This window comes from Marinicauda salina (genome assembly GCF_003122085.1).
Taxonomy (GTDB): Bacteria; Pseudomonadota; Alphaproteobacteria; order Caulobacterales; family Maricaulaceae; genus Maricicauda_A; species Maricicauda_A salina.
In genome coordinates, this window is the sequence record NZ_QEXV01000003.1 from 704020 (window position 1) to 761690 (window position 57671).

Here is a 57671-nt window from a genome sequence, read left to right on the forward strand (position 1 = left end):
TCGCGCAGCTCGGCGTAGGACTCGAAGGTGAGCGGGTTCTTCTTCTCCGGCCGGTCGAGCGTGACGACGCCCACCCCGTCGGCGAAGTCCCAGCGGAAATGGGCCGGCTTGAAGCTGTTCGGATCCATCAATTCCCCCTAGCCCGTCGCGCCGCCGTCGACGGCGATCGCCTGTCCGTTGACCGATCGGGATTCCGGCGCGCACAGCCAGGCCGCCGCCTCGGCGACCTCCTCGGGCTCGATCAGCCGGCCCTGCGGATTGGTCTTGGCGAGCTCGGCGATCGCCGCGTCCCGGTCGCGGCCGGTCTTCTCCATGATCGTCGTGATCGCCGTCTCGGCCATCTCGGTGCGGACATAGCCGGGACAGATCGCGTTGACCGTCACGCCCCGGCGCGCCCATTCGGCCGCCAGCGCGCGCGTCATGCCGATGAGGCCGTGCTTCGACGCGCAGTAATGGGCGATATACGCCCCGCCGCGCAGGCCGGCCGTGCTCGCGATATTGATGACGCGCGCATACTCGGCGGCCATCAGGTCCTCGGCGACGGCGCGCGTGCAACGGAACACGCCGGCGACATTGACGTCCTGGACGCGCATCCACTCGTCCTCGTCCATCTTGTGGAACGGGCTCGACGAGGCGATGCCGGCGTTGTTGACCAGGATAGTCACCGGCCCCTCGGACCGCGCCGCGGCGAAGGCGGTCTCCACCGAGTCCGGATCGGTCACGTCGCAACGCACCGCCCGGGCGTTCGGGATGTCCGCGGCGGCGGCTTCCAGCCGCTCGAGATCCCGGCCCATCAGGACGGGCTTCGCGCCCATCGCGGCGAGCCGGCGCGCGATCGCGAGCCCGATGCCCGTTCCGCCGCCGGTGATGACCGCGGTCGCGTCCTGGGGTCCTGTCATGCCTTGAACTCCTGCATTTCGGCGGCGCGTTTCAGATTGCGCGCCAGCTGCTCGTAGCCGGCGCGATACTGGATGGGCCCGGCGGCGGCGTCATGTTCGAGCGTCGCCGCGGCGCGCATCGTCCAGTGCGGATCGGCGAGATGGGGCCGCGCCAGCGCGACGAGATCGGCGCGGCCGGCGGCCAGGATCGAGTTGACGTGGTCGATCTCGTAGATGTTGCCCACCGCCATCGTCGCGCAGCCCAGCGTATTGCGCACCTGGTCGGAGAACGGAGTCTGGAACATGCGCCCGTAGACCGGCCGCGCCTCGGGCGTCGTCTGACCCGCCGAGACGTCGATCAGGTCCGCGCCGGCGGCGACGAAGGCCTCGGCGATGCGCACCGTCTCGTCGGGCGTCACGCCCGCATCGCCGACCCAGTCGGTCGCCGACAGGCGCACCGACATCGGCTTGTCCTCGGGCCAAGCCGCGCGCATGGCGCGGAACACCTCGAGCGGGAAGCGCAGCCGGTTCTCCAGCGAGCCGCCGTATTCGTCGGTGCGATGGTTGGAGACCGCCGTGATGAAGCTCGACAGGAGATAGCCGTGGGCGCAGTGCAGCTCGACCATGTCGAAGCCGCACCGAAGCGCGCGCTCGGTCGCGGCGACGTGGTCGTCACGGACGGCGTCCATGTCGGCGCGCGTCATTTCGCGGGGGACGGGATTGGCCGGCGACCAGGGAATGGCCGACGGGCCCATGATCTCCCAGCCGCCCTCCTCCAGCGGCGCCTCGTGGCCTTCCCATGACAGCTTGGTCGAGGCCTTCCGCCCGGCGTGGCCGAGCTGGATCGCCATCTTCGCGCCCGACCATGCGTGAACGTAATCGACGATCCGCGTCCAGGCCGCGACATGCTCGTCGTTGTAGAGCCCGGTGCAGCCCGGCGAGATGCGGCCCTCCGCGCTGACGTCCGTCATCTCGGTATAGACGAGCCCCGCCCCGCCCATGGCGCGCGCGCCGTAATGGACGAAGTGAAAGTCGTTGGGCGTGCCGTCCGTCGCCGAGTACATGCACATCGGCGAGACCACGACGCGGTTCTCGAGCCTCATCCCGCGCAGTTCGAACGGCGCGAACATGGGCGGGCGCGCATCGTTCGCCCCGGCCGTGCGCGCGAACCAGCCTTCGAGCCGGCCGAGCCAGTCGGCGTCGCGCTCGCGCAGATTCTCGTGGCTGATGCGCTGCGAACGGGTGAGCAGCGAATACGCGAACTGGATCGGCTCGAAGCGCGTGTAGCGGTCGAGATTTTCGAACCATTCGGTGGAGTTGCGCGCCGCGCTCTGCAGCCGGAGCACCTCCAGCTTGCGCTCCTCCTGGTAGTCGTGGAGCCCCTCGCGGACAGGCTTGTCGGTGGCGGTGAGCACGTCGGCGAGCCGGATCGCGTCCTCGAAGGCGAGCTTGGTGCCCGAGCCGATCGAGAAATGCGCGGTGTGGGCGGCGTCGCCGAGAAGGATGACGTTGTCGTGGATCCAGGTCTCGCACAGCACGCGGCGGAAATTGAGCCAGGCCGAGCCGCGCAGGTGCCGCGCATTGCTCATCAACGCGTTTCCGTCGAGCCACTGGCCGAACAGCGCTTCGCACGCCCGGCAGGTCTCGTCCTGGTCCATCGCCTCAAAGCCGAGCCCGCGCCAGGTCTCCTCCGAGCACTCCACGATGAAGGTCGAGAGATCGTCGTCGAACCGGTAGGCGTGGGCCCAGACCCAGCCGTGCTCGGTCTCGACGAAGATGAAGGTGAAGGCGTCGAAGACCTTCTTCGTGCCCAGCCAGACGAACTTGTTGGCCCTGAGGTCGATGTCGGGCTTGAAGGTCTCGGCGTAGCGCTCGCGGATCTTCGAGTTGATGCCGTCGGCGGCGATGACCACGTCGGCGTCGGCGAACTGCGCCGGATCGGGCTCGGCCTCGTACTCGAAATGCAGCCCGACGCCGACTTCGCGCGCTCGATCCTGCAGGATGTTCAGAAGCCGCTTGCGCCCGATGCCGCAGAATCCGTGCCCGCTCGAGCGCTCGGCGGTTCCGCGGAAATGGACCTCGATATCGTCCCAGTGGGCGAGGCTGTCGGAAATCGACCGCGCGCTCTCGGGATCGTTGGCGGCGAGGTTCTCCATCGTCTGGTCGGAGAACACCACGCCCCAGCCGAACGTATCGCCGGCGCGGTTGCGCTCGTAGACGTCGACCTCGCAGGCGGGATCGCGCAGCTTCATCGAGATCGCGAAATAAAGCCCGGCCGGGCCGCCGCCGATGCAGGCGATCTTCATGAGCCGGACCTCCAGTCGGTCAGCCGTCCGCCGGACGCGGCGAGTTCCTCGATCAGCGGGGCGGGCGTCCACCACTTTCCGAACGGGCCGGCGGCGTGGGCGCAGACGCGTTCGAGCACGTGGCCGAGCCCCAGCTCGTCGCCGTAGAGCATCGGCCCGCCGCGCCAGCGCGGAAAGCCGTAGCCATTGGCCCAGACCACGTCGATGTCGGAGGCGCGCTGGGCGATCCCCTCGGCGAGCACGTTCGCGCCCTCGTTGACGAGCGCGAGGATGCAGCGCTCGACGATCTCCTCGGCGGAGACGTCGCGGCGCTCGATCCCGTTCTCGCGGGCCACGTTCTCCGCCAGCGCGGTCGTTTCCGGATCCCGGACCGGCGTGCGCGAGCCGTCCTCGTAGCGGTAGAAGCCCGCCCCGGTCTTCTGCCCCTTGCGGCCGGACTCGACGAGGCGATCGTGGACGGCGGTCGCCAGCGGCTCGTAATCGACGCCCGGCGTGAGCGGCTTGCGGTTGGCGTAGCCGATGTCGAGACCGGCCATGTCGCCCATGGCGAACGGACCCATCGGCATGCCGAACTCGTAGAGCGCCGCGTCGACGGCCTCCGGCGCGGCGCCCTCGATCATGCACAGGCCGGCCTCGCGGGCGTAGCCCTTGAGCATGCGGTTGCCGATGAAACCGGGACACACGCCGGCGACGACGCCGATCTTGCGAATGCGCTTCGAGACGTCGAGCGCGGTCGCCAGCGCGTCGTCGGCGGTCTTCGCCCCGCGCACGATCTCGAGAAGCCGCATGATGTTGGCCGGCGAGAAGAAGTGCATGCCGAGAACGCGGGCCGGGTCGCGCGTCGAGGCGGCGATCGCGTCGACGTCGAGATAGGAGGTGTTGGTCGCCAGCACGGCGTCGGCCCGGCAGGCGCGATCGAGTTCGGCGAAGACGGTCTTCTTCACCTCCATGGATTCGAACACGGCCTCGATCACGAGATCGCAGTCGGCGAAGCCGTCATAGCCTTCGGCGGGCTGGATGCGGTCGGTGCGGTCGAGCGCTTCGGCTTCGGAGATCCGGCCCTTCTTCGCGGCCGCCTGGTACTGGGACTCGATGCGGGAAAGCCCGGCCTTCAGCGCGTCAGCGTCGGCGTCGAGGATGCGCACGGGAAAGCCCGCATCGGCGAAGGCCATGGCGATGCCCCCGCCCATCGTGCCCGCGCCGACGACGCCGACGAGCCCGATCGTGCGCGGCTTGGCCTCCAGCCCGTCGACTTTCGCGGCCTGGCGCTCGGCGAAGAAGAGATGGCGCATGGCGCGCGCCTGCGGTCCGGCGACGAGTTCGGCGAACAGGTCGCGCTCGCGTTCGAGCCCGGCGTCGAGAGCGAGGTCGGTCGACGCCTCGACCGCCTCGATCGCCTTGTCCGGCGCGATCTGGCCGCGGCGCTTCTTGGCGGCCTGCTTGCGGTGACGCTCGACGGCCTCGGGATCGGGCTTCGGCGCGGGCAGGTCGCGGATGCGGCGCTTGTCGGGACGGGCCTTGGCGAACGCGATCGCGGCCTCGAGCAGATCGCCGGACGCGACGTCGTCGATCAGACCCAGCTCCTTCGCCTTCGGCGCGGCGACCGGCTTGCCGTTGAGGATCATGCCGAGCGCGGCGTCGACGCCGATCAGGCGCGGAGCGCGTTGCGTGCCGCCGGCGCCGGGAAAGATGCCGAGCTCGATCTCGGGAAAGCCGACCCGGGCCTTGCTCGCCGCGACGCGGTAGTCGCAGCCCAGCGCCGTCTCCAGCCCGCCGCCGAGCGCGCCGCCGTGGATCGCCGCGACGACCGGGACCGGGCAGGCCTCCAGCGCGGCGATCACCTCGGGCAGGCTGGGCGCCTGGGGCGGCTTGCCGAACTCGCGGATATCGGCGCCGGCGAAGAAGGTCCGCCCCGCGCAGGCGAGCACCACGGCGTCCGCGTCGCCGACCTCCTCCAGGGCCGCGGCCAGCCCCGCCCTCACGGCGTGGGACAGCGCATTGACGGGCGGATTGTCGGCGGTGACGACGAGCACGCCGTCGCGGCGTTCGGTCGAAACGACATCGGTCATGGGAAACGGTCTTTCATCGGCCGGGCGGTCGGGTCTCGCGCCGCCCGCGGCCGCCGCCTCCGCTGAAGGGCCGGCGAGTCGCGCGACGGTCGCCGCGCACTATAGACCGATCGACCGGGCGGGACGGAAGAGGCGACGGCGACGCGCGCGCCTGTGTCTCACGGATGCGGTTCGGCGAAGCCGTAGCGCGCGGTCAGCGCGCGCAGCAGCGCGTCGATGTCGTCGATGAAGACGCGGCCGCCGGCCTCGCCGGTCGCATGCTCCGAGCGCCGGCCGGGCGCCAGCACCAGAACCGGCAGCGACTGGCGGGCCTCGCCGATGAGCTCGACGACCTCGCGGCGTGGCCGCGGCCAGGCGATGCGCCGCACGTCGAGCCGCGCCGCCGCCTCGGGGCGCGAGGCGAGCACGCCTTCCACCAGCGCGCAGTGCCAGCAATAGAAGGTCTTGCCGGGATAGGCCGGATCGGCGAATCCGGGCCGGAGGAGGAACAGCGTGTCCATGAAGGCTCCGTCGGGAGGCGGGCGGTCGGGGCGACTTCGGCCCTCCTAGCGCCTTCCGGCGAGTCGCGCATCCTCGCGACGCGGCCGCGTCCGCCGTCACTCCTCCGTCGACGCCAGCAATTCCGCCAGGCGGCCAGTCGCGTCCGCCTCGGGATAGTCGCGCTCGAGCGCGGCGAGGATCGCCGCGGCGCGGTGGGTTTCGCCGGTCCGCGCGAAATGCCGGCCCAGCCGCGAGGCGGCTTCCTCCGGGCGCTCGACGCCTTCGCGCGCGCCCCAGGCGGCGAGATCGCCGAGCGCAGGTTCGCCGCGATCGAGGGCGGCGAACAGCGCCTCGCTCGGGATCGGCCCCGGCAGGGACGCGCCGGGCAGGTCGAGGATCCAGGCGGCGACGTCGCGGAAGATGATGAGCGGCGCGTTGGACTGGTTGGCGAGCAGGATCAGGACATAGTCATGGCCGTCCTGGTTGAAGCGGACATATTCGCCGCCCGAGCCCAGGAGCGTTCCGCCCTTCGTGACATAGGTCACGCCCCGGTCCTCCCAGATCTCCCAGACAAGGCCGACGCGCGCCGGCAGGCCGTTGAAGGCGGGCCCGGGCCGCATGCTCTCCGCGCGCAGCGCCGGCCCGTACCAGAGGCCGGACTCCACGCCGCGGTGATAGGCCAGGAGATCATGGACCGTTGCGAAGGCCCCGCCGTCCGGCCCGGGGCGCGGGTCGTCGGCGACGACATCCATCCCGCCGGCGGCGTTCCGGTGAAAGGCCGCGGGGCGGTCGGGATGATCCTCGTCGGGCTGGAAGAGCCGCACGCCGTCCATGCCGGCCCGGGCGAAGACATCCTGCTCGATCTGCGCACGCCAGCCGCGCCCCTCGGGATCGGTGATCTCTAGCAGCCGGCCGAGCACCCAGAAGGCCGTGTTCGAATAGTAGAAATCCTCGCCGGGCGCGAACAGGCGCTCCTCGGTGCGCGCCAGCGCGATGAAGTCGTCCATGCTGCGCTGTTCAAGCGAGTAGTCGGGATGGGCGAAATAGTTCCCGAGGCCCGAGGCGTGCTGGAGCAGCTGGCGGATGGTGATCGCCTCGGCGTGCTCGAGCCCGCTGCCGGGCCAGATGTCGGCGATCGTATCGTCGAGCGACCAGACGCCGGACTCGACGCGCGCGAGCGCCAGCGCCTGCGTGAACATCTTGCCGATCGAGCCGATATTGAACGGCGTGTCGACGGCGTTGGGCCGCGAACAATCGGCGTCGAAGCAGCCCCAGGCGCCCTCGGCGACGATCTCGCCGTCGCGCGCCAGCAGCGCCGCGCCGGAGAAGCGCCCGGTCTCGGCGTGGGCCTGCATCGTCTCCTCGAAGCGTTCGGCGAGCGCGTCGGCGTCGGCGGCCGCCGCGCCCGGAGCCCAGGCGACGAGGCAGATCAGGGAGACGAAGGCGCGTATCGGCATGGCGTTTCCTTTCACGGCGTCGCGGGCGCGGCCGGAGCGCCCTCCCCGAGCGCGTCGAGCGCGGCGTCGCGCAAGCGGGCGTGGATGGCCTCGTAGCCGAGCTCGATCTCGTTGATCATCACCGCCACCGTGAGATCGCGCGACGCGACATGCTCGACCTTGGCGATATAGCCGAGCATGTAGCCGCCGTGAAAGCGCAGGCGGCCGAGCGCGGGATCGTCGCGGACCTGCAGGCCGGGACCATATCCGTAGCCGGCATCCTCGGGGACGTGCGCGCTCAGCGCGGTCTCGAACAGCGCCTCATAGGGCTCGCCGAGCGCCGACCCGCCGAACCAGGCGTCGCCCCAGCGCGCCAGCGAGGCGGCGTCGAACGCCCAGCCGCCGCCGCCCCATTCGAGCTGCGGATCGTAGGCCAGCCGGCCGAGTTCGCCGGCCGTCTCCGGCACGCCGGGGAACATCGCGCGGAAGCGCGGCTCGCGAAGATGCGGAACCGCCAGCCCCTCGAGCTCGCGGCGCTGCGGCGCGATGCGGTCCAGCCCCAGCGGTTCGAGCAGGCGCGTCCGCACGATCGCCTCGATCGGCTCGCCGGTCACGGCCTCGGCGGCGAGCGCGATGAGCGCGTAGTTCGCGTCGCTGTAGCGCCAGCCCTCGCCGGCGGGAAAGGCCGGCTCCAGCCCGCCGAGCGGGCGGAGCAGGTCGACATGGCCGACGCCCTGCTCGGAAAGATCCGGGCCGTCGACACTGCGCCGGATCGCCTCGCGGATCGGCTCGGTCTCGAAATAGTCCATCGGGATGCCGGTCTCGTGGACCAGCGCATGGCGCAGCGTGATCGCATCGGCGTTGGGCAGGGCGTCGTACCAGTCCGCCCCGCCGAGCACGTCGGCCAGGGGCGCGTCGAGCGCAAGCAGACCGTCATGGACGAGATCGATCGCCGCGGCGGCCACCAGCGTCTTGCCGATCGAGCCGCCTAGGAGGCGGTGGTCCGGGCGCATGGCGACCCCGTTGGCGGGATCGGCTTCGCCGACGGCGACCGAGACGACATCCCCTCCGGGCAGGACGACGGCGGCCGTCGCGCCGGGGAAGTCGAACTCCGCGCGGGCTTCGGCCAGGGTATCGCGGAGCGCGTCCTCCAGCGCGGCGAGATCCGCCTGCTGCGCCGACGCGACGCCGCCGAAGACGAGCGCGGCGAGGCCTGCCGCGAAGAGATGGAGGAGGCCGGTCATGCCAGGAAGATCCGCGTGAAGCTGTAGGTGTCGATCAGGCCGTGCGCGAGGATGAGCGTCCAGAGATTGCGCCCCGTCGCCAGGTAGACCAGGCCGATCACGAGCCCGAAGGAACCCGAGAACAGGACGCCGGCGAGGCCCTGATAGGCGTGACCCAGGGCGAAGGCGACGGCGATCGCGACGACCGCGGCGATCCATCCGAACACGCCGCGGCCGAACAGCTCGGCGACCTCGTTGAGCAGGAAGCCGCGGAAGATGAGCTCCTCGCCGAACGCCGCCGTGATCCAGACCACGACGAGCATCACGAGATAGCGGGGCAGATCGCCGCGCAGCCCGAGCAGATGCGAAACGTCGGGCGGGTTCGGCGCGTACTGCATCACCAGCGGCGCCAGCACGTAGCTCATCAAGGCCAGCATGCCCGCGGCGATCGCCACGCCGAGGCCGACGGCGCGCCAGATCGGCGTCGCCTTCAGGCCGTAATCGCTCCAGCGCCGCCCCATGAGCCGCATCGAGACGTGCGCGATCGCCAGCGGAACGGCGATCACCACGACGGCGAGCCAGGTCTCCGGCCGGGTGAAATCGGTCATGTCGTCGACGGTTCGGTGGACGTAGTAGCCCAGCCCGGTGACGCCGCCGAACACCAGGGCGATCGAGATCAGGCGCGTCGCGGTCCAGGGGTTCTCCGGGGCCGCGGGCGCGGTTTCGTTCGTTTCGCTGGTCATGCTTCCTCCTTCGCGGCGCGCGGGCGCGCCGCATCATCATAGCCCGGCGCGAAGCGGGGCCAGGGCGCGATCTGCTCGAAGATGCGCGCGAGCCGCAGCACGATCTCGTCGCGATGGCGCGGCCCGGTGATCATCAGCCCGACCGGCATGCCGTCCGGGGTCAGACCGGCCGGCACGGAGATCGACGGGTGCCAGCTGAAATTGGCCAGCGGCGTCAGCGGCGCGTCCATCGTCCGGCCGGCGTCGCGGCCGTCGACGACGGTCGGCGCCGGCCCCTCCGCGGCGAAGGCGGTGGTGGCCGTGCACGGCGAGAGCAGGACGTCGACCTCGTCGAAGAATCGTCCCGCGATCGCGACGGCCTCGGCGATCCGCTTCTCGGCGAAATAGAACTCGATTTCGCCGCCCGGCCGGAACGCCTCGAAATTGCGCCGCACCTCGGCGGACAGCGCGTCGGCGCGCTCCGGCAGGAAGCCTTCGGCGCGGAGCATGCGCTCCAGCTTGACCGTGTAGACCGAGCCCACGGCGTCGAAGACGTTGGGAATCTCCAGCGCCGCCTCGACGAAGGCGAGCTTCGCCGCGGCGATGAGCTTGTCCGCGGCGGCCCGGGCGACGCGCTCGACATCGGGGTCGACCGGCGCGAAGCCGTAGCCCGTCGTCCAGGCCGCGCTCATCCCCGCCACGTCGAGGCGTTCGATCTCTTCTTCGTAGACCACGTCCGGCGCCGGCAGGCTCATCCGGTCGCGATGGTGCGGCCCGGCCATGACGTCGAGGCAGCGCGCCGTGTCGGCGACCGTCGTCGTCAGGACGCCGTAGAAGGTGTTGACCGGCTGGCCGTCGGCGGTCGGCGTGCGGCCGTGACTGCCCTTGAGCCCGACGACGCCGGTGAAGGCGGCCGGGGCGCGGATCGAGCCGCCGCCGTCGGAGCCGGTGACCAGCGGGATCATGCCCGCCGCCAGCGCCGCCGCCGAACCGCCGCTGCTGCCGCCCGGCGTCGTCTCGAGATTCCAGGGATTGCGCGTGGTTCCGAAGACCCGGTTGTCGCAATTGCCGGCGAAGCCGAATTCGGCGGTGTTGAGCTTGCCGACCGGAACGGCGCCGGCGGCCTTGAGGCGCGCGACATGGGGATGATCGCGCGTCGCCGGCGCGGCGTCCTTGAAGAACAGGCTGCCCATGGTCGTGGGCCAGCCCGCGCAGTCCTCGATATCCTTGACCGCGACGGGCGCGCCCGCCAGCGGGCCCGGATCGCCCCCGGCCGCCAGCTCGGCGTCGATCTCGCGAGCGCGGCGCCGGGCGCGCGGCTCGTCGACCAGGCAGAAGGCGTTCACCGCCCCGTCGCGCGCCGCAATGCGGGCCAGCACCAGGTCGAGCGCCTCCTCGGCGCTCATCTCCCGGCGCCGGATCGCCTCGGCGAAGCCGATCGCGCTGAGCATCGCGTCCGTCACGCCCACACCTCCGCGCAGACGCGGCGGAAATTCTCGCCGAGGAAGCCCCGGACGTCGTCGTCGCGCCAGCCGGCCTTCAGCAGCCGCTCGACGATCTCGGGCAGCTGACCGGGCCGGACGTAATGGAAGCCGCGCCAGCCCGGCTCGCGGACCATCGGCCATTCGTCGGGCCGGCTCTCGGCGTATTCGTTCACCGCCTGCGCGTCGAAGACGACGTCGAAGCCGATCCCGACATGGGCCGGGCTCCCCGCGACCTGGCAGATATGGTCGATGTGGCGAAAGATCGTCTCGGTCGAGCACTCGGGATCGCCCAGATAGACGCTCGAGCCCGATATGCCGATCACGCCGCCGGTCTCCACGCAGGCGCGGATATGGGCGTCAGTGACGTTGCGGAAGCTGTCGGCGACGGCCGCGGCGTTGGAATGCGAGAAGATCGCCGGCCGGGTCGCCATCTCCAGCGCCTCCAGCGCGCTCGCCCCGCCGGTGTGGCTGAGATCGACGAGCATGCCGACGCGCTCCATCTCGGCGACGACGCGGCGGCCGAACGCGGTCAGCCCCCGGTCGCGATCGCCCTCCGTGCAGCCGCCGGCGACGGAGTTGCCGACATTGAAGGCGAGCAGGTTGTGGCGCACGCCGAGGGCGTAGAAGGCCTCGACGAGGTCGAGGTCGCGCTCGAGACAGCGCGTCCCCTCGAAGTGCAGCGCGACGGCGAGTTCGCCGGCCGCGCGGGCGGCGTCGATATCGGCGACGCGTTCGACGAGGCGGCACCCTTCCCGCTCCCGCACTGCGCGGCGCGCCGCGGCGACGCGGCGGACCGCCTCGCCGGAGTCGTGATTGTCGCCGGCCACGGTGAGCGAGATGAATGAGTAGCCCGCCTCCCGGCAGACGGCGAGCTTGTCGAGATCGTTGCCGACGGAAGGCTCGTAGGGAAACACCATGTCCCAGACGAGGCTGTCGCGGACGAGCGCGGCGGCGGCGTCCGACCGGCTGGTCGTTTCCTGCAAGGTCATGCGGATGCTCCCTCGATGCGCCGCGAACGCACGGCCTCCGGCGTCCGTCCGACGATGTCGCGATAGCTGTCGGGGTCCTGGGCGGCCTCGGTGACGTAGACGAGGACCCGGCTGTCGGCTCCGAGCTCGAGCGCAGCGCGCGCGCCATCGTCGGCGAGCGCCTCCGTCAGCCCGGCGAGCCCCGCCGCGCCCGCCTCGCCGGCGACGATCGCGGGATCGCCCGGCTCGGGTTCGGCGAGCCGGCGCATGGCGTCGCGGGCGGCGGCGTCGGAAACCGTGATCGCGCCATGCGCGCCGGCGCGGAGGATCTCCCAGGCCGTGATCGACAGCTCGTCGGCGGCCAGCCCCAGCATGATCGAAGCCGCGCCCTTGCCGCTGGCGCCGCGTTCGCCCGCGGCGAGGCTCAGGCGGAGGCTGTCGGCCTGGTCGGATTCGACGGCCACGGTCGTCGGGCGCGTCGTCCCGTAGCGGATCCAGTGCTGGGCGCAGGCGGCCGCGGCGAAGCCGCCGACCCCGCACTGCAGGAAGACGTGGCTCGGCGGCGTCTCGCCGAACTGGCGCTCGGCCTCGGCGGCGACGGCCATGTAGCCGTGCATGACGTCCGACGGGATGTCGACATAGCCGGGACAGGCGGTGTCGGAGATGACGGTCCAGCCTTCGGCCGCCGCGACCTCCCCGGCGTGGCGGACGGTCGCGTCATAGCCGAACGCGGTCTGGACGACCCGGGCGCCGAGCGCCTCGATGCGCGCTATGCGCGCCTGCGTGACGCCGGCGTGGACGAAGACGACGCAGCCGCAGCCGAGCCGCCGCGCGCCGAAAGCGACGCCCAGACCGTGATTGCCGGCGCTGGCGCAGCACACCGCGGGCGCGTCGCGCGCCGCAGGGTCGCCGCCCTCATCGAGCCGACGGCGCGCGGCGTCCTCGCCGAGCGTGCGCGCGAGATGGCGATAGACCGCATAGGCCCCGCCGACGGCCTTGAAGGCGCCGAGGCCGAAGCGGGCGCCCTCGTCCTTCACCGCCAGCCGGGCGATCCCGAGCCGGGCGGCGAGACCCGGCAGCTCGACGAGCGGCGTCTCGGCGTGATCGGCGAAGCCGCCTAGGACGGCCTCCGCCTCCTCCCGCCCCGCTGCGGACAGGATGGACGCGAGGCCGGACGGATAGTCCGCACCCCGCGCCGCATGCCTGTTGAGCTGAAACGCCATGCCCGCACGGACCTCAGAAGCTGACCTTGAGATCGACGCCCCAGGTGCGCGGCGCGTTGAAGCCGTAGAGCGTGGCTCCGGCGAACAGCGGATTGACGAGGGTCTGCGCGTTGAAATCGACGATCAGCTCCTCGTCGGTGAGGTTGCGGCCCCAGAGCCCCAGCTCGAAGCGCTCGTCGGGATCGGTGTAGGCGAGGCGGGCGTGCAGCAGGCTCGCGGCGTCCTGCTCGCCCTCCGGCGCGTTCTCCGGACCGGCGAAATAGGACGTCTGGTGGACCCACTCGCCCTGGACGGCGATGCGCCCGGCCGGGCCGGAATAGAGCTCGTAGCGGCCGCGCAGCGACGCGTTGAAGTCCGGCGCGAAGGGCAGCGCGTTGCCCGAATAGTCGGCGGTCGCCGACGGGTCGAAATCGGTGAATTCGGCGTGCAGCAGGCCGAGCGCGGCGTTCAATTCGAGCCGGTCGGCGGGCCGCCAGGCCGCCTCGAGCTCCACGCCGTAGCTTTCGGCTTCGGCGGCGTTGGCGGTCTGGTTCAGGAGCTGGCCGCCCGAGGTGATGATCTGGGTGTCGACCTGCAGGTCGGTGTAATCGAGATAGAAGCCGGTGACGTTCAGGCTGCCCCGGCCGCCGGCGAGCGTCGCGCGCAGCCCGACCTCGTAATTGGTCACCGACTCCGGATCGAAAAAGGCGTCCAGCGCGTCGGGCGCCTGCGGGAAGGAGCGATTGAATCCGCCGCTCTTGTAGCCCTCCGAGACCGTCGCATAGACCATCACGTCGTCATTGACGTCATACTCGAGGCCGAGCTTGCCGGTGAAGACGGTGTCTTCGAACGTGTCCAGATCGGTGAAGGGACCGAAGGGGATGTCGAGCAGGATGGCGTCGTCGCCGTCGAGGAACTGCGCGCCGGTCGAGAACGCGAACTCCTTGGTTTCGTCGGTGACGCGCCAGCCCGCGATCAGCGTGAGCGCGTCCGAGAGATAGACATTGGCCTCGCCGAAGAAGGCGACGGACTCCGTCGACGCGGCGACGCGGTCGCGTTCGCGCAGGGCGCGGGCGCCGAACGGCAGGGCGAGGCCGAACGTGTCGACCACGTACTCGCCCACGCGGATATAGCTCTCGGCGTCCTGATCCTCGCGGAAATAGTAGAGCCCCGCGGTGACGTCGACGCGATCCATGAGCAGCGGCGTCGTCACGCGCAGCTCCTGGCTGAAACGCTCGATATTGTCCGGATCGCCCTCGCTGCCGAAATGGAACTCGGCGAGGTCGAAGGCCGAGCCCTCGTCGTCGGTGACGCCGTAGCTGTCGGTCGACTGCCAGCCGGTCACCGAGGCGAACTCGAACCCGCCGACGCTCCAGTCGACGAGCGCGGTAGCCGAGTAGAGCTCCGCGTTTTCTCGCGGCGTGACGTTGGTTTGCGCGGTCCGCGATCCGTAGACGTTTCCGATCGACAGCTCCGGCGCGGCGGTCTGGCCCGGAAGCGCGTACCAGGTCGGGGCCTTGTCGATGCTGTCGGACGACAGGTACTGGCCGATCAGGCGCACCGAGACGTCCGGCCCGGGCCGCCATTCGAGCTGGCCGCGCACGGCCTGCTGGTCCTCGGTCCCCAGCGTCCCGCCGGCGAGATTGTCCGTGTAGCCGTCGCGCTCGTAGTGCACGCCCGCGAGCCGGAACAAGAGCGCGTCCTCGACGATCGGCCCGGAAACGGCGCCGCGCAGGGCGCGCAGATTGTAGTTTCCGACTTCGGCGCGGGCGTAGCCCTCGAAGTGCTCGGTCGGCGCCCGCGAGGTGTAGATGACCGCGCCGGCCGCGGTGTTGCGCCCCCACAGCGTGCCCTGCGGACCGCGCAGGACCTCGATGCGTTCGAGATCGAAGACGGTGTAGTCGAGAAACCCGCGCGGGCCGACATAGACGCCGTCGAGATAGGCGCCGGCGGCGGGTTCGGCGGTCGCGAGCTGACGCGACTGGCTGGTCACGCCGCGGATCGTGATCGCGCTGCCCGCGCCGTTGAGCCCGTCAGGGGCGGACACGTTCGGAACCGAGTCGGCGAAGCCGGAGAACTCCTGGATGTTGTTCTGCTCGAGATAGGCCTCGCCGAACACCGAGACAGAGACGGGCGCGTCCTGCAGCGTGGTCTCCCGCTTGGTCGCGGTCACCACGATCACCTCGCCGGCCGACGCGGCGGCCTCGTCCTGGGCGCCCGCCGGCGCGCCGGACGTCGCGGCCGCTGCGATGGCGAGCGGTAGGCTGCGAAGCATGAATTTCCTGGCCGACATCGTGTTCCTCCCCGATCGAGCCGCTTCGGCGGCCTTCTGACCTATCCCGGACGCTAAAGAGGGTTATTCATCTTTTCAAGCGCTTTTTGAATTCATAATTCTCATGCGGGACGTCGCCCGCGGAAAATCGCTTGCTCGCGCCCCCCGATGCGCGCGATAAGGAATCCTCATGCTTGGCCATGCAAAAGCACATGAATGACATAGGCGCCCAGCGATCGAAGAAGCGCCCCCGCCGCGAATCCAATCGGGCGGGCGCCTCCACGCGCGAGCGATTGCTTAAAACGGCGGTTGAAATGTTCGCGCGGCACGGCTTCGCCGAGACCTCGCTGCGCGAGATCACCGAGAGCGCCGACGCCAACATCGCAGCGATCAACTACCACTTCGGATCGAAGGAAGGCCTCTACGAGGCCGTGCTCGACCGCATTTTCCGGCCGGTCCTGGAAGAACGCCTGGCCCGGCTCGAACGCCTCGAGACCGAGGCGATGGAGAATGGCGGGGAATGGGACGTCGACGCACTGCTCCGGTCCTGGATCGAGCCGATGCTGGACCGCTACTTCGCCGGCGGCGCGGAGGGCGCCCAGATCCTCGACCTGGAGGCGCAGATCTCCGGGGCCCTTCAGGAGGGCCGCATGACCGAGTGGCCCCGGCCCTATATCGAGTACACGCGGCGCTTCCGGCTCACCATGACGCGCGCGGTGCGTCATCTCCGCGCCGAGGACGTGGCCTGGCGGGTGGAGGTGCTGTGCGCCTCGGCGCTGCCGCTGCTCACGGGCGGCGCGGCGCTGGAGGATAATACGGGCGGGCTGTGCAGCGCGGCCGACCGGGAGCGTTTTCTCTCCGGGTGGATGTCGGTCGCCCGGGCGCTGCTGCTGCCGCCGTCCTAGGCGGGCGCGCCCGGCCCGGTCAGGTATTCGAAGAACAGCCGCACGCCGTAGCCGGTCGCGCCCTTCGGGCAGGTCGGCCGGTCGGCGATCGCGGAGTCGAGCCGGCACATCTCGATATGGGCGTAGGGCGCGCCATCGACATAGCGCCGGAGCAAGCGATGGACATAGGCGCTGTCGGCGCCGTGGACGAAGAAGTCGGGGCACTGGGTGAAATCGGCGATCGCGCTGTCCTCGAGCGTGTCGTCCATTTCCTCGTAGGACGGCAGCGGCCACAGCGGCTCGCCGGCGGCCGCGCCGGCCGCGACGAGCCGCGCCTCGAGATCGCCGTCCTCGCTGTAGACCGGCGCGTGCCTGAGCCCCAGTCCGAACAGGCCCGATCCGCCCAGCGTGCCGATGGAGAATATCTCCTTCGGGTCGAGCTCGCCACGCACCCACCACAGCGCGTCGAGCAGCGCCAGGCGGCCCTCGGCGTCGGTGTTGGTGATCTCGATCGTCGGTCCGGCGGCGGTGCGGATGACGTCGCCGGGCCGGTAGGCCGCGCCGCCAAGCGCGTTGTCGGCGATGGCGGCGACGCCGACGAGATCGGTCTCGAGGCCTGCGCCGGCCGCCGCCGCCATCAGCCCGCACACCGCCGCCGCGCCGGCCATGTCGGTCTTCATCGTCTTCATCTGCTCGACCGGCTTCAGGCACAGCCCGCCGGTGTCGTAGGTGATCCCCTTGCCCACCACCGCGAGATCGGGACGCGCCTGGGTCCGGCCCCGCCAGCGCATGACCAGCAGGCGCGGCCTGTGCGGACTGGCGCGCCCGACGGCGAGGATGGCGTCGAGACCGCGATCGGCGAGCGCGTCGGCGTCGATCGTCGTCATCTCGACTCCCAGCGCGTCGAGCAGGCCGAGATGATCGGCGAAGGTGTCGGGATTGAGCGCGTTGGCCGGTTCGTTGGTGAGATCGCGGGCGAGCGCGGTCGCCTCGCAGAGCGCCTCCAGGCGCGGGAAAGCCGCGGCCGCCTCCCCGGCGGCTTCGGTGAGAACGTTGACCGTCTCGACGCGCGCCGGCCCGCCCGGCTTGGCGCCCGTCCGCCACCTGTCGAAGCGATAGCTCCGCAGCCGCGCGCCCAGCCCGACATGAGCCGCCCAGCCGGCCTCGGGCGGCTCGGCGCCGTCCGGTCGCGGCGCATGGACGTCGACGGCGGATTCGCCCGCCGCTGCGGCGGCCGCCGCGCACAGCCCGCCGGTCATCTCCGCGCGCAGCACGGGCGCTTCCGTCTCCAGGCCGCGCACGCCCGCCGCGATCACGCGCCGCCAGGGGCCGCCCTCGGGCAGCACGACGGAGACATGCTCGCCCTTGCGCGCGTCGAAGCGGCCGCACTCGGCCTCCACGGCGAGCGCCCGCGCCAGCGGCCCGCGCACGGCGTCCGGCAGATGCTCCGGCGCGTCGGGCGCCTCGAGGGCGACGACGAGCGCGCGGCCGGCCGGCTCGGAGAAACGGGAGAAGGACGCCGTCATGAGGAACCTCAAACGCTGGATTCGATGCGGGCGCTGCGCGCGAGCCAGCGCCGCAGGAGATCGTGGCGCGCCCGGGTGAGCGGAAAGCGCCAGAGCGGAATGATCGCGATCATCAGCAGCGCCGCCGGCAGCACGGCGGCGACCATCTGCAGGCCGGCGGCCGCGCTCGCGCCGTTGTCGCCGGCGGGGTCGAACCCGCTGAGATCGAGCAGCGGCAGCGCCAGCCCGACGCCGAGCGCCAAGGCGAGCTTCTGGGCGAGGTTGAAGCCGGCCATGTAGAGGCCCGACGACTCGTCGCCGCTGCGGAACACGCCGTAATCGATCGTGTCGGCGACGATCGCGGTCGGCAGCAGCCACAGCGGCGCGTTGAGCACGCCGAGAACCGGCCAGACGAGCAGGATCGGCCACAGCTCGCCGCGCGGCATGAAAAACGCCGCGTAGAGAAGGAAGACCGCGCCGCCGGCGAGCGCGCCGGCCAGGACGACGTGCTTGCCGAACCGGTTGGCCAGCCGCACCACGAGCGGCGCGGCCGCGATCGAGGAGACGTACTGGACGACGATGAGGATGAGGAAGCTTAGCGGAAAGCCGAGGAAGTCGCCGACGAAGAACACGAAGGCGGCGTCGAACATCGACCACGCCGTCCGGTAGACCAGCACCGAGCCCAGCACGCGCATCAGCGGCGTGTTGGAGCCCGCCGCGCGCACCAGCCGCACCCAGCCGCGCGGCGGCGCGCCTTCCAGCGAGGCCGACGGCGCGACCGCGAGCGCGACGATGACCGTGACGGGAATGAGCGCGACCAGGGCGAGGGCGAGCACGCGCAAAACGGCGCCGAGATCGTCCGTCCCGGCGCCGAGAAAGGCGAGCGGCAATGTGGAGGCGGCGAGGATGCCGATGATGCTGCCCACCTCGCGGAACCCGGTGATGCGCGTGCGGGCCGCGTAGTCCCGCGACAGCTCCGCGCCCCAGGACAGGTACGGGATCTGGACCATCGTCCAGGCGAGATAGGTCAGCAGGATCCAGACGAAGAGATAGCCCAGACCCACCTCGCCGGGGGGAACGCAGAGGAAGTAGAGCGAGACCATCAGCAGCGGCGCGCCGGCGGCGATCCACGGCTTGCGCCGCCCCCAGCGATGCCGCGTCCGGTCGGAGAGCGCGCCCAGCACCGGGTCGGAGATCGCGTCCCAGGTCCGCGCGACGAGGAAGACGACGCCGATCCCGCTCAGGCCGAGCCCGACCTCGCGGGCGTAGAAGGGCGGCAGGTAGGCCATCAGCGGCAGCAGCACCATGGCGAGCGGAACGGCCGGGCCGCTATAGGCCAGCAGCGTCGGCAGGCCGGGTGATCTCTCGGCGGATGTCACGAGCGCGGCGGTCCTTCCGTCGTCCAATCTTTTCAAACGCTATTTGATTTTTGCGGGCGGAGCAAGCAGCCGCGCGCGGCCGAGGCCGCGGCGCGCTTTGGAGTCGTCACCGCCGCGCCAAGAATTTCTTGGCGCCCTCGCGCCCTTGCGACGTAGCGAACAGCTACGCGGACTTCTCCGGCGCCCGTCAGCCTGACGTCAGCGCGCGGAGGCAATATGCTGCGCGCGGCGCGGGCTTGAACGCTGACAGGGACCCCGATGCGAATCCTGTTGATCGAGGACAATCGACGGATGGCCGAGCTGATCGCCGAAGGGCTCGAGCGGCGCGGCTTCGGCGTGGACGGCGCAGCCGGTCTGGCGGCAGCCGACGACCATGTCGCCGTGACCGACTACGACGCCGTCGTGCTCGATCTCGGCCTGCCCGACGGCGACGGCCTGGAGTGGCTGCGCGCGCTGCCCGCCGACCGCGCGCCCGTGCTCATCCTGACCGCGCGTCACACGCTGTCCGAGCGGGTCGACGGCCTCGACGCGGGCGCGGACGATTATCTCGTCAAGCCGGCCGCTATCGACGAGATCGCCGCGCGCCTGCGCGCAATGCTGCGCCGACCCGGGCGGCGCGGCCCGACCGTGCTCACCACTGGCCCGGTCAGTCTCGATCCGGCGACGCGCGAGGTGCGCCTGTCGGGCGCGCCGATGCGGCTCGGGCGTCGCGAGACGGACTTGCTCGAGCTTCTGATGCGACGCGCGGGCGCGGTGACGCCGCGCGAGACGATCGAGGGCGCGCTCTACGGCGCCGAGGAAGCGGTCACGCCGAACGCGGTCGAGGCCGTGGCCTCGCGTCTCCGCCGACGGCTGACGGAGGCCGGCGCCGGCGACATGCTCCATGCCGTGCGCGGCGTCGGCTATTATCTCGGCGAGCCGCGGCCGTGACCCGGTCGATCCGCGGCTGGCTCCTGATCGGGCTCGCGATCGCCGGCGCGGCGGGCGGCGCGGTCCTTACGGTGATCGTCGCCCTCCAGTACGGATTCTTCGGAAGCACGCGCCCGCCGCTGGGCGCGACCCTGCGCGAGATCGGCTATCACGTCGTGATCCCTCTGGCCGTCTTCGCCGCGTTCTTCGGCGCCGGCGCGGCCATCGTCGTCGGCTCGACGGCGCGACGGCTTCGCGAGGCGGCGCGGGAAGCGCGCGCCGCCGCAGAGCGCGGCGAAAGCCACCAGGTCCGCTCCGACGACCTGCCCGCCGAGATCCGCCCGTTCGCGGAGGCTCTGAACGCCCTGAACGCCCGCCTCGCCGACCATGCCCGCCGGCAGGAAACCTTCGCCGCCGACGCCGCTCACGAGCTGAAGACACCGCTGGCGATCCTGGCGCTCGAGCTGGACAAGCTGCCCGCCGCGGACGCTGCGCGCCTGCGCGGCGAGGTCGATGCGCTGTCAGAGATGGTCGACCAGCTCCTCCTTCTGGCGCGCAGCAACGCGCCGAACGCGAGCGACCCGCGTCAAACGGTCGATCTTGTCGCGCTGGCGAAGCGATTGGCGGCCGAACTGGCGCCCGCCGCGATCCGCGACAACCGCTCGATCGCGTTCGAGGACCGCGGCGCGGTTCCCGTCTGCGGCCTCGAGGAGGCGCTCGCCTCGGCGGCGCGGACCCTCGCGGTCAACGCGCTGCGCGCAACGCCGGAGGGCGGCGAGGTCGTCCTGATCGCCGGCCCGGGACCCCGCCTCTGTGTGCTGGACCAGGGCGAGGGCCTCGACCCGGAGGCGCTCAAGCATTTCAAGGCGCGCGGCGTCAGGGCCGACCGGGCCGCGGGCGGCGAAGCGGGGCTGGGCCTGTCCATCGCCGACCGCATCGCCGAGGCCCATGGCGGAGAACTCCAGACCTGCATGCCGGAGCGGGCGGGTCTGAGGCTGGAGCTGCCGCCGGCGCGATCCTGATCGTCAGCGTCGCGTCAGCAAGCCCGGCCATTGTCCCTGCGGCGCCGAGCCGAGGCGTCGACGAGACTGATCGACGGACATGCCATCCTTTCCGCCGCCACACGCGATCCTGCTGCTGCTCTGGCTGCTCTCCGCCGCCGGCGCGGCGGCGCAATCGACCATCCCGGTCTCGCCCGCGGCGCGCGCCGCGCTCGGCGTCGAGATCGAGACGACCGAGGCCGGCGAGCGCTTCGCAGGCGCCGAGGCCTCGGCGACGGTGATCGCCCCGCCGGGCCGGTTACAGAGCGCGGCGAGCCCCTTCGCCGGCGTGCTGGTCGAGCCGCTGGTCATGCCCGGCGCGCCCGTCGAGGCCGGCGATCCGCTCGCCGTCATCTACAGCCCTGATTTCGCCGACGCGCGCGCCGAGCTGGAGACGCGCCGCCTGACCGCAGAACACGCCGGTCACCTGGCCGAACGGGCCGCGCGTCTGCGCGCCGAGGGCCTCATGGCGGACCAGGACGTTCAAGAAGCCCGCCACGACGCCCGCGCGGCCGAACTCGCACTTGGGGCCATGCAGGCGCGCCTCGACACGGTGCGCCCGGATGACGGGCCGGGGCGATACCGCATCGTCGCGCCGGCCGCGGGCGTCGTCGCCCATGTCCACGTCCAGTCCGGCGGCGCGGTCGACGCCGCCGGGCCGGTCGCCTCGATCTTCACCGGCGAGCGTTTCTGGGCGCGCGCCCAGGCCCCTGCGCGGGCCGCCGATATTCTCCTCCCCGGCGCGTCCGCGCGCATCGGCGGATGGGCCGAGCCCGGCGAGATCGTCTCGATCGATCCCGAGATCGACGCCATGTCGCGCTCGCTGGAAGTCATGGTCCGATTGCCCGAGGGCGGCCCGTGGCGCCTGGGGCTTCTGATCGACCTGGTCTTCGACGCCGAGGCGCCGGAAGGCTCGGTCGCCGCGCCGGCCGCGGCGGTGATCCGGATCGGGGATAACGACACGGTCTTCGTCGAGCGCGGGGACGGCTTCGCGCCCACGCCGGTGACGGTCATGGCGCGCTCGCGCGACACGGTTCTTCTCGACGGCGCGCTTTCGCCGGGCGACCGCGTCGCCGTTTCCGGCCTGGCGGCGCTGAAGAACATGGTCGAGACGGGCTGATCCGATGCTGGACCGTCTCGTCGCCTTCTCGCTGACCCAGCGCCTGTTCGTGCTCGGTCTCGCCCTGGCGCTCGCCGCGGCGGGCATCGTCTCGGGCCTGCGCCTGCCGATCGACGCCTTTCCCGAGATCGCGCCGACCCAAGTGAAGATCGTCATGAAAGCGCCCGGCATGACGCCGGAGGAGGTCGAGGCGCGCGTCGTCAGGCCGCTGGAAATGGAGCTGCTCGGGATACCACGCCAGACAGTCATGCGCGCGACGGCGAAATACGCCATCGCCGACATCACGCTCGATTTCGAGGAGGGAACGGACGTCTACTGGGCCCGCCAGCAGGTTTCCGAGCGCCTCTCGGCGGTCGCCGCCGAACTGCCGGAGACCGTGGAGGGCGGACTGGCGCCCATCTCCACGGCGCTGTCAGAGCTGTTCATGTTCACCATCGAGGGCGGCGATCTCACGCTGGAGGAACGCCGCTCCCTGCTCGACTGGGTGATCCGGCCGGCTCTGCGCACCCTGCCCGGCGTCGCCGACGTCAACGCGCTCGGCGGGCGGGTCCGGACCTTCGAGGTGACGCCCGACGAGGCGGCGATGGCCGCGGCCGGCGTGAACGTGTCCGCGCTGCGTGAGACGCTCGAACGCAACAACCGCAATGACGGCGCCGGCCGCGTCTCGGTCGGCGAGGAGGCGCTGGTCGTACGCAGTCTCGGCGCGGCGGAGACCGCCGACGATCTCGCCGACCTGGTGATACGCGCCGAGGGCGAAGCGATCGTGCGCGTCGGCGACGTCGCCCGCGTCTCGCTTGGCGCGCTCACCCGCTACGGCTCGGTCACCAAGGACGGCGAGGGCGAAGCCGTCGAGGGCCTCGTGGTGGCGCTGCGCGGCGCGGATGCGCGCATGGTGGTCTCCGGAGTGCGGGACCGTCTCGAGGACCTCTCTCAGGGCTTTCCCGACGGCGTGGAGATCGAGGTCTTCTACGACCGCTCCGACCTCATCGAGGAGGCGGTGGGCACGGTGACCCAGGCGCTGCTCTTCGCCGCGGTGCTGGTGATCGCGTTGCTGGTGCTGTTCCTCGGCAATTTCCGCGCCGCGATGGTGGTGACGCTGATCCTGCCGTTCGCGGCGCTCGCCACCTTCCTGCTGATGAACGTCGTCGGGTTGTCGGCCAATCTCATGAGCCTCGGCGGGCTGGCGATCGCGATCGGCATGATCGTCGACGGCGCGATCGTGGTCACCGAGAACACCGTGGAGCGCCTCAACGAGGGCGGACGGGCGAACCGGCTCCACGTCGTCTACCGCGCCGCCGCCGAAGTCGCCGCGCCCACCGCGGCGGGCACCATCATCATCTGCCTGGTCTTCCTGCCGCTGCTCACCCTGCAGGGGCTCGAGGGCAAGCTGTTCTCGCCGGTGGCGCTGACCATCGTTTTCGCCCTCGGCTCGGCGCTGGCGCTCGCGCTGACCCTGATCCCGGTGCTCGCCTCGGTCGCGCTGAAGCGCACGAGCGGGCGCGAGGCGCCGATCATGCGCGTGCTCGGTCCGGGCTATGAACGGCTGCTCGCCGGCGCGCTGCGCTTTCCCGTCGCCGTCTACGCGATCGCGGGCGTCGGCGTCGCGGCGGCCGCGCTGAGCTACGCCACGGCGGGCAAGACCTTCATGCCGACGATGAACGAAGGCTCGGTGGTGATGCAGCTCGCCGCCCTGCCCTCCATCAACCTGTCCCAGAGCGAGAGCGACGATCTGCGCGTCGAGCAGGCGCTTATCGAGCAGGTGCCGGAAGTCCGCCACGTGATCTCCCGGGTCGGCTCCGACGAGCTCGGCCTCGACCCGATGAGCCTCAACGAGAGCGACATGTTCCTCGAGCTGGCGCCGCGCTCGGAATGGCGCGGACCGGACACCGACTGGCTGATCGGCGAGATGCGCGCGGTCATGGAGGACTTTCCCGGCATCGAGTCCTCCTTCACCCAGCCGATCGAGATGCGGGTCTCCGAGATGTTGACGGGCTCGCGCGGCGATCTCGCCATCAAGATCTTCGGTCCCGACGCCGACCAGCTGGCCGACTTGGCGGGCCGCATCGAGGCGGTGGTCGCCGACGTCCCCGGCGCGGCGGACGTCTTCACCCAGTCGAACGACATCTCCGAATACCTCCAGGTCGATATCGATCCCGAACGCGCCGGCCGCTTCGGGTTCGACGTGATCGCCGTCCAGGACGAGCTGAGGGCCCGGCTCGAAGGCGTGCGCGCCGGCGAGATCGTCGAGCCCGGACGGCGCACGCCGATCCTCATCCGGGCGGACCGCCGCCACCGCCAGAGCCCGTACGGTTTCGAGGACATCCGGGTCGCCGCGCCCGACGGCCGCCAGGCCCGCCTGTCCGACATCGCCGACGTGCGCCGCGCCGAAGGACTGGCCGTCGTCGATCGCGAGAACGGCTCGCGCTATGCGGTGGTCCAGGCCTTCGTCTCCGGCCGCGATCTCGTCAGCTTCGTGGAGGACGCCCAGGCCGCCGTCGACGCGATGGGGCCGCTTCCCGCGGGATACCGCGTGAGCTGGGGCGGCGAGTTCGAGAACCAGCGCCGCGCCGCGGCCCAACTGTCGCTGATGGTGCCGATCTCGCTGGCGCTGATCTTCGTGGTCCTGTTCGTCACCCTGCGCTCGCTGCGCCAGTCCTTGCTGATCCTCGCGAACATTCCCTTCGCGCTGGTCGGCGGGATCGTCGCGCTGCGGCTGTCCGGCGAGTTCCTGTCGGTGCCCGCCTCGGTCGGCTTCATCGCGCTGCTGGGAATCGCCGTGCTCAACGGGCTGGTCCTGGTCACGCATTTCAACGATCTGCGCGCGCTCGGCGCCTCGATGGACGAGGCCGTGCGCCGCGGCGCGCGCCGACGGCTGCGCCCGGTGCTGATGACCGCGACCACGGCCGCCTTCGGGCTGGCGCCGCTGCTCTTCGCCAGCGGGCCGGGATCGGAGATCCAGCGCCCCCTCGCGGTCGTCGTCATCGGCGGCCTGGCCTCGTCGACCATCCTCACCCTGTTCCTGCTGCCCTTGCTCTATCGCCGCTTCGGCGCGGAAACCGGCGCGCGCGAACCCGCCACGGAGACGCCGACATGGTCGCGCCCCTACGCAAGCTGACGCTGATCTGCCCCCGCGAGATCAAGCAGACGATCGCGGACGCGCTCGACGCGGTCGAGCCGGCGCTGCCCGGCTTCACCGTCATCGACGCCGAGGGCCGCGGCCCCGAAGCCGAGCTGGCGAGCGCGTCGGAACGGGTGAGAGGCGCGATGCGCGCGGCGATGTTCCAGATCGTGCTGCCCGCCGATCAGGTCGCCGGCGTGCTCGACGCCCTCGCGAAGGAATGCCGGCGACCGCAGCTCGCCTACTGGACAGAACCTGTCGAAGACTTCGGACGACTGACATGACGGTGCGCCTTCTCTTCGCCCTTGCCGCGGCGTTCAGCTTCGCCGCAGGCGCGGCGGCCTCGCCCCCCGCGTCCCTCCCCCCGCTGGAGGGTGTCGAGGCCGTCATCGCCGACGCGCCGGCGCCGGCCGAGGCGCGCGCCGGCGTCGATCGCGCCCGCGCCGCCGCGGCGCGTCTCCGCGCGGGACCGTACGAGTTCGAGGTCTCCGCCGGCGCGTCCCGGCGCAGCATCGACGGCGAGGGCGAATTCACGGAGTGGACGAGCGGGCTGAACCGGGGCGTGCGCTGGCCCGGCAAGCGCCGGATCGACGCCGAGCTGGCGACGCTCGAGGTCGCGATCGCCGAACAGGCCTACCGGCTCGCCTGGCGCGACACGGCGCTGGAGTTCGCCCGATTGCTGGGAGAATGGCGCACCGCCGCCGGGATCGCGGAGATGCAGGCGCGGTCGGCTGAGGACGCCGAAGCCGCCGCCGAGGCGCAGGCGCGCCGGCTGGCGAACGGCGCGGCCCGCGAGGTCGATGTCGAACAGCTGCGCGCAGACGCCGGCCTGGCCGGCCTCGCCGCAGAGCAGGCGCGTCTGACCGCAGACAACGCGGCCGACGCGCTGCGCGCGGCCTTCCCCGGGCTCGAGCTCTCAGCCCTTCGCGACCAAGCGGCGGGGCGGGCGCCGCCGCTCCCTGCGGCCGGGGACGCCGTCGCCGTCGAGACGATGCCCGAAGTCCGCCTGGCGCTGCTCGCGCGCGATCGCGCAGCGCTCGAGGCGCGGCGCGCCCGCGCCGAACAGCGGCCCGATCCCCAGCTGGGCGTCCAGCTTTTCAGCGAGCGTGACGGCGCGGAGACGGGTCTGGGCGTCACGGTCGCCGTGCCGATCTCCGGCCGGGCGCGATCGGCCGCCGCGGCCGAGGCGGAGAGTCGGGTCACGACCCTCTCCGTGCGCCTGCGCAGCGCCGAGCGCCAGGCGCGCCGACGCTACAGCGAAGCGATCCGCGAGGCGCAGTCGGCGGCGCGGTCTCTGGCGATGGCCGAGGCGTCGGCGTCGGCAGCGCGCAGCGCGCTGGCGCGGATGCGCCGGGGCCGCGACATGGGCGCGGTCACCGTCTCGGAGCTGATCCGCGCGCGCGAAGCCGCCCGCACAGCCGAACGCGCCCTGATCGAGCAGCAGGCGCGCGCCGCGGCGGCCCGTCTGCGCCTCGCGATCATCGAGGGTCGCGCGCTGCAACCGACGGGGCCGGAGTGAGTCCCTCCCGGCGGCGGATGAATCAAACCCCGTGTCGCTGCACAAATCAGGCTCTTGGCGGGCCCGGAGGGGTATTTTACCCGCGTCAATTCGTTGACTTAGGCAAGGCCGCACCAACGCAGCGCCAACAGGCAGATCGCCGCGGAGCGGGAATTCGAACGCGTGACGATACGAATATGAGCGCCGACGTATCCGCCGCCAACGCGCTTCGGCTCCGGCTACGAACGATGAGGGAGAGCTGCCCCCCCTACGCCCGTTTCAGCGCCGCTTCGGCGGCCTTGCGCCAGTCATCCGGAATGGCCGCCGCCTTGCGTTCCGACATATCGAAGCAGACGGCCGTGCTCGTCAGGACGGCGGCGACGGTCGCCTTCGACAAATTCCGCATCTCGAAGCGCACCGTGAGCGATTTCGTGCCGACGCGCTCGACAGCGGCGTCGACGGCGAGCAGGTCGCCCGCCGCCACCTCGGCCTTGTAGTCGATCTCATGATGGACGTCGGCCCAGCCGAGACCGCCGGCGGCCGCCTCGCGACCGGTCCAGCCGAACACCTCGTAGAGAAAATGGTACGAGGCGTCGTCGAACATCGCCACGTAGTGACGGGTCGTCATGTGCCCCATCACGTCGCATAGCCACGGATGGGCGACGCCGCGGAAGACGCCGTTCATGCGATGCGCCTCACCTTGGCCGCCTCCTCCTGCTTGGTGAGACCGAGCGTCTGGCGCGCTTCGGCCGGCGTCTGCACCCGGCATCCCATGAGTTCGAGAATATTGCGGGCCCGCTCGACCAGCTGCGCGTTGGTCGCATGCACCCCTTTCTCGAGATAGAGATTGTCCTCGAGCCCGACCCGGACATGACCGCCGAGAAGCGCCGCCTGCGCGGCCATCGGCATTTCATTGGCCCCCAGGCCGAAGCCGGCCCAGTTGGCGTTCTCCGGCAGGTTGTCCACCATCGTCTGGAAATTCCTGGGGGTTCCTTCCGCGCCCCAGCGCACGCCGAGACAGACCTGGAACAGCGGGGGCTCGTCGAGCAGGCCCTCGGCCAGCAGCTTCTTGGCGAACCAGATATGGCCGAGATCGAACACCTCCAGTTCCGGCTTCACCCCGATCTTCTGGAGGCGCTCCGCGCCCAGTCGGAGCATGCCCGTCGTCGACACGTAGACGTAGTTTCCCATGTCGTAGTTGAACGAGCCGCAATCGAGCGAGCAGATCTCGGGCAGCAAAGCCTCGACATGCTCCATGCGCTCGATCTGCCCCACGCAATCGGTTTCGTCGGAGAATGAGAGCGGATCGTCATCGGGCCCGAGAAAGAGATCTCCGCCCATGCCCGTCGTGAGGTTCAACACCACGTCGGTCTCGCTGTCGCGGACGCGGTCGACGACTTCCTTGAACAGCGCCGGGTCGCGGCTCGGCGCCCCGGTCTCGGGATCCCGCACGTGAATATGCGCGACAGCGGCGCCGGCCTTGGCCGCCTCGATGGCGGCGTCGGCGATCTCCTTCGGCGACACCGGCAGGTGCGGCGTCTTGTCGACAGTTTCGCCCGAGCCGGTGACGGCGCAGGTGATGATGACGTTCCGGTTCAGCGATTGACCCATTGCGTAAAAGTTGGACCTCTGTTGCGTCACGACCAACGCAGAAATACATGACCGCTTGAACGAACGTTTGTCGCCAAACGGTGATGCGGCGGGGTGTGACAGATCGCAAAGACCATAACGCCTCGACGAGGGCATTCAACCCCGCAAAAATCTTGATTGTAATTTGTTTTTTCTTCGAAAGTGCTAATTTTAATTTATTTTATATTATAGCGCCTTATTCATATTACTTATCAAGCTGCCGGGTCGCTTCCAGCGCCGGAAACCAGGCCGACCATGACCCGCGGTGCGAATCAGCCGTGAGGAATGCGCCCGGCCCGTTTCGGGTGATCCTCGGCCAGCTGCTTCAGCAGCGAGCGGATCATGACGACGCCGATGGCGAGGACCGGCACCGAGGCGATCAGCGTCGCCGTCTGAACGACGCGCAGTCCGCCGACGAAAAGCAGGGTGATCGGCAGCGCGCCGAGCATCGCGGCCCAGAACAGGCGCTGCCACAGCGCCGGATCCTCGCCGGCGGGAAGGGCCCGCGTCGCGCTGGAGGCGAGGATGTAGGACGCGCTGTCATAGGTCGTCGCCGAGAACACGATGGCGGTGAGGCAAAACACGGTCATCGCGACGGTCGCGAAGGGCAGCTCTGCGAGCATTGCGACGATCGCATCCGCCCCGCCTTCGCTCGTGATAAGCCCCGTGATGTCGGCCGCGCCCGTCAGCTCGAGGTCGAGGCCGAAATTCCCGAGAATGACGAAGAACATGCCGGCCCCGATCGTCCCGTAGCCGAGCATTCCGTAGATCACCTGGCGGATCGTGCGTCCGCGCGAGATGCGCGCCACGAAAAGTCCGACCACCGGGCCGTAGGCGACCCACCACGCCCAGTAGAAGATGGTCCAGTCGATGACGAAGCTGCCGTCGCCGAAGGGTTCGGCCCACGTGTTGAGCCGGATGAAATTCTGCAGGACGAGCCCGTAGCCGGTTACGCCGGCTTCCAGCAGGCGCACCGTCGGGCCGACCAGCAGAACGAAGCCGAGGAACAGGAAGATCAGCGCCACGTTCAGATCGCTGAGTCGGCGAATGCCGCGCTTCAGCCCGAGAGCCGCGCTGACGCCGAAGAGAATGATGGTGACGACGAGAACGACCACCTCAAGGTGGAACCCGTTCTCCAGACCGAGGATCCGCGCCATCAGGGCGGCGATCATCGGGGTGGAGAAGCCGAGCGACGAACCCGCCCCGCCGAGCAGGCTGACCATGAAGATCGTGTCCACGATCCGCCCCAGCGGACGATGCGGCTTGAAGGCGGCGAACCCGCTGCAGCCCGTGCTCAGACGCAGAAAGGGAACGTCACGATTGTAGTAGGGATAGGCGATGGCCAGCGTCGGAAGGCAGTAGAACGCCCAGGCCGACGGTCCCCAGTGGAACAGGCCATAGGCCGAGGCCCATTCGAGCGCCGCCATCGATCCCGGTTCGAGGTCGAAGGGCGGGGTCTCGAGATAATACGCCCATTCGATCGCGGCCCAGTACATCAGACCGGCTCCGATGCCGGCGCAGAAGAGCATCGCCGCCCAACTCAGGACAGCGAACTCGGGCTTCTCCTCGGCGCCGCCGAGCCGCACGCCGCCATATTCGCTCAGGGCCAGCCACAGAAGGAAGATGATGAGGAAGGAGCCGACGAGGAGGAAGCCAGGTCCCAGATTGCCCGCGATCCGGTCATAGATCGCCGGGAGCAGCTCCGCCCCGGCCTCCGGGTCGACAAGCAGTCCGATGCAGACCGCGAGCACGATCGCCGCGCTGATCGAGAAGGCGAGCCAGTCTGTGCTCGGCTTTGAAGGCATCACCTCGACCCGTCTGCGCCTGCGTCCGAAGCGTTCCGGAGCGCGCGGCATATCTCTTGGTCGAACGGCGCAATGACGTCGATCTCATCGCCCAGCTCGAGAACCCGCCCCGTACGCCCGAACTCCGGCCATGTCGGCGCGGACCCCGCATCGGCTTCACCGGACGCCGCGAACGAAACCCACAGGGCCCGCATCGCATCGCCCAGCACGACATCCCGCTCCCCGGTCGGAAGCCAGGCGTCATGCGTCCCGAAGACATAGGGGATCTCCGCGCCGTGATAGGCGCCGAACGCCGCAGCCTCGTCGCCCGGCCTTACGCGGGTGAACAGATAGACATAGCTGCTTTCGCCGAGCTCCGTGATGCGTCGCGCCAGCCGATATCCCGGACAGCGCATCTGCCGCGCCGTCTCGAGCCTGTCCACCGCGCCCCGCATGCCGTCGGCGGCGACGAGCGCGTCGATATCGATCTCGCCGCCGATGCGGCGGCGATAATCGGCCAGCGTCGCCTCGGCGGAGTCCTCGTCGATATACATGAACCACTCGTCGCGGTTGGTTCCGATCATGAGCGGCACGGTCGCGAGCGCGCCGGTCGCCACCGCCTCGGCCTGGTGTCTCGGCAACGACGTCCCGTCGACCACCGGGCCGAAATCGTGGTCGCCGAGGACGTCTTCGCTCGCTTCGAGGATCGCATCCGCCGAAACGGCGCGCGGATCCGCATCCGGCAACGCCTGCGCCAGGGCCGCGAACGCCGCATCGGCCGTATCCGCGTCATGAGGCTCGACAAATTCGAATCCGCCGCTCTGGCTGATCGCCCGGTGGAAGAGCCCTTCCGCCGCCGGCGTCGTCATCAGCGTGCCCACCGACGAAGCCCCCGCGGATTCGCCGAACACCGTCACCCTGTCGGGGTCGCCGCCGAATGCCGCGACATTCGCTTGGACCCATTCCAGCGCGGCGATCTGGTCGAGCAGGCCGAAGTTCCGGCCTTCGGGATAACTGTCCCCGGGCGGCGCGAGATAGCCGAACGCGCCGAGGCGGTAGGCGATCGAGACGACGACCACGCCCTCGGCGGCGAGCGCGCTTCCGCGATAATTGGGCTCGTAGGACCAGCCGCCGCGATAGCTGCCGCCATGGATCCAGACCATCACCGGCGCGGGCGCGTCCGGCTCGAGGTCCGGCGTCCAGACATTGAGATAGAGGCAGTCCTCGCTCACACCGTTGGGATAGTCCACGAGGCCGGGATCCGCCCCGAAAGCCCCGGCGACGCCGCGATACCAGTCGACGATGTGCGAGCCCTGCATGCACGCCGGCGCGAACTCGGCAGCCGGACGCACGCCGGTCCACGACGTCGCCGGCTGCGGCGCCCGCCAACGGTTGTCGCCGGTCGGCGGCGCGGCGAACGGCACGCCGCGAAAGACCGCGCCGCGCGACAGGTCATCGATCGCAACGCCCTCAAGATCGCCAGCCTCGATCTCGACGACCGGCCCGCGGTCGGCGGCCTCGTCGGCGGCCGAGCAGCCGACCGCCCCCAGAAAACCGCTTATGATCGCGAAAAGGGCGGCGCGTCCGTTCAATCTTCCGCTCCACCAATATCGACGATCACGCAGCCGCGCCGGTTTCCCGCCTCGATGGCGGCGTGCGCGTCGGCGCATCGCTCCAACGGATAGGCTTCCGCGAACCGGTGCGAGAGCCGCCCGGCCGCCTCGGCGGCCGCAATGTCGGCGATCGCCTGCTTCTTCGCCGCTTCCGGCATGTCGTAGACGATGACCATGCGCACGGTGAGGTCCATGAACATCATCCGGTAGAACGGCAGGGTCGGCTGCATGTCGCGCGAAGACGAGTAGGTCGCGATGACGCCGCCGGTTCGAATGCACTCCAGAACCTGGGACAGGTTCGCCCCGAACTCGACGTCGACAACCCGGTCGACGCGCTCTCCCCCGGTCGCTTCGAGCACCCGGGAGCCCCAGTCGTCGTCGCGGTGATTGACGACATGAGCCGCGCCGGCGGCCCGGCACGTTTCCGCGTCCTCGGCGTTGCTCGCCGTCGCGATCACCTCCGCTCCGGCGTTGGCCGCCCACTGGATCGCGTAATACCCGACGCGCCCCGCGCCGCCCGTCACCAGGACCTTCAGCCCGCCCGGGTCACCATCGGCGAAGACGCAACGATGCGCGGTCATGACTGGAATGCCGTAGCAAGCGCCCGTCCTGAAATCGGCGTTCTCGGGGAGGGCGGGCGCGCGAGCCTCGTCGATCGCGACATATTCGGCCGCGCTGCCGAAGCGCCGGCCGTGTTGCGCCTGGTAGACCCAGACCCGCTCGCCGACCCGGTCGGACGACACGCCCTCTCCAACGGCCTCCACCACGCCGGCCCCGTCGCTGTGCGGAATGACGTAGCCGTTATCGAGAAGGTTCGGGAACGAGCCGCGCCGCTTCTTCGTGTCCGACGGATTGACGCCGCTTGCGGCGAGACGGACGAGCACCTCGCCCTTCCCCGGCGTCGGAGCGGGTCGTTCGCCGAACTCCAGCACGTCCGGCTCGCCGAACCGTTCGAACCATACCGCTTTCATGGCTTCCTCATCTTATCGGGTAGGACAGCGTCTCCGTGTGCCCGTCGATGGCGATCGACTGGCCGGAGATCCGCGCGCCGGCATCCGAGCTCAAGAAGACGCACATCTCCGCGACATCTTCCGCCCGGATGAATTTCTGCATCGAGATCTGACCTTCGTAGGTTCGGCGCACTTCTTCGATCGACACGCCGCGCGCCGCGGCTTCGCGCTGCATGACCGCCTCGATGCGAGGCCCCTCGACAGAGCCCGGGCAAAGCGCATTGACCCGCACTCCGTACGGGCCGAGCTCCATGGCCAGGGTCTTCGTCAGACCGATGATGGCCCATTTGGATGACGCATAGGCGGCGCGAAGCGGGAACCCGAACAGCGCGGCCGTCGAGGCGATGTTGATGATCGCGCCCCGCCGGGCTGTCTTCATGATCGGGGCCGCCATGCGGGCGAAATAGAACGCGCCATTGAGATTGACGTCGACGGTCCGCCGCCAGCTCTCCACGTCGATCTCCTCGATCGGCGCGGCGGGGCCGGCGATCCCGGCGTTGTTCACCAGCACATCGAGGCGACCGTAACGATCGATCACCTCCTCGATGACGCCCGAGGCGGCGTCCGGATCAGACACGTCGGCGACCGTCGCCGACGCGCCTTGAGCGTCTCCGCCGAACGCGGCGACTGCGGATTCGTCGATGTCGCAGACATGCACGGACCAGCCCGCCTTCCGGTAGGCTTCCGCAGCCGCGCGGCCGACCCCGGACGCCCCGGCCGTGACGAGCGCGACGTTGGTTTCCACCGGCGCGCGCCCATCCGCCGCCGCGTCGCCGCGGGGGAGTGTCTCGCTGTCACCCATTGCTAGCTCGCTGTCAGCTCGCGCCTAGAAGCGCTGCGAGAAGGAAACGCCGATCGTACGAGGCTGGTTGGTGGTGATGCGACTGTCAAAGTCCGTCGCGTTCCGGAACAACTCGGCGCGCTCGTCGGTCGCATTTCGGAGATAGCCCGTCAGCGTCCAGTCGTCCTGGCCGAGCCCGACGGAAAGATTGAGAAGCCCGTACGAAGCCTGCTCATCCCTCGCGGCCGGGAAGAGATCGTTATAGGAGGCGCCGACGACGGTATAGTTGACGTTCCAGAATGTCTCGAAGTCCCGCCACATGAACTCGTAGCGCGAGTTGATATAGCCCTTGTACTCGGGAATGAACGGCAGCTGGGTCCCTTCCGGCGCGTCCGGCGTGGTCGCTCCGACGCTCTGGAAGAAGTCCTCCGACAGCTCCGCCTCGAGGATGGTGAACGCCCCGGAAAGCGTCCAGTTGTCGGTCACTCGCCAGATCGCGTCCGCCTCGACGCCGAGGACCTCGGCTGCGCCGGCGTTCTGCGTCAGCCCGAGGAAGGACTCGGCCGGGTCGAAGCGGGTGAACTGGACGTCCTCCCAGTCCATGAAGAAAGCGGCGCCGTTGAAACGCAGCGCGCCGCCGGCGAGCAACGTCTTCCAGCCCACTTCGTAGTTGGTGATGAGATCCGAGCTGTACTCCAGCGGAATGTTCGAGGTCGCCTCGCGATTGACGCCGCCGGGACGGAATCCCTCCGACACCGTCGCATAGAACAGCTGGTTCTCCGTCGGGGCGTAGCTCACGTTCAGCTTGAACAAGCTTCCGGATTCCGACGTCTCCACATCGACGTTCGGACTGCCGCTGAACACGGTTCCAACGAACCCGTCGATCGAACTCTCGGTTTCGAAGAAGCGAGCGCCGCCCGTGACGGTGATCGTGTCGGTGAGGTCGTAGGACAGTTCGCCGAACACCGCGCGCTCGGTGTCCTCGCGCACCTGGTCCGTGATGAAGTAAACGTCGGGATCCCTGACCGCCATTCCCGGCTTGATGGTCGGGATATGCCAGCGAAGATCATAGGCATGCTCGGTGCGCTGGTAGAACAGCCCCGAGATCAGCCGCAGGCGGCGGTCCTGCGGCGTCGCCAGACGAAACTCGTGGGTTTCGCGCTCGTACTCGCTGTCTTCGCGGTACTGGATGCGCGGATCCTCGCACGCATAGAACGAGTACGCGCTGATCGAGTAATCATAGGCGTAGTAGCACGTGTAATAGTCGATGTAGGACGAATATTCGGCGTACTCCGAATAGTCGTTCTCGTACGCGACGTCACGGTCCAGCAACGTTCCCGCATAGGTCATTTCGACGCCGCCGATCTCCCCGGCGATCTCCACCCCGCCCTGGGTGAATTCGTCTTCCGTAGAGTCATTGAAGAAGCGCGCGACCTCGAGATCGCCGACATCGTCGGGATCGTGATCCCAGACGCCCTCGGTCTCCTGGCGCTGATGGAGCACCCGCGCCGTCGCCGTCCAGGAATCATTGAGATCGATGCGCAGAGCGGCGCGCGCGCCGGAGGTCGTCTCCTCGTTGAAGTCTTCCTCGACGAGCTCGTCGTTGGACACCGTGATGCCGCTGCGCGAAAACGTTTTCGTCGCAGGAACATTGTCGATATAGCCGGCTGTCTGGTCATGCCAGCCGACGATGCGCAGCGCCGCGCGATCGCCGAGCGGCATATTGACGAAGCCTTCCGCCGTATAGCCGAAATCCCCTTCCTCGACCGCCTCGGCCGTCAGGTCATACCCGGCTTCGAAACCCGCGGAATCGGGCTGGTTGGTGATGATCCGCAGCGTGCCCGCCTGGGAGTTGGCGCCGTACAGCGTCCCCTGGGGACCGCCGAGCACCTCGATCCGCGAAATGTCGTAGATGTGGACGTCAAGATTGCGGCCGATGGCGGTGACCGGCTGTTCGTCGAGATAGAGACCGACGCTCGACTGCGAGCCGGAGAAGTTGCCGTCGCCTCCGTCCGACACGCCTCGGATATAGATCTGGGCCGAACCCGGTCCGACGCTGTTGAAGGAGACGCTCGGCAGGAAATTCGCGTACTCCTCGAAGTCCGTGATCTGCTGTTGATCGAGCAGCTGCGTATCGAGCACCTGAACGCTGAGGGAAACGTCCTGCAGGCTTTCCTCGCGTTTCTGCGCGGTGACGGTGATCACCTCGACCTGACGGGCCTGGGCGCCGGCGACGTCCGCCTGGGCGAACGCCACAGCCGGGCTCGCCAAGCCTGCGAGGCACGTCGTGGTCAGCAGTCTCGCGAGCCCCCCGCGCGGACGACGCGCCGCCTCGAAATCGATCCCTTGTTCGCGCATTCGATTTTCCTCCCCGTTCGTCGCGCTCGTGCAGACCTGGCGCGGATTCAGCATCCAGCCTAAGCGCGTCGGGGCCTCGTCATCGAACGGAAAAGATTCGGCAATAGATGAATGAAATTCATTCATCCCAGCGCAAGTCGCCCTCGAGCACGGGGCGTAGCGCGGTCGCAAGCGGGCTCAGGTGAGGCTCGAAATTGCGCCATTGCTCAAGGCCCGTTGCATATATGGGCTGACGAACCTGCTCGGAACTGGCGGTTCGCACGGCGCGATCCGTTGAATAAAATTCGACGCACTGCGGCTCGAACGCGAGGCCTGCATGCGCCAGCGTGCGGCGGACCTGGGTTTCGATATCCGCGACGACGTCCTCGTAGATGACGCGCAGCACCCCGCCCGGCAGCACCTCGTCCCAGAACGCCATCAGCCGCACGTAATTCACGTAGTAGCGCCCGATCTCCTCCAGGCTGTAAGTGAAGTTCTGCCCTCGCGCGAACAGCTGCTTGAAGTTCGAGAAGCCGCAAGCCATCGGATGGCGCCGGGCGTCGATGATCGTGGCGTTGGGCAGGATCAGCTTGATCAGCCCGATATGCATGAAATTGTTCGGCATCTTGTCGATGAAGAACGGCGCGCCTCCGCGATGGATGCGCGTGCGCTCGAGATATTCCGCGCCCAGCGCGGCTGCCTCCTCGCGCGTGAGCGAACCGAGAATCTCGGGATAGGCGGAGCGGTCGCCTGGCCGGCGCTTGCCCGACAGCCGGCGCGCCATCGAGATGATGTCCGGCAACTCGAAGGTCCCGTCGACCTGCGAATGGCTGGCGAGGATCTGCTCCTGGAGAGTCGAACCCGACCGGGGCATTCCCACGATGAAGATCGGATCCGGCCGGGGATCGCCCCACCCTTCGCGCTCGGCGAAGAACTCCCGCGAAAAGAACGCCATGAGCGCGTCGGTCTCGGCCTCGATCCGATCGGGATCGTACTGGACGGTCTCCCGCCGCAGAGCATTGCCGGCCGCGTAGGCTTCGAACGCGTCGTCATATCGACGCGCATCCTCCAGCGCCTTGCCGAGCGCGAACTGGAGATGAAACCGGTCGTGGGCGGAGATCGACTCGTCCTCGAGCGCCGTCTGCATCGCCTCGATGTCCGCGCCGTCGAAGCGCACCGTCTTGAGATTCGCCAGGCTCCAGTAGGCTTCGCCCAGGGTCGGCTGCGCCGAGACCGCGGCTCGGTAGGCCGCCACGGCGTCCTCGCGCCGCCCGACGGTCTTCAGCGCGTGGCCATAGCTCAGTTGAACCTTCGCCTGCCTCGGGTGGCGCGCAAGGATGTCGGCGTAGAGCTCGCAGGCCTCCTCCAGCCGCCCCGTCCGCACGTGCAGCAGAGCCTGCAACACGCGATGGGAAGGGTTTTCGGGTTCATCGGCGATCAGCCGCTCGAGCTCGCGCCCGGCGGCTTCGTACTGCTGCTGCTTGAGAAGAACGTTGGCGTAGTCGTGCCGGGCGAGATTGAAATCCGGCGCCAGCTCCAGGCACCGTTCGAGCAGGTGGCGCGCATCCTCGAGAACCCCGAGACGCAGGGCGACGTCGGCGAGCAGACGGATGCCGGAAACATCCGTCGGATGATCCTTCACGTACTGGCGCAGGGCGTGTTCCGCGTGCCCGAGGCGACCGCGGCGCAGTAGTTCGGCGGCGCGCGCGAGTTCAGGCGATCCGATCGTCGCTTCGGCGTGGCGGCGGGCCGCCTCGGCGGCCCCCTCCTCCTCGCCGGCGCGCTGGCGGAGATCGGCCAGCGCCTTCCAGCCGGGCGCGAAATCCTCGCGACGCTTCAACAGCGCTTCGAGCCGCTTGCGCGCTCGCGCTTCATCTCCCAGGGCCACATGGCAACGCGCGCGCTCCAGCTCCAGCGGCGCGTGATCGGCGTGCAGCGCCAGAGCCGCCTCCACCAATCGCAGCGCGGCGCCGGCGTCGCCCAGCCGGCGCGTGGCCTCCGCGCGGACGAGCGCCGCCAGGGGATCATCCGGACGCTCTGCGAGACGACGGACGGCGGCGTCGCGGGCCTCTCCGGGCGACTCGGCCACCCAGGCCTTGAGCGCCGAGCCGCTGCGGCCGGCCAGTTCGGGAGAGGCCATGTTCCTGCTTTCCGCCATCAGCGTGCTCGTGACGTGTCGGTTTGACGAGGCCGACATCAAGGCCGACCATTGCCGCTCTTTTCAAGCTTTCGGGTGCGCGCGAATGAAACGAAACCTGCCTCCCTTCGCCGCTCTGCGCGCGTTCGAGGCGGTCGTTCGCCTGCAAAGCTTCAAGGATGCCGCGCACGAACTCAACGTGACGCCCTCGGCGATCAGCCACCAGCTCCGACGCCTCGAAGACGAGGTGGGATGCCGGCTCATGCGCCGGGACCGAAACGGCGTCGAGCTGACGCCGCAGGGTCAGCGATACGCCTCGATCGTCACACGCGCGATGGAGCGGATCGCCGAGGCGACCTCGGAACTGCGGTGGGAAGTCGGGGCTTGCCTGACGCTCCAGGCTTACTCGACCTTCACGATCCGCTGGCTGCTCGGCCGGCTGCCGGACTACGAGTCCGCGACCGGCCAGCCGCCGGTCCGCCTGGTCACGTCCCAGCTCGACGTCGACCTGGCGTCCGAACCCGTCGACGCCTGCATCTTCATCGGCCATCCGACGCGGTCGGACGTCGATTACACATACCTGTTCTCCTCGCGCGTGTTTCCGGTCTGCAGCCCGGACTATCTCGCCGCGGCGCCCCCGCTTCGCGAACCGTCGGATCTGCGCGCCCACACGGTGCTGCAGGTCTATCCCTCCGCGGAGGACTGGTCCGTCTGGCTCGCGTCGGCCGGCGTGACGGGGGTCAACATCTCCGGGGACAGCCGCTTCGACAGCTATGATCACGCGCTGAACGCGGCCAGCCGGGGCCTCGGGGTGGCGCTGGCCATCGAGCCGTTCGCCGAGGACGACATCGCATCGGGCCGGCTCGTCGAGCCGTTTCCGGACGCGCGCGCCTCGCTGCCCCGCCACTGGTACTTCGCGAGCCTGTCGTCGCGTCGGGACCTCGAGAAGGTGAGTCTGTTCCGCGACTGGCTCGTCGACGCGATCGCCGCCGATCCGCTGCTGGAGACCTGCCGCCGCCCCGCCGCCGCCGTCGTCCCCTCCTGAAGGCCGTCGATGACCCGCGTCGAGCTGTCCGAGCGTGATCGTCGAGCGTTGGCGGGCGACTTCGGCGCGGCCGAAGCCTGGGCCATGGACCTGGTGACCGCCGCCGCCGATGCCCTCGAAGCGGAGACCCTCACCGATATCGAGGGCGCCCATCTCGTCGGCGCCTATCATTCCGGCCCGGCGAATCTCGGCCTGCTCGAGCGGCTGGCGGCGGCGGGAGGCCGCGTCCGCGTCCCGACCACGCTCAGCGCGTCGTCGGCCGACCTGCATGCGGACGGGCCGGCCTGTTACCGCGGCGCCGAGCGCGAGAACGCCCGCGCCGTCGTCGAGCCTCTTCTGCGCCTCGGATGCCGCCCTGTCCTCACCTGCGCGCCGTACTTTCTCGACGCGCGGCCGCGCTTCGGCCAGCGGCTCGCCTGGGCGGAGTCCAACGCCGTCCTGTTCGCCAACTCGGCGATCGGCGCGCGAACGCTCAAGACGCCGCAATATCTCGACCTGGCGTGCGCCCTCACCGGGCGCGCGCCGCTCGCCTCGGTGCTGACCGATGCGGGCCGCCGACCCGACGCGGTCGTCGACGCCGCGGGCCTCTCCGGTCGCTGGTTCGACGACGATGTCGGCTACGAACTCGTCGGCTTTCGCCTCGGGACGCTCTGCGGCGCGCGCATCCCGCTTCTTCGCGGCCTGCCGCAACGGCCCGACGAACTCGCGCTGCGCTCGATCTGCGCGGCGGCGGGCGTCACCGGCCAGATGCCGCTGATCCATGTCGAGGGCGCGACGCCCGAGGCGCGCGCGTTCGCCTCAGGCGGCGAATTTCGCCAGCTTGATGACGCCTCCCTGCGCCTCGACGACGCCGCGCTGAAGCGGGCCGCCGCCGAGCTCCGGCCGGGCGATCCCGGGGCGGCTGTCGGCGCGATCTGCCTGGGCGCGCCGCATCTCGGAGAGGCGGATTTGAGACGTCTCGAGGCGGCGCTGCCGCAGCGCCCGCTCGCCGCACCCATCTACGCCTCGACGCCGCGCGACCTCTACGCGCGGCTTCATGCCGAGGGGCTTGTGCGCGAACTGGAGGCGCGCGGGGTGCGCTTCGTCCGGGACGCCTGCACCTATTACGGGCCGCTGGCGTCCGCGACCTCGGGCCTCGTCCTGAGCAATTCCGCCAAGTGGGCGGCCTACGCCCCGGGCAATATCGGCGTCCGGAGCGGGCTGGCCACGCTCGAGGAATGCGTCGCCGCCGCCGTGACGGGGCGATACGAGCCCGACCGGAGCTACTGGAATGGGTGAGCGGGTTTCGATCCGCCTGTTGGCCGGCCAGCCGCACGGGCCGGCGCACCCTGCGCCCGTCGTCCGCCTCGCCGCGCCGCTGAGCTTCTGGGGCGGGGTCGATATCGACAGCGGCGAGGTGATAGACGCCTCCCACCCGGACCGGGGCGCCGCGCTGGCGGGCGTCATCCTCGTCCTTCCCGGACTGAAGGGAAGCACGGCCGGACCCGGCGCGCTGCTGGAGCTGATCGTCGCCGGCCGCGCGCCCGCGGCCGTGATCACCATGCAAGCCGAGCTTCCGCTGCTGGTCGCCAGTCGCACGGCGGGTTTCCTCACCGGTCGGACCATGCCCGTCGGCGCGGCGGCGGGAGACCGCGAATTCGCTCGCCTGCGCGCGGCCGCCGGCCGCCTCGCCGTGATCGAGCGCGACGCCGTCCTGATCGTCGATGACTGAAGCGCCCCGGGGCGGGTCGATATCGGGACGCCCACGGGATCCATGCGGACGATGGTGGGCCCGGAGGGACTCGAACCCCCAACCAAGCGGTTATGAGCCGCCGGCTCTAACCAGTTGAGCTACAGGCCCGGAAGAGCCCTCCCCATATAGCCGCAGCCGCGGGCGGGCGAAAGCGCGGGGCGAGGCGGCGCGCTGACGCCGCTCACTGCCCTGCCGGACGGGCGCCGGAATTGGCGACCTGGACCGGGGGGACGGACGCCCCCGGCGCCCCGCCCCTCCCCGCCTTGGCCGCGAAGCGGAACCCTGCGATCCTGCGCGCCGTTCGGACCTGAGCCACGCCGAGCGAGCATCCGGGGGACGGCGCGCCCATGCAGACCCAGACATCCGGCCAGCCAGCCGAGACGCCCGCCGAGGACGCGCCGCCGCGCGACGCCGATATCGGCGACACCGTCGACACGGTCTGGGATCGCGCGGCCGCGTCCTGGAGCGCGGCGAGCGACTGGGTGCTCGCCAACCGGGCCGAGGCGCTGATCGCGCTGGCGACCGCGGCGGGGCTGTTCGTCATCCTGCTGGCGGCGCGCTTCGTGGCGGTGCGCGCGATCCGGCGCTTCGCCAAGGGCGACTCCAACACCCTGCCCGCCATCATCGCCCGGGCCATCGCCAAGATCGGCTCGGCCTTCCTGCTGCTGGTGGCGGTGTTCGCGACCGCATTGATCTTCCCGGTGCCCGACGCGATCCGCGGCGTGCTGTCCGGGCTGATGCTCGTCTTCGGGGTGATCCAGACCGCCGCGGTGGTCCAGGAGATCGCCGTCTCGCTGCTGAGACGCAAGGCCGCCCGGGCCGCCCGCGACGGCTCCTCGCTCGACAGCGCCGTGGCGGTGCTGAGATGGCTCATCTCGGCGGCGATCTGGCTGGTCGCCCTGCTGGTCATTCTCGATACGGCGGGCATCCAGGTCACCGCGCTGATCGCCGGCCTCGGCGTGGGCGGCATCGCCATCGGGCTCGCCGCCCAGGGCATCTTCTCCGACCTGTTCGCCTCGCTGTCGATCCTGTTCGACAAGCCCTTCAAGAAGGGCGACTTCGTCGTGTTCGGGACGATCTCGGGCACGATCGAGGAGATCGGGCTGAGGACCACGCGCATCCGCTCGCTGTCGGGCGAGCAGGTCAGCCTGTCCAACACCAAGCTGATCGGCGAGACGATCCACAATTATCAGCGGCTTTCGGAGCGCCGTCATCTGATGACGGTGGGCGTGCTCTACCAGACGCCGGCCGACAAGCTCGAGGCCATTCCCGACTGGATCCGCGAGGATCTGGATCCGATCGAGGATGTGCGCGTCGACCGCGTTCATTTCGCAGGCTTCGGGGAATCCTCGCTGAATTTCGAGATCGTCTTCTGGGTCACCGCGGCCGACTACCCGACCTTCATGGACAAGCGCCAGGCGGCGAACCTCGCCATCGTCAAGCGCTTCGAGGCCGAAGGCGTCGGCTTCGCCTATCCCAGCCGCACGCTGTTCTTCGCCGAGCCCTCGGGCGAGGCCGTCGATCCGCGCGGGATCGGCGGCGGCGCGCCGGCCTGAGACGATTCCACGCCGTCCCCGCAATCGCGCCATGTTTCCGCCGCAGCGCGAACGCGTCATGATCGCGAGGACTGACGGCTTCGGAGTCGCAAAGGAGACCCCCATGATCCGCGCCGCGCTACTGGCGACCGCCCTCGCCCTGCCGCTGCCCCTCGCCGCCACCGCCTGCGCCCAGGAGACCGCCTCGTCGAACGGGGAGGTCCGGCCCGCCACGCTGTCGCTGTCGGCCACCGGCGAGGTGCGCGCCGCCCCCGACATGGCCACGGTTTCCGCCGGCGCCGTCAGCCGGGGCGCGTCCGCGCAGGAGGCTCTGTCCGCCAACGCTCGACTGATGCAGGGCGTCTTCGACGCGCTCGACGAGACCGGGATCGCCGAGCGCGACGTGCAAACCTCCCAGCTCTCGGTCAATCCCGTCTACTCGCGCCCCGACGAGGAGACCCGCGAGCGCCGCATCGTGGCCTACGAGGCGCGCAACACCGTGAACGTGATCGTGCGCGATCTCGACGGGCTGGGCGAAACCATCGACGCGCTGGTCAACGCCGGCGCCAACGAGCTGCAGGGCGTCAATTTCGGCCTCGAGGAACGCACCGAGGCCGAGGACGCCGCGCGGCTTCAGGCGATCGAGGAGCTGCACCGGCTCCGTGATCTCTACGCCGAGGCCGGCGATTTCGAGGTCGAGCGCGTGCTGTCGATCTCCGAGAGCTCGGGCGGCGGGCCTCAGCCGATGTACGCGCGCATGGAGGTGATGGCGATGGCCGCCGCCCCGACGCCGACCGCGGTGGGCGAACTGACCGTCTCGGTGACGATCAACGCCAGCTGGGAGATCTCCGAATAGAACTCACCAGACCAGCGTGTCTGCGGCCCAGCGCGCGCTGACGCCGCGCTCGGCGAGCGCGCGCTCCACAGCGGCCGCGTCGAAGCCGCCGCCGAGCTCGGCGCCGAGAATGCCGTGGGCGATGAACATGGCGTCGATCCCCTCGCGATTCGCCCCGGCGATGTCGGTGCCGGGCCCGTCGCCGATGGCGAGCAGGCGCACATCGTCAACCGGGCCGCCGGCGATCCCGGCGAGGCGGTCGCGCGCGGCGGCGTAGATCGGCGCATGCGGCTTGCCCGCATAGATCGTCGTCCCGCCGAGTTGCTCGTAGCGCGCGGCCAGCGCGCCGCCGCACGGCAGCAGCCGCTCGCCCACCTGGACGACGAGATCGGGATTGGCGCACACCATCTCCAGGCCGCGCTCGACCCCCTCGGCGAGCAGGGCCTGGTAGTCGTCGACGGTCTCGGTCTCGTAATCGAGCAGCCCGGTGCAGGAGATGAAGGCGGACTCGCCGAGCGGCGCGAAGTCGAGTCCCGTCCCCTCGTATATCGGATCGTCCCAGTCGGGTCCGAGCTTGAAGGCCGGTCCCGGCGCTTTCGATGCGAGCACGTCGTGGGTGGCGTCGCCCGAGGTCACCGCGCCGTCACAGGCGTCATCGGGCGCGCTCATCTGATCGAGCAGATTGAGAAGCGAGGCGGACCGCCGCGGCGAGTTCGAGACCAGCACGACATGACCGCCGCCGGCGCGATAGCGCTGCAGCGCCTCGATCGCGGCGGGGATGAGCGCGTGACCGTCGCGAATCACGCCCCACACGTCGCACAGGATCGCGTCATAGCGCGGGGCGAGGTCCGACAGGCGGGCGGGATCGGTCATGCAGCGGGGTTCTAGACCCCGCGCGGGCGGGGTCAATGGGGCGGCCGGTCAACCTGCCGGACGAGCCCGGCGAGCAAGGCGCCGAATAAGGCTCGAGGTCTCCTCTCCCCTCTCGGAGGGGGGGGTATAGCTAATTCTCATGAAAATTAGTCACGCGCGGAACACATTAAATGTCAGTGTAGCGTCACCCACAGGTCACCAAGCGCTTGCGATAAGAATTTCTCCACCCTTATAGGTAGAGCGATTGTCGCCTCCCATCATGGCTTGATGTGGAACATAAATACTGAGAAACCCATGTTTTTTCATGTCGATAAAGATCACATTCAAAAACTCGACGATACTGCGGCCCGAGAGCTATTGGCCCGCTTATGCGAGGCTTCCGCGTTTAAGTCCGATCATACTGCCAAGGGTGTAACATACGGAGGTCACCAGAAAGCTCCCGACGGCGGCATCGATGTCCGCGTCGAATTGAGCGGCGCTGCATCGGACGGGGAATTCGTTCCTCGATCTTCTACCGGCTTTCAAGTTAAAGCAGAACGGATCTCCGCTTCCGCCATAGTTAACGAGATGCGCCCCTCAGGATCGCTCCGCGCGTCCATTGTGGAGATAGGCGAAAGGTCTGGAGCCTACATAATCGCGAGCACGCGTGAGGATGTTGCTGACGCGCCGTTGACTGAGCGGAAGAATGCGATGGCGAGGGCAATCGCGGACAGCCCCGAGTGTACAAGACTCCACGTCGATTTCTACGACAGCCAACGACTTGCCACCTGGGTAAATGAGCACCCCGGTGTTACAAGCTGGGTGCTTAGCAAAGTCGGCATTCACACTTCCGGCTGGAGACCTTTCGGCGATTGGTCTAGTGCTCCTACAAACGAATCCTCTCAGTATATCCTCGACAATCACTTGCGCGTACACGGCGTCCGCTTGAAACGCGAGGAGGACACGCTGAGTGGTCTCAATGAGATGCGCGAGGCCCTATTGGAGCCGCGCGGAGCGGTTCGCCTCGTAGGCTTGTCAGGCGTCGGAAAGACACGATTTGTACAAGCGCTTTTTGACGAACGTATTGGTGACCATGCCCTTAACCCTCAAGAAGCAGTTTATTGTGACCGGGCAGACAACCCAAAACCCTCCCCGCTCGAACTAGCCGAGCAAATTATAAACAGCGGCAATCGCTGCGTTTTGATTGTAGATAATTGCGGTATCGGGCTGCACAAAAAGCTCGCTAGTCGTCTGCAGAATTCGAAAACGCCTGCAGCACTTATTACGGTCGAATACGATATCAGTGATGATGAGCCAGAGGGCACGCAAGTCTATCGCCTTGAACCCGCGTCTGCAGAGGCGCTGGAGCGCGTTTTGGAGGTTCGATTCAAAAATCTATCGGGCCCGGAAATCAGGTCTGTAGCCAAGTTCTCAGAAGGCAATTTCCGGGTCGCTTTCGCTATCGCCTCGACTGCTAACGGCACCGATTCGCTCACCGACTTGAATGACACGGAGCTGTTTGAGCGCCTATTTCATCAGCAAAAGGCTCTAGATACGTCTCTTCTTGAAACCGCAAAGGCTTGTTCGCTGACGTATTCGTTTGATGTCGAAACTCCGGACGGCGACGATGCCGAACTTGGCGTGATGCTTGAGCTGTCCGGCCAGTCAAAGCGTGATTTCCTCAAAAATCTTGCCGAGCTGGAGAGGCGAAACCTGGTTCAGCGGCGTTCGAAGTATCGCGCGCTGCTACCCCATGCCCTAGCGCACAAATTAGCGCGCGAAGCGCTGCAGGAATGGGACCTTAGAGACCTTGCGGACCATATCGAAGCCATAACATCGGAAAGGCTCTTAAAATCCATCAGCAGAAGGCTCGGATATCTCCACACGAGCGAGGCCGCCTGCCAGCTTTTTGAGAAATGGATAGACTCGGGTGGATTCCTTTCAAAAATTGAAGCGCTCACGCCAACTGGGATGACTGTATTACATAACCTTTCTCCACTTGCGCCAGAAAAGGCGATGAGCGTGATTACGAATGCAGTAGATCGCGACTCGCAACTCCTTAGACGACATCACACTCACAGATATTATCTTGTTAGCTTGATTAAGTCTCTAGCATATGATCCGCAACTGTTTGATGAAGCAGCAGGGCTACTAGTTCGTTTTGCTTTAGAAGCAGAAATCTCAGATCACAACAATATGAGTGATGCTACACGACATTTCGAAAGTTTATTCCACCTATATCTATCTGGTACACATGCGAGTATTGAACAAAGAATTAATTTGCTTAAGGAACTCGCCTTCAGCGATGACAAAGAGCGACAAGAACTTGGACTCATCGGGCTAAAGTCAATGTTTAAACTAAGCGGATTTTCATCTTGTGAAGCTTTTGAATTTGGTGCAAGAAAAAGAGATTATGGATTTCACCCTAAGTCAATAAAAGAATTGTATGAATGGTATACTAAATTATTTGCCTTAAGCAAAGATATTATTATCAATAAAATTCGGATTTCACAAAAGCTGAAATCTCATATCTCGAATAATTTGCAGTGGATTGCTGAATATAAGGGGTTGTTTGAGCCCCTCAGAGATTTTGTAACCTCGATTACCGAGCAAGAAGGGTGGCCTGAGGCTTGGACGAATATACGTAGCGTAATCCATCGAGCGAAGAAAGAAGGGCGGACTGAAGCCGAAGCGAAATTCACCGGCCTTGCCGACACCCTCGCGCCGAGAACTCTGAGCGACCGAATCGCGGTCTACGCGCTTCCGGAAGCTTGGAGCGCATTGGACGTCGCGGAAATAGAATACGATGCCCCCCAAAAGTACAAGAAGGCAGCCGCCCAGGTCGATGAACACTGTCGTGCAATAGGGCGGGAGCTAGCTACTGCTGATTTAGAAACCTTTCGCCGTGAGGCCGAAAAGCTTGCGCGTTCGAACTCCCAGCGCGTCATCGTGGTCGGTGAGGAATTAGCAAGATCTACGACGAATCCGATGCCTGTCTGGGAAGAAATACAGTCGGCTCATCAGTCTGCAGCTGATTGCACCACGCTAGCGCTGGCGTGCGGCTTCGTTCACGGTTTGGCGGAAACCGATATGAGCGCCTGCGAAAAACTCCTCGATTCCGTCTTCGAAGATCGTGAACTTCGCGATTCGGCAGTTGTTCTTCAATCCAATGCACCAATCTCGCCGCGCGGCATTTCCCGGATACTAGAGGCAATTTGTTGCCCCGAATTCAAAAGCTCGGCATTCACCGCGCTTGCTCACATAGGACGGCGCAACGAAGCGCTTCTACCTGATGAAGCGGTATTGAAGATTATCGAAAAGCTCCTAGAGCGAGAAGATGGCTTCACAACCGCGACCTATTTACTTCACCATCGGTATTGCGTCTGGAACGATGACGAGGACGCAACTCCAACTGAGCTTCAAAGAAGGATCGCTATCCGCTTGCTCTCTAATTTTCGAGCGGCATCGCGACGAACCGCAGGTTTCCACGAAGCTTATCCGCTAAGCACAATAGCCGCGAAATTCCTCAGTCCTGGAACAGACAACTGGGTCGCCGAAAAAATTGCATCCGTGCTGGCGGATGCAATCGATGCGGTAGAAATCGACCCCTTCGACTACGCCGATTTGGTAAGATACCTCGCCGCGAATTTCCCACGTGAGATGCTGGATCAGCTCATCGACCAACCTGGCGAGCGGATGCTGAGGCGGATGGCGTTTGAATCGATTAGGGAGCGAAGGGCCTGCCCGATTCATTCGGTGCCTGGGAATGTACTGCGAGATTGGATGCTCGAAGCTCCGGCCAGCCGCCCGCTCCTCGTCGCGCAGGTCACACGTCCGTGGAAGGCAGCGGAATCAGGCGATGAGGAGTTCCGGTGGCACAGCTCCGCATTGACAACGATCGAAGTAGCGGCTGACACGAAAGAGGTCCTTGAAGTGTTCTATGACGCTCTTGAGCCGAGGTCTTGGAGCGGTTCTCGGGCGGCCATCATGGAAAAGCGCGCGACCTTACTTTACCAGCTCACTCAACACGCTAGGGCTGATGTTGCTGCGTGGGCGACAGAGGCGAGCGAGAAATTCCAAGCCGATGTCACGCGCGCCCGCGAATGGGAGGATCAAAAGGAGCGGGAGACTAGTGAACGCTTCGAATGGTAACGTTCAAGTAATTCGCTGTCTGGCTCTGATTAAAGCTGAGATATTGTAGGCGGGTTTACACGTGATACCTTATTTGCGGCGGCTGGAGAGGTTTCAGCGATGGTTATCGCGATACCCAAAGACCGCTTCCATCAACTCAGTCGGATCAACCCGCTCTCCAAACTCCCCCACGCCATTCGCCTCTTTCCCGATCAGGCTGAGCTTGCGGGCATGCACATGCCGCCTGAACGTCTCGCCGCTATCCCACGCCCCGCCGTTTTCGAACTTCGCTTCCGGGCTGAGATGGTAGGTGCCGAGAACTTCAGCATACGTCTTCAAGGTTGATTCCGCCACGGGCTCGCCGGTCTCCCGATCGAACGCCTGGCGGGCTGCTTCGGCCGGGTCGCGTTCGAAGGGCGCGATCGGCTTCGGCGTCTTCGTCTTCTTCGGGCGGCCGCGCTTGTGCGGATCGGCGTCCACGGGCGGCGGCGGGTCGGCGTAGAGGCCTTCGCGCGCGGTGAAACTTACCATGAAGCCGAAGGGCTTCACCTGGTCGGCGTAGGCGCGATCCTCGTTATACGGGTCCATCCATTTCAGGAGGTCCGGGCTGGTCGCGCCGTAGCGCCGCGCGGCTGGCTTGGCGAGTGCGGGATGGTAGTCCATCGGAACCTGGTGCGGCCGATCGCCGAGCGCGGCGGTGAGGATCATGTACCAGAGATCATACTGCCAGCGCGTCACGCCGAGCTTGTGAAGCGGCGCGACAGGCTCAGGGACGCCCGGTGCAGGGTCGTCTTCGCCGTAGGGCGCGATCAGGTGGCCGAGGCCGTGCGCGGAGGCCTTGCGGATCACGGGGCGGCCCTCGGCGTCGAGATTGAACAGGGCGTAGCGTTTCGCCGAGACCGCGAAGGCGTAGAGGGGGCGAAGGTCGTCGCCGCCCTCGGGGGCGTGGTTGACGTCCTCGACCTGGAGGATCGATCCGGATTTGCGGTACGGGTTGAGCGGATCGAACCAGGCCAGGACGCGGCGCGCGCGCGCGTGAAAGGTCTCGCGGCTCATCGCCTTCGGTCGCGCGATCGCGAGGCTGTCCGTGTCGCAAAACGCCCAGGCGAGGCCTTCATCCAGCGTGACGCGTTCGGCGATGGCGAGCATCAACCGCGCCGCGCCGGTGATCAGCACGCCCAGGAGCGGATGGAAGTACTTCCCCGGCTCTTCAAGCGCGGTGCTTTCGATTTCATCGTAAAAGCCATTAGGCCCGTAAACGGCTGAAGGCTCTTTCTTTGGCGCGTTATCGCGCTGGATTTCGATAAAGATGCCGTAGGAGGCGGCGTTGGCGATGATCTTTATCGCCTTTTCGTTTTGATCGCCTTTGGCTTTCGCGTCATCGCGCAGGTCGATTAAGCGCGTAAAGGCGTCCTCCTTTAGCGGATCAATGCGGTAACCGGCTTTGCCGAATAGGTTCTTTGGCTTTAGCCCGCTTTGCGGCTTTCCCGGCTCAAAGCGTATCGCCTCGATTATCTCGGGGGCTTTGCCGCTTAAGAGCTTGGCCGCGACGACATCGGCGAGCGTGTACCAAAGCTCGCCGTCAAAGGTCAGGTAATTAAGCCCGATCGTATAGGTCGCATTGGTTTTAAGCGTGTCGTATTTGGCGCGCGTCGGCACAAGGTCGTCGTCCGGGCGGATGCGCACGAGCGTCGTCAGTTCGCGCCAGGTCTCGCGGTCCTGGAAATCGTCGCGTTCGACGGTTTCGAGGAAGCGCCGCGTTTCATCGGTCGCCTCGCGCCAGGTGAAGCCCTCGGCGATCACAAAGGCCCATAGGCCCATGAGCGCGTTGACGGTCGGGTACATCGACTTGAAGTCGGTAGAGATGATCTCGCGCACCTCGCGGCGAATGCGCACCTCGGCGCGGCCGCCGTAATAGGCGCACATGATCCGGCCGAAGAGATCGCGCGGCACGTCCTGGCAAGCGAGCAACGGCTTGATACCGAACTCGCCGAGATAGGCCTTACCGATGCTCGCTTCGCTGAGGATGCGGTGCGCGCCGGTTGCGAGATCATGTTCGGCGTATCGCGCCGAGAGCGCGGCAAAGCATTCCCAGGTCGATTGCACATCGGCGCGCGCGTAGTCGAGATAATCGGCCGTCAGCGGCCCGCCGTGATCCTCGCTCACGCGCTTGCGGGTCGGCGCGTCGAGGAAGTCGCACAAGGATTCGAGGCTGAACGATCGCGAGGTCAGCGCGGCGGCGAGCGTCTTCACGTCGATGAAGTAGCCGCGATGCTTTGGACGGGTCATGCCGCGCTTGCGCGCGCTCCTGGCGAGTTCCTGCGCGCCCGGCAGGGCGAAATCGATCAGGCTCGCACGCCGCGAAAGGTGCTTGACCCTGACGCGCGGCCGGGTGCGATCGCGGCTCATCTCGAACGAAAACCCGCTGCGCATGCTGCCCCGGGCCGAGCCGTGCGAGATCGCGATGCGCGAGATATCGAAGGGCAGGTTGAAGCCCACGATCGCCCCGCCGAGGTCGTAGCCGATCTTGAGAAACACGGTCTCGCGAAACTCGGCGACCGTGCGCAGCGTCAGGCCCCGCTCTTCGCAATACGCCGCAAGTCTCGCCTGGTCGGCGGCGTCCAGCGTGTCGGGATCGTAGAACGCGCCTTCCTCCGCGGGATCCTTGCCGTTGCGCACCTGGTAGAAGCCGACGCGAAGCGATTGGGCGGGATCGGTCGTCGTCTCGGTGTCGAATACGAGCGTCCAGGGGGACGGTTCATCCAAACCGCTTCCCGCCGGGCGCGCGCCGATCGGCGTCTTGCCCGGCTTCTCTGCGAAGTCTCGAACGGCGATTTCATCGGGCGCGGGCAGGGTCATGATCCGCGCTCCGGAGTGTTGGCGTCGTCGAGGCTCAGGAGCTTGCGCCCCCACGCGCCCAGGCTGTCGCCGATCATGGCGAAGAGGTCCGAAAGGCCGCACAGGAGACGGCCAAGCTGCTCGCGTTCCGGATCGTCGCATTCGACGTGTGCGCGATCCTTCTGCGGGTCCGTAACCTTGCGATGGCAGTTGCGGCAGACGATGGCGAGTTCGTCGTTATGCTTCTGCTCGCCGATATGATGAAGCTCGAGACAGAACGGATCGGATTCGCCGCAAACCACGCAGGCGGGATTGCGCGTGCCGAGACGCCGGTATTGTCGTTCCAAGCGTTCATCGCGCGGGGTGGGTGGGCTCGCCATAGTTTCCTCCTTGGCTAGCTGACGATCTGATAGATTTCGTAGAAGGCTTCCTCGCTCGCGGCGGCGAGCGCGTGGAGCACGTTCGGATCGGTTTTGAAGGGGTGGAAGTGGCCGCGAATATCGGTCAGGCCCTCGCCGCGAAGCTCGGCGAGCAGGTCGATATCGTTCGACCGAACGAAACGGCCTTGCCGGTCCCAGGCGCGACCGGCTTTCGAGGCGGGCTGATAGCCCTCGACGATCACCGTCTTCTGCTGACCTTCGGAGAACATCGCCACGCGGCGCGGCCGCGGATCATGGATCGTCCAGGTCCGGCCCTTCCGGGTCGCGAGATTGCGCAGCTTGATGAAGCGCCGCACCCGACGCTCGGACACGCCTGACGCGCGGGCCGCCGCGCGCAGGCTTTCGCCCTCGCGCATGGCGCGGATCGCGTCCTCGATCTCCGGCGCGCTCGGCGGGAGCTTGCTGAGATTGGAGGCGAGCGGTTCGCCCTGGCGGGGATGGCCGCGCGCCTGGGCCTTGCTCAGACCGCGCGCTCGACCGCGCTCAAGGCGGCGGCGGTATTCGGCGGCGAAGTCGCGTTGTCTACGTGCCACGGGCGGCTCCAGCGAATGAATTCACCAGAACCATGATCTATTTATCTATTTGAATAAATTGTACTTTTAATGCTTTTAGCGTTTATGCAGTTTGCGCAGTTTACGCATCTCGGATTATCTCATTGGCGACCTCGCCAACCCAACGCCGTGCACTGTCGATATTGCACCCGGCCATATCGTCCAGGTTTCGAGCGCCTTCGCCGTACAGACGCGCCTTTATCTCGCGCGCCTGGTCAGTCCGATTGCCGCGTAGGAGGAACTCAGGATCGTCGCGCACGGCCTCCCTTACCTTCGCTTTGAACGCATCCTGCGTGTTCGGTCGGTGAGCCGGCCTACGCTGCTCATCCATCTCCGACGCATCGCTAGGCGACACCTCAGCCGCATCGCCATTGCTGGCCGCGAGTGCTTCCTTCGAGGTGTCGGCCGGGATCACGCGAATATCAATGATGGTTTTGCCCAGGAGGTTTAAGCGCGACGCGTCGAAATCAACTTCGAAACCCGCCGCATCCTGATTGAAGAAGCTGTTCGGGATTTTGACGATTGGGCTGCTGATCGCTTGGCTTATATCGCGCCCATAGGCGTCAAATTCGCCGCCTTCGATCCGGGTGAGGAATTCCTTTTTGAGATTAGCTTCGAGGCTGGCCAACATCTGCTCGCGTCTGACGATGTCATCTATCGTCTCTTTCGCCTTCGGTCGCTCATAGAGGCGAAGCGATCCGCGCCGGTCGAATCCCTCCAGCCCATAGTCCGCAAATTCACGCCAAGCTGTCGCGAGCGGTTCGGCCTTCCCCCAAACTTCTTCTTCTCTCGCACTCATAGGATGCTAAGATTTCCTCACGCGTACGGGGAAGGCGATGGCGGAAGCGCAAACTTTTGACTGCGATCCGGATGCAGCGATCAACGGCGACGATTGGGCGTCGCGCTGCCGATATTGGCTTCACGTCCAGGAGGAACCCATTCCCTGCCGAAAGCGGCGCGAACGTCAAGCGCACCCGCTCATCCTGACCGGCCAGGGCTATCCATTCGCGTCCATCGTAGCGCGCTCACGGTCGTACTACTGGCACCCAGAAAACAGGGGAGTAGATTCATGAATGACTCAGAGAAGTTAACGCGTATTATGGCATCGATAGCAGTTATCATAGTATTGGTTTCTATTATAGCTATACCTATATATAGACATTTTAAGATAAAGCAGAACTGTGAAGAGTTTCAAGAAATTGTGTCAGAATATTCATCTGAGCTTGATGCCGATGCGTATGCAAATTTATCACGAAGCTGCAATTAAATAAGGATAATGAAGCGAATGGCTTGTATTAATAAATAGAGGCGAGGTTGACTATTAATATATGCATATAATGTATAACAAGACACTTGAGGTAGTGCATTTCTGATGCGGCGTGAGTTATGGGTACATGAGTCAACATTCAGTGGGGTCTAAATGATTGCTCAAACCTATGACGCACAGGACGCCACGTCCGATGATTGGGCGTCGCGTTGCCGATATTGGCTTCGCGTCCATGAGGAATCCATTCCCCGCCGAAAGCGGCGCGAACGTCAAGCGCACCCGCTCATCCTGACCGGCCAGGGGCTTTCCATCCGCGTGCAGCGCGGCGCGCTCACGATCCGCGACGGCAATACGCACTACCCCGCCGAAATCCGCGAGCATCGCTTCTTCAAGGGCGCGCTCGACCGGCCTCCGCGCATCGTCGTCGTGGACGGCTCCGGTGAGATCACCCTCGACGCGATCGATTGGCTCGCCGAACAGGACATACCGCTCATTCGTCTGCGCTGGGATGGCCGCGCGATCTCGGTCGTCGGCGAGCCCGCTTACGCCGCCGATCCCGACAAGGCAGCTTGGCAGACCGCCGCGCGCACCAATGAAGCCGAACGCGTCGCCTTCGGCATGCCCCTTATCCGCGACAAGATCGAAGCCACGCTCGAAAACCTCGCCGATCACATGCCGCCGAGCGAGGCGAGAAACCGCGCCGCGCGCACAGCTGAAGCCGCGCTCAAAGCCCTTGACGATGCCCCGCCGCGCACCGTGTTCGATCTCATCGGGATAGAGGGCAAGGCCGCGAAGGCGTATTTCCGCGCTTGGGCGGAAACGCCGATCCGCTGGAAAGGCCTCAAACAGCATCCCGTGCCGGAGGATTGGCTGACCTACGCCTCGCGCTCCGCGCTGCGCGCCAAGAAAGTCCCGAGCAATCGCCGCGCGACGCACCCGGTCAACGCCATGCTCAATTACGCATACGGCATCCTCGAAGCGCGCACGCGCCTCCAGGTGATCGCCGAGGGCTATGATCCGACGCGTGGGATCGTTCATGGCGACAAGACCGATCCCGATCGGGAAACCCTCGTGTTCGATCTCATGGAGCCCGGCCGTCCGCTCGCGGAGCGGCGCGTACTCACGCTCCTGCGCGAGCACATCTTCCATCCGGCGGATTTCGTGGTGACGGAAAAGGGGACGTGTAGGGTGGCGGCCGAAATAACACGAAATATATTACTTGAATAGTATTGCATAGATAGAAAAATGGCGGATAAAAGAACACCAAAAGACAAAAGCGATTTAGCATTAAGGTCCGCCTCAGTCGGTAGTATATTCTGGGTATTAAAAATTATTACTTTTGTCGTGAGCTCACTATCGATCGTGATGCTGATACGACTTGGTTTTGAAGTTGGGCATATTTCTGCGCCACTTTTAATTATCCTGCAGTACTATGAGCGTTTTGTTGACCAGCTTTTTGGGTGGGCTGACCCAATTTTACAAAACATAATAAGTATTATAGGCGCATTTATTAAAGTTGATATAACGCTATATGAGCATTGGAAGCATGTGTTGGTTGTTTTATTGCTTTATATGGCAGCAGTATTTCGTGTTAAGTTAATTCAGTCCGAAAACATACTGGTTATTGAAATTACAAGCTATGCAATTGGTGCGGTCATAGCGTTGGTCGCTAGCGTAATTGTAAGCTTAAGGCCATTGGATAATAATAGTGTACTTTTCAATATATTATTTGCGATAGTGCCAATTTCGGCTTATTGGGTAAATCGCCCTGCTAGGCTGCTTTTTCGCGGCGATGTTTTGAATGCGTTTAAGCGATTTAATCTGGCGGCTAAACGGATTCTAATTTCATTAGTGATCACTACAGCATTTGTAATCATTGTTAATCGTTATGATTGGCTACGGGAAGTCGCTCATCTGGGCATGTTAGCGTTAGCGCTATTCATCATATTCGAAGCATTTCGGCTAGTTTTCACGGGATGGTTAAGCGCAAAATTTGCAGGAAAAGGGTTTATAGATCAGCACACTACACAAATTGGACTTGCTATGATGGGTGCTTTTTTCGGGGCTGCCATATTCTTTGTATGTAATGCGGGATTGCGGCTTATTGGCCTTTAACAGTTGTTCGCAGAGGGTCGTGGGCACACACATAATTTTCGGCGGAGTTATCTATACCCCCTCCCCTCTCGGAGGGGAGGGGGGTCGGCGAGCGCGGAGCCTTCGCATGATCGCGTCCGCCTTACCCCGCCTTGCGCTCGGGCGCGCCGGCCTCGGCGATGACCTCCTCGCGCACCGGGCGCGGCGCGCCGAACAGATAGCCCTGGGCGTAGGCGACATCGAGATCGAGCACCTCGACGACGGTCGGCTCGGTCTCGATCTTTTCCGCCACCAGGTCGACGCCGTGGCGGGCGAACAGCCCGGCGATGTCCTCGGCCCGGATCGCGCCGGGCTCGCGGCCGGCGATCCCCTCCGCGCCGTGGGCGGCCTGGATGAGCCGGCCGGCCTCGATCTTGGCGAAGCGCACGCCGGCGCGCTGCATCTCGGCGAGATCGACGTTGAGATCCTCGACCTGGTCGATGGAGAAGCGGAAGCCGTAATCGGCCAGCCGGGCCATGTTGCGCGCCGCCGTCGCGGAACGCTCCAGGAAGGCGGCCTGCGGGATCTCGAAGATCAGCGAGCCGGCGAGATCGCTGTTGGAGCGCATGAACTCGAGAAAGTCGGGGAAGAAGCGCTCGTCGGCGAAGGATCTTAGCGAGATGTTGCAGAACACGCCCGTGCGCCGGTCGGACTTGGTCAGGCGGCGCACGATCTGCACGCAGCGGAACAGCAGGAGATTGTCGACCTCGCCGATGAGGCCCGCCTCCTCGGCCGCCGACAGGAAGGCCGCCGGCGTGATGACCTCGCCGTCGGCGTCGCGCAGCCGCGAGAAGCCCTCGTAGAAATAGGTGCGGCGCTGGGGCAGGCCGACGACCGGCTGGAGATAGAGATCGACCCGGTTGGCGTCGAGCGCCTCGCGGATCAGCGCGGCGCTGACCGCCTCGGTCTCGGCGGGACGCTGCGCCGGCGCGGCGCCGGCCGACTCCAGGCGCGCCAGCAGCTCCGAGATCAGGCGGTCCTCCGGCCGGGCGGCGTTCGCCGAAGGCGGCGCGGCGGCGGCGGGCGTGACCGGCGCGCCGGACGGGGCGGCGGCGGCGGACTGCTCGGACAGCGCGTCGATGCGCTCCTGGGCGGCCTCGAGCTCCTCGAGCATGGACAGGTTGGAGCTCTTGAGCTGGTCGATCTCGTCGCGGAACAGCCGGCGCTCCTCGGCGCGCGCGGCCGCGGCGTGGGCCTGGCCGGCGATCAGGAACACGACCGCGCCCATCAGCCAGGCCAGCTCCGAACCCATCAGCCCGAAGCGCTCGAAGGCCAGCGCGGCGACCACGGCCACCAGCGCGTAGGTGATCACGACCATGACGTCGGCGGCGCGAGGCATTGCGCGTGTCTCCCCCGGATGCGGTGCGGCCGCGGCGAATCGCGGCGCGTCTCGGCCGATCCTAGGGTGCGTTAATACGTGTTGTCAGAGCGTTAACGCGCCGGACCGCGCGCGACGCGAAGGAATCGCGTCGCACCCGGAGCGCATCCGCCGCCCGGAAGGGCGGCCGGCGGCTATTCGGCCGCCGTGTCGGACGAGGCGCCGCTGCGCTCCCGCGCCCCGCCGGAGGACCCGCCGCCGAACGGAAATTTCACGAACGGGATGAGCATCGGCACGCGCTGCTGGTAATCGCGGTAGCGCCCGCCCAGATAGCCGATCAGGTCGCGCTCCTCGAACTGAAGCGCGACGAGGATGTAGGCGGTGGTCACGACGGCGAAGAGCAGGTGACCCACGCTCATCACGGGCGTCGCCCAGAAGGCGATGATGAAGCCCAGCATCAGCGGATGGCGCACCAGCTTGTAGAGAAGATTTTCCTTGAATCCCGGCGGCTCGAACGACCGGCCGCGGAAGAAGTCGAACACCTGGCGCAGCCCGAACAGCTCGAAATGATCGATCGCATAGCTGTTGATGAGCACGACGCCCCAGCCGAGGAAGAACAGGGCCGTCAGCGCCATCGCGGCGACGCCCTCGACCTGCCAGACCACGCCGGGCATCGGCCGCCACAGCCAGAACAGCAGGGCGAGCACGAGACTCGACAGCAACACGTAGGTGCTGCGCTCCATCGAGGGCGGCACGATGCGCGTCCACCAGCGCTTGAAGCCGGGCCGGGCCATGACGCTGTGCTGGATGGCGAACAGGCTCATCAGCGCAAGATTGACGACGAGCGAGATCGTGAAGGGCGCCGTCGCGCCGCTGTCGATCGATTTCGGCACGACATAGTTTCCGACGAAACCGATCGCATAGAGGAATGTGACGAAGAAGAGCGCGTAGGCGATGACGCCGTAGATCAGGACGGCCAGACGCGTCATGACAGGAACCTCCCGGCGAGTCGCCGATGGTGAGTCGATCATGCGCATGTATATATTATTTGCCGCTTCCCCGCGAGCCCGCTGAAAAAGAAAGGGCGCGCTCCGCAATGGAGCGCGCCCTTCCCGACCGGATTGCGCCGTCGCCCTAGGAACCGGTGTGCGGCGCGATCGTGATCTCGACCCGGCGATTGGCCGCCCGGCCCTCGTCGGTCTCGTTGCTC

At 67.3% G+C, this 57671-nt stretch carries 45 protein-coding genes and 1 tRNA gene (2 of these 46 only partly in view); 15 read left to right on the forward strand and 31 right to left on the reverse strand.

Going from position 1 to position 57671, the window contains the following annotated elements:
• The 12 genes from DDZ18_RS08970 to DDZ18_RS09025 form a co-directional block, all read right to left on the reverse strand.
• On the reverse strand, positions 1-128 hold the beginning of the coding sequence (locus DDZ18_RS08970; protein ID WP_109253005.1) for an enoyl-CoA hydratase family protein. It extends 682 nt beyond the left edge of the window; only the first 128 of its 810 coding nucleotides appear in the window; it begins with the start codon at positions 126-128; its stop codon lies off the left edge, out of view.
• 9 nt (positions 129-137) lie between these two features.
• The gene (locus tag DDZ18_RS08975; protein WP_109253006.1) at positions 138-899 is read right to left on the reverse strand and encodes an SDR family NAD(P)-dependent oxidoreductase; all 762 of its coding nucleotides are present in this window, start codon (positions 897-899) and stop codon (positions 138-140) included.
• On the reverse strand, positions 896-3184 hold the full coding sequence (locus tag DDZ18_RS08980) for a bifunctional salicylyl-CoA 5-hydroxylase/oxidoreductase (protein ID WP_109253007.1): 2289 nt from the start codon (positions 3182-3184) through the stop codon (positions 896-898). The genes DDZ18_RS08975 and DDZ18_RS08980 overlap by 4 nt, the downstream gene beginning before the upstream one ends.
• Entirely contained in the window at positions 3181-5253 is a 2073-nt protein-coding gene (locus DDZ18_RS08985; RefSeq protein ID WP_109253008.1) for a 3-hydroxyacyl-CoA dehydrogenase NAD-binding domain-containing protein, read from the reverse strand. Before DDZ18_RS08985 ends, DDZ18_RS08980 begins: the two co-directional genes overlap by 4 nt.
• A 158-nt stretch (positions 5254-5411) precedes the next feature.
• On the reverse strand, positions 5412-5753 hold the full coding sequence (locus tag DDZ18_RS08990) for a DUF3088 domain-containing protein (protein WP_109253009.1): 342 nt from the start codon (positions 5751-5753) through the stop codon (positions 5412-5414).
• A 96-nt stretch (positions 5754-5849) separates the two neighbouring features.
• Positions 5850-7190, reverse strand: a complete 1341-nt coding sequence (locus DDZ18_RS08995) for a serine hydrolase domain-containing protein (RefSeq protein ID WP_109253010.1) — start codon at positions 7188-7190, stop codon at positions 5850-5852.
• Positions 7191-7201: 11 nt separating this feature from the next.
• On the reverse strand, positions 7202-8413 hold the full coding sequence (locus tag DDZ18_RS09000; RefSeq protein ID WP_109253011.1) for a serine hydrolase domain-containing protein: 1212 nt from the start codon (positions 8411-8413) through the stop codon (positions 7202-7204).
• Positions 8410-9135, reverse strand: a complete 726-nt coding sequence (locus DDZ18_RS09005; RefSeq protein ID WP_109253012.1) for a CPBP family intramembrane glutamic endopeptidase — start codon at positions 9133-9135, stop codon at positions 8410-8412. Before DDZ18_RS09005 ends, DDZ18_RS09000 begins: the two co-directional genes overlap by 4 nt.
• Complete coding sequence (locus DDZ18_RS09010; protein ID WP_146190642.1) at positions 9132-10577, reverse strand: amidase; 1446 nt, start codon at positions 10575-10577, stop codon at positions 9132-9134. The genes DDZ18_RS09005 and DDZ18_RS09010 overlap by 4 nt, the downstream gene beginning before the upstream one ends.
• The gene (locus DDZ18_RS09015) at positions 10574-11587 is read right to left on the reverse strand and encodes a dipeptidase (protein WP_109253014.1); all 1014 of its coding nucleotides are present in this window, start codon (positions 11585-11587) and stop codon (positions 10574-10576) included. Before DDZ18_RS09015 ends, DDZ18_RS09010 begins: the two co-directional genes overlap by 4 nt.
• Positions 11584-12789 (reverse strand): diaminopropionate ammonia-lyase, encoded by a 1206-nt coding sequence (locus DDZ18_RS09020; protein ID WP_109253015.1) that lies wholly within the window; start codon positions 12787-12789, stop codon positions 11584-11586. Before DDZ18_RS09020 ends, DDZ18_RS09015 begins: the two co-directional genes overlap by 4 nt.
• A gap of 13 nt (positions 12790-12802) precedes the next feature.
• Positions 12803-15043 carry a TonB-dependent receptor gene (locus tag DDZ18_RS09025; RefSeq protein ID WP_158272112.1) on the reverse strand — a complete coding sequence of 747 codons (2241 nt, stop codon included), beginning with the start codon at positions 15041-15043 and terminating at the stop codon, positions 12803-12805.
• A gap of 209 nt (positions 15044-15252) precedes the next feature.
• Between DDZ18_RS09025 and DDZ18_RS09030 the strand changes: the two genes are divergently transcribed.
• The gene (locus DDZ18_RS09030; protein WP_269845068.1) at positions 15253-15945 is read left to right on the forward strand and encodes a TetR/AcrR family transcriptional regulator; all 693 of its coding nucleotides are present in this window, start codon (positions 15253-15255) and stop codon (positions 15943-15945) included.
• Here the strand turns inward: DDZ18_RS09030 and DDZ18_RS09035 are convergent.
• Positions 15942-17450, reverse strand: coding sequence for a leucyl aminopeptidase family protein (locus DDZ18_RS09035; RefSeq protein WP_109253018.1), 1509 nt, complete (start codon positions 17448-17450; stop codon positions 15942-15944). The genes DDZ18_RS09030 and DDZ18_RS09035 overlap by 4 nt on opposite strands.
• Before the next feature lie 8 nt (positions 17451-17458).
• Entirely contained in the window at positions 17459-18808 is a 1350-nt protein-coding gene (locus tag DDZ18_RS09040) for an MFS transporter (RefSeq protein WP_146190644.1), read from the reverse strand.
• A gap of 258 nt (positions 18809-19066) precedes the next feature.
• On the opposite strand from DDZ18_RS09040, the gene DDZ18_RS09045 reads away from it, so the two are divergent.
• The 6 genes from DDZ18_RS09045 to DDZ18_RS09070 all read left to right on the forward strand — a co-directional run bounded on the left by DDZ18_RS09045 (position 19067) and on the right by DDZ18_RS09070 (position 26514).
• The gene (locus DDZ18_RS09045; RefSeq protein WP_109253020.1) at positions 19067-19738 is read left to right on the forward strand and encodes a response regulator transcription factor; all 672 of its coding nucleotides are present in this window, start codon (positions 19067-19069) and stop codon (positions 19736-19738) included.
• Positions 19735-20739 (forward strand): sensor histidine kinase, encoded by a 1005-nt coding sequence (locus DDZ18_RS09050; RefSeq protein WP_109253021.1) that lies wholly within the window; start codon positions 19735-19737, stop codon positions 20737-20739. The genes DDZ18_RS09045 and DDZ18_RS09050 overlap by 4 nt, the downstream gene beginning before the upstream one ends.
• A gap of 79 nt (positions 20740-20818) precedes the next feature.
• Complete coding sequence (locus tag DDZ18_RS09055) at positions 20819-21877, forward strand: efflux RND transporter periplasmic adaptor subunit (RefSeq protein ID WP_109253022.1); 1059 nt, start codon at positions 20819-20821, stop codon at positions 21875-21877.
• A gap of 4 nt (positions 21878-21881) precedes the next feature.
• The gene (locus DDZ18_RS09060; protein ID WP_109253023.1) at positions 21882-24992 is read left to right on the forward strand and encodes an efflux RND transporter permease subunit; all 3111 of its coding nucleotides are present in this window, start codon (positions 21882-21884) and stop codon (positions 24990-24992) included.
• Positions 24968-25279 (forward strand): DUF3240 family protein, encoded by a 312-nt coding sequence (locus DDZ18_RS09065; protein WP_109253024.1) that lies wholly within the window; start codon positions 24968-24970, stop codon positions 25277-25279. Before DDZ18_RS09060 ends, DDZ18_RS09065 begins: the two co-directional genes overlap by 25 nt.
• The gene (locus DDZ18_RS09070) at positions 25276-26514 is read left to right on the forward strand and encodes a TolC family protein (protein WP_158272113.1); all 1239 of its coding nucleotides are present in this window, start codon (positions 25276-25278) and stop codon (positions 26512-26514) included. Before DDZ18_RS09065 ends, DDZ18_RS09070 begins: the two co-directional genes overlap by 4 nt.
• Positions 26515-26761: 247 nt before the next feature.
• Here the strand turns inward: DDZ18_RS09070 and DDZ18_RS09075 are convergent, their stop codons facing one another.
• The 8 genes from DDZ18_RS09075 to DDZ18_RS09110 form a co-directional block, all read right to left on the reverse strand.
• Positions 26762-27178, reverse strand: coding sequence for an acyl-CoA thioesterase (locus DDZ18_RS09075; protein ID WP_109253026.1), 417 nt, complete (start codon positions 27176-27178; stop codon positions 26762-26764).
• Positions 27175-28092, reverse strand: coding sequence for a BKACE family enzyme (locus tag DDZ18_RS09080; RefSeq protein ID WP_109253111.1), 918 nt, complete (start codon positions 28090-28092; stop codon positions 27175-27177). The genes DDZ18_RS09075 and DDZ18_RS09080 overlap by 4 nt, the downstream gene beginning before the upstream one ends.
• Positions 28093-28394: 302 nt before the next feature.
• Positions 28395-29927, reverse strand: a complete 1533-nt coding sequence (locus tag DDZ18_RS09085) for a BCCT family transporter (protein ID WP_109253112.1) — start codon at positions 29925-29927, stop codon at positions 28395-28397.
• The gene (locus tag DDZ18_RS09090) at positions 29927-31498 is read right to left on the reverse strand and encodes a carboxylesterase/lipase family protein (RefSeq protein WP_158272114.1); all 1572 of its coding nucleotides are present in this window, start codon (positions 31496-31498) and stop codon (positions 29927-29929) included. Before DDZ18_RS09090 ends, DDZ18_RS09085 begins: the two co-directional genes overlap by 1 nt.
• The gene (locus DDZ18_RS09095; RefSeq protein WP_109253028.1) at positions 31495-32490 is read right to left on the reverse strand and encodes an NADPH:quinone reductase; all 996 of its coding nucleotides are present in this window, start codon (positions 32488-32490) and stop codon (positions 31495-31497) included. The genes DDZ18_RS09090 and DDZ18_RS09095 overlap by 4 nt, the downstream gene beginning before the upstream one ends.
• A 7-nt stretch (positions 32491-32497) precedes the next feature.
• Positions 32498-33274, reverse strand: a complete 777-nt coding sequence (locus DDZ18_RS09100) for an SDR family oxidoreductase (RefSeq protein ID WP_233245781.1) — start codon at positions 33272-33274, stop codon at positions 32498-32500.
• A gap of 81 nt (positions 33275-33355) precedes the next feature.
• Complete coding sequence (locus DDZ18_RS09105; RefSeq protein WP_109253113.1) at positions 33356-35668, reverse strand: TonB-dependent receptor; 2313 nt, start codon at positions 35666-35668, stop codon at positions 33356-33358.
• Positions 35669-35786: 118 nt separating this feature from the next.
• A complete protein-coding gene (locus tag DDZ18_RS09110) occupies positions 35787-37805 on the reverse strand; it encodes a tetratricopeptide repeat-containing sulfotransferase family protein (protein WP_233245782.1) in 2019 nt (672 codons plus the stop codon).
• An 85-nt stretch (positions 37806-37890) separates the two neighbouring features.
• Here DDZ18_RS09110 and DDZ18_RS09115 point away from each other — a divergent pair, with 85 nt between their 5' ends.
• Genes DDZ18_RS09115 through DDZ18_RS09125 form a run of 3 tightly spaced genes read left to right on the forward strand, consistent with a single transcriptional unit; the run spans position 37891 to position 40540 of the window.
• Complete coding sequence (locus DDZ18_RS09115) at positions 37891-38829, forward strand: LysR substrate-binding domain-containing protein (RefSeq protein WP_158272115.1); 939 nt, start codon at positions 37891-37893, stop codon at positions 38827-38829.
• 9 nt (positions 38830-38838) lie between these two features.
• Positions 38839-40107 carry an aconitase X gene (locus tag DDZ18_RS09120; protein ID WP_109253031.1) on the forward strand — a complete coding sequence of 423 codons (1269 nt, stop codon included), beginning with the start codon at positions 38839-38841 and terminating at the stop codon, positions 40105-40107.
• On the forward strand, positions 40100-40540 hold the full coding sequence (locus tag DDZ18_RS09125) for an aconitase X swivel domain-containing protein (RefSeq protein ID WP_109253032.1): 441 nt from the start codon (positions 40100-40102) through the stop codon (positions 40538-40540). Before DDZ18_RS09120 ends, DDZ18_RS09125 begins: the two co-directional genes overlap by 8 nt.
• A 52-nt stretch (positions 40541-40592) precedes the next feature.
• On the opposite strand, the gene DDZ18_RS09130 is transcribed toward DDZ18_RS09125, so the two are convergent.
• Positions 40593-40669 (reverse strand) — tRNA-Ile (locus tag DDZ18_RS09130).
• 239 nt (positions 40670-40908) lie between these two features.
• Between DDZ18_RS09130 and DDZ18_RS09135 the strand changes: the two genes are divergently transcribed.
• Both DDZ18_RS09135 and DDZ18_RS09140 read left to right on the forward strand, forming a co-directional pair.
• A complete protein-coding gene (locus DDZ18_RS09135; protein ID WP_109253033.1) occupies positions 40909-42117 on the forward strand; it encodes a mechanosensitive ion channel family protein in 1209 nt (402 codons plus the stop codon).
• A 103-nt stretch (positions 42118-42220) separates the two neighbouring features.
• A complete protein-coding gene (locus tag DDZ18_RS09140; protein ID WP_158272116.1) occupies positions 42221-42952 on the forward strand; it encodes an SIMPL domain-containing protein in 732 nt (243 codons plus the stop codon).
• 3 nt (positions 42953-42955) lie between these two features.
• Here the strand turns inward: DDZ18_RS09140 and DDZ18_RS09145 are convergent, their stop codons facing one another.
• The gene (locus DDZ18_RS09145) at positions 42956-43804 is read right to left on the reverse strand and encodes a TIGR01459 family HAD-type hydrolase (RefSeq protein WP_109253035.1); all 849 of its coding nucleotides are present in this window, start codon (positions 43802-43804) and stop codon (positions 42956-42958) included.
• A gap of 294 nt (positions 43805-44098) precedes the next feature.
• Here DDZ18_RS09145 and DDZ18_RS13750 point away from each other — a divergent pair, with 294 nt between their 5' ends.
• Positions 44099-47935, forward strand: coding sequence for a hypothetical protein (locus tag DDZ18_RS13750; RefSeq protein ID WP_146190645.1), 3837 nt, complete (start codon positions 44099-44101; stop codon positions 47933-47935).
• A gap of 93 nt (positions 47936-48028) precedes the next feature.
• On the opposite strand, the gene DDZ18_RS09155 is transcribed toward DDZ18_RS13750, so the two are convergent.
• The 4 genes from DDZ18_RS09155 to DDZ18_RS09170 all read right to left on the reverse strand — a co-directional run bounded on the left by DDZ18_RS09155 (position 48029) and on the right by DDZ18_RS09170 (position 52542).
• On the reverse strand, positions 48029-50827 hold the full coding sequence (locus DDZ18_RS09155; protein ID WP_146190646.1) for a hypothetical protein: 2799 nt from the start codon (positions 50825-50827) through the stop codon (positions 48029-48031).
• Positions 50770-51132 carry a hypothetical protein gene (locus tag DDZ18_RS09160; protein WP_146190647.1) on the reverse strand — a complete coding sequence of 121 codons (363 nt, stop codon included), beginning with the start codon at positions 51130-51132 and terminating at the stop codon, positions 50770-50772. The genes DDZ18_RS09155 and DDZ18_RS09160 overlap by 58 nt, the downstream gene beginning before the upstream one ends.
• A gap of 14 nt (positions 51133-51146) precedes the next feature.
• The gene (locus DDZ18_RS09165) at positions 51147-51725 is read right to left on the reverse strand and encodes a helix-turn-helix domain-containing protein (RefSeq protein ID WP_109253039.1); all 579 of its coding nucleotides are present in this window, start codon (positions 51723-51725) and stop codon (positions 51147-51149) included.
• A gap of 100 nt (positions 51726-51825) precedes the next feature.
• Positions 51826-52542 carry a hypothetical protein gene (locus DDZ18_RS09170; RefSeq protein ID WP_109253040.1) on the reverse strand — a complete coding sequence of 239 codons (717 nt, stop codon included), beginning with the start codon at positions 52540-52542 and terminating at the stop codon, positions 51826-51828.
• A gap of 621 nt (positions 52543-53163) precedes the next feature.
• Here DDZ18_RS09170 and cas1 point away from each other — a divergent pair.
• Positions 53164-54237 carry a CRISPR-associated endonuclease Cas1 gene (gene cas1, locus DDZ18_RS09175; protein WP_109253041.1) on the forward strand — a complete coding sequence of 358 codons (1074 nt, stop codon included), beginning with the start codon at positions 53164-53166 and terminating at the stop codon, positions 54235-54237.
• A gap of 18 nt (positions 54238-54255) precedes the next feature.
• Complete coding sequence (locus tag DDZ18_RS13755) at positions 54256-55125, forward strand: hypothetical protein (protein ID WP_146190648.1); 870 nt, start codon at positions 54256-54258, stop codon at positions 55123-55125.
• Positions 55126-55246: 121 nt separating this feature from the next.
• Here DDZ18_RS13755 and DDZ18_RS09180 read toward each other — a convergent pair whose 3' ends face one another.
• The 3 genes from DDZ18_RS09180 to DDZ18_RS09190 all read right to left on the reverse strand — a co-directional run.
• Positions 55247-56482: an EAL domain-containing protein gene (locus DDZ18_RS09180; protein WP_109253042.1), complete on the reverse strand. Its 1236-nt coding sequence runs from the start codon at positions 56480-56482 to the stop codon at positions 55247-55249.
• A 173-nt stretch (positions 56483-56655) separates the two neighbouring features.
• A complete protein-coding gene (gene mddA / locus DDZ18_RS09185) occupies positions 56656-57450 on the reverse strand; it encodes a methanethiol S-methyltransferase (protein ID WP_109253043.1) in 795 nt (264 codons plus the stop codon).
• A gap of 145 nt (positions 57451-57595) precedes the next feature.
• Positions 57596-57671, reverse strand: partial view of an OmpA family protein gene (locus DDZ18_RS09190; RefSeq protein WP_109253044.1) — the 3' portion only. It continues 581 nt past the right edge of the window; 76 of the gene's 657 nt are visible here — the last part of the coding sequence; its start codon lies beyond the right edge, outside the window — the gene reads right to left on this strand; its stop codon occupies positions 57596-57598.

What these genes read in the sequence shown, in the direction of transcription:
- DDZ18_RS08975 (WP_109253006.1), bottom strand. Translation starts at nt 899, where the DNA reads ATGACAGGACCCCAGGACGCGACCGCGGTCATCACCGGCGGCGGAACG.
- DDZ18_RS08980 (WP_109253007.1), bottom strand. Translation starts at nt 3,184, where the DNA reads ATGAAGATCGCCTGCATCGGCGGCGGCCCGGCCGGGCTTTATTTCGCG.
- DDZ18_RS08985 (WP_109253008.1), bottom strand. Translation starts at nt 5,253, where the DNA reads ATGACCGATGTCGTTTCGACCGAACGCCGCGACGGCGTGCTCGTCGTC.
- DDZ18_RS08990 (WP_109253009.1), bottom strand. Translation starts at nt 5,753, where the DNA reads ATGGACACGCTGTTCCTCCTCCGGCCCGGATTCGCCGATCCGGCCTAT.
- DDZ18_RS08995 (WP_109253010.1), bottom strand. Translation starts at nt 7,190, where the DNA reads ATGCCGATACGCGCCTTCGTCTCCCTGATCTGCCTCGTCGCCTGGGCT.
- DDZ18_RS09000 (WP_109253011.1), bottom strand. Translation starts at nt 8,413, where the DNA reads ATGACCGGCCTCCTCCATCTCTTCGCGGCAGGCCTCGCCGCGCTCGTC.
- DDZ18_RS09005 (WP_109253012.1), bottom strand. Translation starts at nt 9,135, where the DNA reads ATGACCAGCGAAACGAACGAAACCGCGCCCGCGGCCCCGGAGAACCCC.
- DDZ18_RS09015 (WP_109253014.1), bottom strand. Translation starts at nt 11,587, where the DNA reads ATGACCTTGCAGGAAACGACCAGCCGGTCGGACGCCGCCGCCGCGCTC.
- DDZ18_RS09020 (WP_109253015.1), bottom strand. Translation starts at nt 12,789, where the DNA reads ATGGCGTTTCAGCTCAACAGGCATGCGGCGCGGGGTGCGGACTATCCG.
- DDZ18_RS09025 (WP_158272112.1), bottom strand. Translation starts at nt 15,043, where the DNA reads ATGCTTCGCAGCCTACCGCTCGCCATCGCAGCGGCCGCGACGTCCGGC.
- DDZ18_RS09030 (WP_269845068.1), top strand. Translation starts at nt 15,253, where the DNA reads ATGAATGACATAGGCGCCCAGCGATCGAAGAAGCGCCCCCGCCGCGAA.
- DDZ18_RS09035 (WP_109253018.1), bottom strand. Translation starts at nt 17,450, where the DNA reads ATGACGGCGTCCTTCTCCCGTTTCTCCGAGCCGGCCGGCCGCGCGCTC.
- DDZ18_RS09045 (WP_109253020.1), top strand. Translation starts at nt 19,067, where the DNA reads ATGCGAATCCTGTTGATCGAGGACAATCGACGGATGGCCGAGCTGATC.
- DDZ18_RS09055 (WP_109253022.1), top strand. Translation starts at nt 20,819, where the DNA reads ATGCCATCCTTTCCGCCGCCACACGCGATCCTGCTGCTGCTCTGGCTG.
- DDZ18_RS09060 (WP_109253023.1), top strand. Translation starts at nt 21,882, where the DNA reads ATGCTGGACCGTCTCGTCGCCTTCTCGCTGACCCAGCGCCTGTTCGTG.
- DDZ18_RS09065 (WP_109253024.1), top strand. Translation starts at nt 24,968, where the DNA reads ATGGTCGCGCCCCTACGCAAGCTGACGCTGATCTGCCCCCGCGAGATC.
- DDZ18_RS09070 (WP_158272113.1), top strand. Translation starts at nt 25,276, where the DNA reads ATGACGGTGCGCCTTCTCTTCGCCCTTGCCGCGGCGTTCAGCTTCGCC.
- DDZ18_RS09075 (WP_109253026.1), bottom strand. Translation starts at nt 27,178, where the DNA reads ATGAACGGCGTCTTCCGCGGCGTCGCCCATCCGTGGCTATGCGACGTG.
- DDZ18_RS09085 (WP_109253112.1), bottom strand. Translation starts at nt 29,927, where the DNA reads ATGCCTTCAAAGCCGAGCACAGACTGGCTCGCCTTCTCGATCAGCGCG.
- DDZ18_RS09095 (WP_109253028.1), bottom strand. Translation starts at nt 32,490, where the DNA reads ATGAAAGCGGTATGGTTCGAACGGTTCGGCGAGCCGGACGTGCTGGAG.
- DDZ18_RS09105 (WP_109253113.1), bottom strand. Translation starts at nt 35,668, where the DNA reads ATGCGCGAACAAGGGATCGATTTCGAGGCGGCGCGTCGTCCGCGCGGG.
- DDZ18_RS09110 (WP_233245782.1), bottom strand. Translation starts at nt 37,805, where the DNA reads ATGGCGGAAAGCAGGAACATGGCCTCTCCCGAACTGGCCGGCCGCAGC.
- DDZ18_RS09115 (WP_158272115.1), top strand. Translation starts at nt 37,891, where the DNA reads ATGAAACGAAACCTGCCTCCCTTCGCCGCTCTGCGCGCGTTCGAGGCG.
- DDZ18_RS09120 (WP_109253031.1), top strand. Translation starts at nt 38,839, where the DNA reads ATGACCCGCGTCGAGCTGTCCGAGCGTGATCGTCGAGCGTTGGCGGGC.
- DDZ18_RS09125 (WP_109253032.1), top strand. Translation starts at nt 40,100, where the DNA reads ATGGGTGAGCGGGTTTCGATCCGCCTGTTGGCCGGCCAGCCGCACGGG.
- DDZ18_RS09135 (WP_109253033.1), top strand. Translation starts at nt 40,909, where the DNA reads ATGCAGACCCAGACATCCGGCCAGCCAGCCGAGACGCCCGCCGAGGAC.
- DDZ18_RS09140 (WP_158272116.1), top strand. Translation starts at nt 42,221, where the DNA reads ATGATCCGCGCCGCGCTACTGGCGACCGCCCTCGCCCTGCCGCTGCCC.
- DDZ18_RS09145 (WP_109253035.1), bottom strand. Translation starts at nt 43,804, where the DNA reads ATGACCGATCCCGCCCGCCTGTCGGACCTCGCCCCGCGCTATGACGCG.
- DDZ18_RS13750 (WP_146190645.1), top strand. Translation starts at nt 44,099, where the DNA reads ATGTTTTTTCATGTCGATAAAGATCACATTCAAAAACTCGACGATACT.
- DDZ18_RS09160 (WP_146190647.1), bottom strand. Translation starts at nt 51,132, where the DNA reads ATGGCGAGCCCACCCACCCCGCGCGATGAACGCTTGGAACGACAATAC.
- DDZ18_RS09170 (WP_109253040.1), bottom strand. Translation starts at nt 52,542, where the DNA reads ATGAGTGCGAGAGAAGAAGAAGTTTGGGGGAAGGCCGAACCGCTCGCG.
- cas1 (WP_109253041.1), top strand. Translation starts at nt 53,164, where the DNA reads ATGATTGCTCAAACCTATGACGCACAGGACGCCACGTCCGATGATTGG.
- DDZ18_RS13755 (WP_146190648.1), top strand. Translation starts at nt 54,256, where the DNA reads ATGGCGGATAAAAGAACACCAAAAGACAAAAGCGATTTAGCATTAAGG.
- DDZ18_RS09180 (WP_109253042.1), bottom strand. Translation starts at nt 56,482, where the DNA reads ATGCCTCGCGCCGCCGACGTCATGGTCGTGATCACCTACGCGCTGGTG.
- mddA (WP_109253043.1), bottom strand. Translation starts at nt 57,450, where the DNA reads ATGACGCGTCTGGCCGTCCTGATCTACGGCGTCATCGCCTACGCGCTC.